The sequence below is a fragment of the Pseudoalteromonas sp. 1181_04 genome (genome assembly GCF_052850545.1).
In genome coordinates, this window is the sequence record NZ_VXCS01000003.1 from 173,015 (window position 1) to 230,685 (window position 57,671).

The 57,671-nt window shown below is 40.6% G+C and carries 47 protein-coding genes and 1 riboswitch (2 of these 48 running past the window's edge); of the genes, 20 read left to right on the top strand and 27 right to left on the bottom strand.

The features are described 5' to 3' along the window. The 4 genes from aceE to ampD form a co-directional block, all read right to left on the bottom strand. Window positions 1–2,491, bottom strand: partial view of a pyruvate dehydrogenase (acetyl-transferring), homodimeric type gene (aceE, locus tag FW757_RS03475; protein WP_182830539.1) — the 5' portion only. It extends 176 nt beyond the left edge of the window; the window shows 2,491 of its 2,667 coding nt (coding positions 1–2,491); its start codon is at window positions 2,489–2,491; the stop codon falls past the left edge of the window. Window positions 2,492–2,605: 114 nt separating this feature from the next. After that, a complete protein-coding gene (gene pdhR / locus FW757_RS03480) occupies window positions 2,606–3,355 on the bottom strand; it encodes a pyruvate dehydrogenase complex transcriptional repressor PdhR (protein ID WP_182830538.1) in 750 nt (249 codons plus the stop codon). Between the two features lie 725 nt (window positions 3,356–4,080). Continuing rightward, window positions 4,081–4,932 (bottom strand): beta-lactamase regulator AmpE, encoded by an 852-nt coding sequence (gene ampE / locus FW757_RS03485; protein WP_182784114.1) that lies wholly within the window; start codon window positions 4,930–4,932, stop codon window positions 4,081–4,083. 27 nt (window positions 4,933–4,959) lie between these two features. Then, window positions 4,960–5,505: a 1,6-anhydro-N-acetylmuramyl-L-alanine amidase AmpD gene (gene ampD / locus FW757_RS03490; protein WP_182718484.1), complete on the bottom strand. Its 546-nt coding sequence runs from the start codon at window positions 5,503–5,505 to the stop codon at window positions 4,960–4,962. Between the two features lie 1,276 nt (window positions 5,506–6,781). On the opposite strand from ampD, the gene nadC reads away from it, so the two are divergent. From nadC to yacG, 8 genes are all read left to right on the top strand, one after another. Beyond that, entirely contained in the window at window positions 6,782–7,627 is an 846-nt protein-coding gene (nadC, locus tag FW757_RS03495) for a carboxylating nicotinate-nucleotide diphosphorylase (protein WP_404676581.1), read from the top strand. Window positions 7,628–8,163: 536 nt separating this feature from the next. Next, complete coding sequence (locus tag FW757_RS03500) at window positions 8,164–8,613, top strand: pilin (protein WP_257325352.1); 450 nt, start codon at window positions 8,164–8,166, stop codon at window positions 8,611–8,613. Between the two features lie 135 nt (window positions 8,614–8,748). Continuing rightward, window positions 8,749–9,987: an O-antigen ligase family protein gene (locus tag FW757_RS03505; RefSeq protein ID WP_446440863.1), complete on the top strand. Its 1,239-nt coding sequence runs from the start codon at window positions 8,749–8,751 to the stop codon at window positions 9,985–9,987. After that, the gene (locus tag FW757_RS03510) at window positions 9,987–11,213 is read left to right on the top strand and encodes a type II secretion system F family protein (protein ID WP_446440864.1); all 1,227 of its coding nucleotides are present in this window, start codon (window positions 9,987–9,989) and stop codon (window positions 11,211–11,213) included. The genes FW757_RS03505 and FW757_RS03510 overlap by 1 nt, the downstream gene beginning before the upstream one ends. A gap of 1,410 nt (window positions 11,214–12,623) precedes the next feature. Continuing rightward, a complete protein-coding gene (locus FW757_RS03515; RefSeq protein ID WP_446440865.1) occupies window positions 12,624–13,523 on the top strand; it encodes a prepilin peptidase in 900 nt (299 codons plus the stop codon). A 1-nt stretch (window position 13,524) separates the two neighbouring features. Then, window positions 13,525–14,157 carry a dephospho-CoA kinase gene (gene coaE, locus FW757_RS03520; protein WP_182768271.1) on the top strand — a complete coding sequence of 211 codons (633 nt, stop codon included), beginning with the start codon at window positions 13,525–13,527 and terminating at the stop codon, window positions 14,155–14,157. A gap of 139 nt (window positions 14,158–14,296) precedes the next feature. Continuing rightward, a complete protein-coding gene (pilB, locus tag FW757_RS03525; protein WP_182719520.1) occupies window positions 14,297–15,976 on the top strand; it encodes a type IV-A pilus assembly ATPase PilB in 1,680 nt (559 codons plus the stop codon). A gap of 67 nt (window positions 15,977–16,043) precedes the next feature. Then, on the top strand, window positions 16,044–16,274 hold the full coding sequence (gene yacG, locus FW757_RS03530; RefSeq protein ID WP_149981349.1) for a DNA gyrase inhibitor YacG: 231 nt from the start codon (window positions 16,044–16,046) through the stop codon (window positions 16,272–16,274). 150 nt (window positions 16,275–16,424) lie between these two features. Here yacG and FW757_RS03535 read toward each other — a convergent pair whose 3' ends face one another. The 4 genes from FW757_RS03535 to tkt form a co-directional block, all read right to left on the bottom strand. Next, entirely contained in the window at window positions 16,425–17,597 is a 1,173-nt protein-coding gene (locus tag FW757_RS03535; RefSeq protein WP_182762476.1) for an NRAMP family divalent metal transporter, read from the bottom strand. Between the two features lie 205 nt (window positions 17,598–17,802). Then, the gene (gene hpf, locus FW757_RS03540; protein ID WP_145235189.1) at window positions 17,803–18,159 is read right to left on the bottom strand and encodes a ribosome hibernation-promoting factor, HPF/YfiA family; all 357 of its coding nucleotides are present in this window, start codon (window positions 18,157–18,159) and stop codon (window positions 17,803–17,805) included. Window positions 18,160–18,340: 181 nt separating this feature from the next. After that, on the bottom strand, window positions 18,341–18,652 hold the full coding sequence (ppnP, locus tag FW757_RS03545; protein WP_145235187.1) for a pyrimidine/purine nucleoside phosphorylase: 312 nt from the start codon (window positions 18,650–18,652) through the stop codon (window positions 18,341–18,343). 321 nt (window positions 18,653–18,973) lie between these two features. Further along, the gene (tkt, locus tag FW757_RS03550; protein WP_182762468.1) at window positions 18,974–20,965 is read right to left on the bottom strand and encodes a transketolase; all 1,992 of its coding nucleotides are present in this window, start codon (window positions 20,963–20,965) and stop codon (window positions 18,974–18,976) included. A 274-nt stretch (window positions 20,966–21,239) separates the two neighbouring features. On the opposite strand from tkt, the gene metK reads away from it, so the two are divergent. Beyond that, window positions 21,240–22,391, top strand: coding sequence for a methionine adenosyltransferase (gene metK / locus FW757_RS03555; RefSeq protein WP_149981353.1), 1,152 nt, complete (start codon window positions 21,240–21,242; stop codon window positions 22,389–22,391). A gap of 493 nt (window positions 22,392–22,884) precedes the next feature. Here the strand turns inward: metK and FW757_RS03560 are convergent, their stop codons facing one another. The 4 genes from FW757_RS03560 to FW757_RS03575 form a co-directional block, all read right to left on the bottom strand. Further along, window positions 22,885–23,292, bottom strand: a complete 408-nt coding sequence (locus tag FW757_RS03560) for a diacylglycerol kinase (RefSeq protein WP_182719523.1) — start codon at window positions 23,290–23,292, stop codon at window positions 22,885–22,887. 56 nt (window positions 23,293–23,348) lie between these two features. Further along, window positions 23,349–25,337 carry an LTA synthase family protein gene (locus tag FW757_RS03565; RefSeq protein WP_446440866.1) on the bottom strand — a complete coding sequence of 663 codons (1,989 nt, stop codon included), beginning with the start codon at window positions 25,335–25,337 and terminating at the stop codon, window positions 23,349–23,351. Window positions 25,338–25,503: 166 nt separating this feature from the next. Next, entirely contained in the window at window positions 25,504–26,175 is a 672-nt protein-coding gene (locus FW757_RS03570; RefSeq protein WP_182719525.1) for an START domain-containing protein, read from the bottom strand. Between the two features lie 31 nt (window positions 26,176–26,206). Then, the gene (locus FW757_RS03575; RefSeq protein WP_182719526.1) at window positions 26,207–27,727 is read right to left on the bottom strand and encodes a CYTH and CHAD domain-containing protein; all 1,521 of its coding nucleotides are present in this window, start codon (window positions 27,725–27,727) and stop codon (window positions 26,207–26,209) included. A gap of 214 nt (window positions 27,728–27,941) precedes the next feature. On the opposite strand from FW757_RS03575, the gene FW757_RS03580 reads away from it, so the two are divergent. Continuing rightward, entirely contained in the window at window positions 27,942–28,541 is a 600-nt protein-coding gene (locus FW757_RS03580; protein ID WP_446440867.1) for a TIGR04211 family SH3 domain-containing protein, read from the top strand. A 292-nt stretch (window positions 28,542–28,833) separates the two neighbouring features. On the opposite strand, the gene FW757_RS03585 is transcribed toward FW757_RS03580, so the two are convergent. Next, window positions 28,834–29,316 carry a winged helix-turn-helix transcriptional regulator gene (locus FW757_RS03585; RefSeq protein ID WP_145235173.1) on the bottom strand — a complete coding sequence of 161 codons (483 nt, stop codon included), beginning with the start codon at window positions 29,314–29,316 and terminating at the stop codon, window positions 28,834–28,836. Between the two features lie 170 nt (window positions 29,317–29,486). Between FW757_RS03585 and putA the strand changes: the two genes are divergently transcribed. Continuing rightward, complete coding sequence (gene putA / locus FW757_RS03590) at window positions 29,487–33,290, top strand: bifunctional proline dehydrogenase/L-glutamate gamma-semialdehyde dehydrogenase PutA (protein ID WP_182718365.1); 3,804 nt, start codon at window positions 29,487–29,489, stop codon at window positions 33,288–33,290. A gap of 108 nt (window positions 33,291–33,398) precedes the next feature. Beyond that, on the top strand, window positions 33,399–34,595 hold the full coding sequence (locus FW757_RS03595; RefSeq protein ID WP_182718366.1) for an HD-GYP domain-containing protein: 1,197 nt from the start codon (window positions 33,399–33,401) through the stop codon (window positions 34,593–34,595). 47 nt (window positions 34,596–34,642) lie between these two features. On the opposite strand, the gene FW757_RS03600 is transcribed toward FW757_RS03595, so the two are convergent. After that, window positions 34,643–35,668 carry a general secretion pathway protein GspB gene (locus tag FW757_RS03600; protein WP_446440868.1) on the bottom strand — a complete coding sequence of 342 codons (1,026 nt, stop codon included), beginning with the start codon at window positions 35,666–35,668 and terminating at the stop codon, window positions 34,643–34,645. A 13-nt stretch (window positions 35,669–35,681) separates the two neighbouring features. Then, complete coding sequence (locus FW757_RS03605; protein WP_145235164.1) at window positions 35,682–36,599, bottom strand: ExeA family protein; 918 nt, start codon at window positions 36,597–36,599, stop codon at window positions 35,682–35,684. Between the two features lie 128 nt (window positions 36,600–36,727). On the opposite strand from FW757_RS03605, the gene FW757_RS03610 reads away from it, so the two are divergent. Then, window positions 36,728–37,834, top strand: a complete 1,107-nt coding sequence (locus tag FW757_RS03610; protein WP_182739884.1) for a tRNA nucleotidyltransferase — start codon at window positions 36,728–36,730, stop codon at window positions 37,832–37,834. 9 nt (window positions 37,835–37,843) lie between these two features. Here the strand turns inward: FW757_RS03610 and FW757_RS03615 are convergent, their stop codons facing one another. The 4 genes from FW757_RS03615 to FW757_RS03630 form a co-directional block, all read right to left on the bottom strand. Then, window positions 37,844–38,353 (bottom strand): Lcl C-terminal domain-containing protein, encoded by a 510-nt coding sequence (locus FW757_RS03615; RefSeq protein ID WP_182718369.1) that lies wholly within the window; start codon window positions 38,351–38,353, stop codon window positions 37,844–37,846. Continuing rightward, window positions 38,350–40,023: an Lcl C-terminal domain-containing protein gene (locus tag FW757_RS03620; protein WP_149981363.1), complete on the bottom strand. Its 1,674-nt coding sequence runs from the start codon at window positions 40,021–40,023 to the stop codon at window positions 38,350–38,352. Before FW757_RS03620 ends, FW757_RS03615 begins: the two co-directional genes overlap by 4 nt. Before the next feature lie 103 nt (window positions 40,024–40,126). Next, window positions 40,127–40,459 carry a hypothetical protein gene (locus FW757_RS03625; protein WP_149981364.1) on the bottom strand — a complete coding sequence of 111 codons (333 nt, stop codon included), beginning with the start codon at window positions 40,457–40,459 and terminating at the stop codon, window positions 40,127–40,129. Window positions 40,460–40,475: 16 nt separating this feature from the next. After that, window positions 40,476–41,204, bottom strand: a complete 729-nt coding sequence (locus tag FW757_RS03630) for a DUF2982 domain-containing protein (protein WP_149981365.1) — start codon at window positions 41,202–41,204, stop codon at window positions 40,476–40,478. Window positions 41,205–41,449: 245 nt separating this feature from the next. On the opposite strand from FW757_RS03630, the gene FW757_RS03635 reads away from it, so the two are divergent. The 3 genes from FW757_RS03635 to msrA all read left to right on the top strand — a co-directional run bounded on the left by FW757_RS03635 (window position 41,450) and on the right by msrA (window position 46,289). Beyond that, window positions 41,450–42,502, top strand: coding sequence for an efflux RND transporter periplasmic adaptor subunit (locus FW757_RS03635; RefSeq protein ID WP_149981366.1), 1,053 nt, complete (start codon window positions 41,450–41,452; stop codon window positions 42,500–42,502). Between the two features lie 3 nt (window positions 42,503–42,505). Beyond that, window positions 42,506–45,604 (top strand): efflux RND transporter permease subunit, encoded by a 3,099-nt coding sequence (locus FW757_RS03640; protein ID WP_446440869.1) that lies wholly within the window; start codon window positions 42,506–42,508, stop codon window positions 45,602–45,604. Window positions 45,605–45,752: 148 nt separating this feature from the next. Next, on the top strand, window positions 45,753–46,289 hold the full coding sequence (gene msrA, locus FW757_RS03645) for a peptide-methionine (S)-S-oxide reductase MsrA (RefSeq protein WP_182761524.1): 537 nt from the start codon (window positions 45,753–45,755) through the stop codon (window positions 46,287–46,289). 88 nt (window positions 46,290–46,377) lie between these two features. Here msrA and FW757_RS03650 read toward each other — a convergent pair whose 3' ends face one another. Further along, on the bottom strand, window positions 46,378–48,222 hold the full coding sequence (locus FW757_RS03650) for a TonB-dependent receptor domain-containing protein (RefSeq protein WP_182794710.1): 1,845 nt from the start codon (window positions 48,220–48,222) through the stop codon (window positions 46,378–46,380). A gap of 34 nt (window positions 48,223–48,256) precedes the next feature. Then, window positions 48,257–48,434, bottom strand: a riboswitch (cobalamin riboswitch). A 173-nt stretch (window positions 48,435–48,607) separates the two neighbouring features. Next, a complete protein-coding gene (locus FW757_RS03655; RefSeq protein WP_145235145.1) occupies window positions 48,608–49,090 on the bottom strand; it encodes a YajQ family cyclic di-GMP-binding protein in 483 nt (160 codons plus the stop codon). 161 nt (window positions 49,091–49,251) lie between these two features. Between FW757_RS03655 and FW757_RS03660 the strand changes: the two genes are divergently transcribed. Continuing rightward, the gene (locus tag FW757_RS03660; RefSeq protein ID WP_149981373.1) at window positions 49,252–49,605 is read left to right on the top strand and encodes a VanZ family protein; all 354 of its coding nucleotides are present in this window, start codon (window positions 49,252–49,254) and stop codon (window positions 49,603–49,605) included. After that, on the top strand, window positions 49,598–50,500 hold the full coding sequence (locus FW757_RS03665; protein ID WP_446440870.1) for a ketopantoate reductase family protein: 903 nt from the start codon (window positions 49,598–49,600) through the stop codon (window positions 50,498–50,500). The genes FW757_RS03660 and FW757_RS03665 overlap by 8 nt, the downstream gene beginning before the upstream one ends. A gap of 29 nt (window positions 50,501–50,529) precedes the next feature. Here FW757_RS03665 and thiI read toward each other — a convergent pair whose 3' ends face one another. Beyond that, window positions 50,530–51,987 (bottom strand): tRNA uracil 4-sulfurtransferase ThiI, encoded by a 1,458-nt coding sequence (gene thiI, locus FW757_RS03670; protein ID WP_182718375.1) that lies wholly within the window; start codon window positions 51,985–51,987, stop codon window positions 50,530–50,532. A 104-nt stretch (window positions 51,988–52,091) separates the two neighbouring features. Continuing rightward, complete coding sequence (locus FW757_RS03675) at window positions 52,092–52,742, bottom strand: TetR/AcrR family transcriptional regulator (RefSeq protein ID WP_149981376.1); 651 nt, start codon at window positions 52,740–52,742, stop codon at window positions 52,092–52,094. A gap of 250 nt (window positions 52,743–52,992) precedes the next feature. Between FW757_RS03675 and coaD the strand changes: the two genes are divergently transcribed. Together coaD and FW757_RS03685 are read left to right on the top strand one after the other, a co-directional pair. Further along, window positions 52,993–53,475, top strand: coding sequence for a pantetheine-phosphate adenylyltransferase (gene coaD / locus FW757_RS03680; RefSeq protein WP_145235133.1), 483 nt, complete (start codon window positions 52,993–52,995; stop codon window positions 53,473–53,475). Beyond that, the gene (locus FW757_RS03685; protein WP_446440871.1) at window positions 53,472–54,866 is read left to right on the top strand and encodes a capsule assembly Wzi family protein; all 1,395 of its coding nucleotides are present in this window, start codon (window positions 53,472–53,474) and stop codon (window positions 54,864–54,866) included. The genes coaD and FW757_RS03685 overlap by 4 nt, the downstream gene beginning before the upstream one ends. Here FW757_RS03685 and FW757_RS03690 read toward each other — a convergent pair. The 4 genes from FW757_RS03690 to argH all read right to left on the bottom strand — a co-directional run. After that, window positions 54,863–55,414 carry a hypothetical protein gene (locus FW757_RS03690; RefSeq protein ID WP_446440872.1) on the bottom strand — a complete coding sequence of 184 codons (552 nt, stop codon included), beginning with the start codon at window positions 55,412–55,414 and terminating at the stop codon, window positions 54,863–54,865. The genes FW757_RS03685 and FW757_RS03690 overlap by 4 nt on opposite strands. 520 nt (window positions 55,415–55,934) lie before the next feature. Continuing rightward, window positions 55,935–56,468, bottom strand: a complete 534-nt coding sequence (locus tag FW757_RS03695) for a hypothetical protein (RefSeq protein WP_446440873.1) — start codon at window positions 56,466–56,468, stop codon at window positions 55,935–55,937. Window positions 56,469–56,482: 14 nt separating this feature from the next. Beyond that, entirely contained in the window at window positions 56,483–56,695 is a 213-nt protein-coding gene (locus FW757_RS03700) for a hypothetical protein (protein ID WP_446440874.1), read from the bottom strand. Window positions 56,696–56,973: 278 nt separating this feature from the next. After that, window positions 56,974–57,671: the 3' portion of an argininosuccinate lyase gene (argH, locus tag FW757_RS03705; protein ID WP_145235124.1), read on the bottom strand. The gene runs 1,168 nt beyond the window's last position; the window shows 698 of its 1,866 coding nt (coding positions 1,169–1,866); the start codon falls outside the window, past its right edge; the stop codon is at window positions 56,974–56,976.

A 57,671-nucleotide genomic window follows, 5' to 3' on the forward strand; every position in this document is an offset into this window, starting at 1 on the left:
CGTAACCATCGGTACCTAATACTTTGTAGTTGCTGCTTGGAATGAATGAACGCGCTTGTTCTGCGTAGTTTTTCATGTAATCCGTTGCGGCAACAGTCACTGAGTCATTTAATACACTGGTGATGTAGGCAGTCTTCTGTTCGCTTTCAGGGTTAAGCATATTGAAACGCTCAACATCTTGCCCTTCACGAGTTAATTCGTTAAACGACGTTACTGAATACACATCAGATGCAATACCGTAATCATCACTTAAAATCGCGGCTGCTTTACGCACTTCAGTCATGATAGTACCTGAGCTTAATAGCTGTACGTTGGCTTTTTTGCCTGCGTAGCTTTCTAGCTTGTAGATACCTTTACGAATACCTTCTTCAGCACCTTCTGGCATAGCAGGTTGTGCATAGTTTTCGTTCATAAGCGTTAGGTAGTAGTAAATGTTTTCTTGGCTTTCACCGTACATACGACGAATACCATCTTGAACAATAACCGCTACTTCGTAAGCGTATGTTGGATCGTAAGAGATACAGTTAGGTACTGTGTTAGCAAGAATATGGCTGTGACCATCTTCGTGCTGTAGGCCTTCACCGTTTAATGTTGTACGACCGGCAGTAGCACCTAATAAGAAACCACGTGCTTGTTGGTCACCCGCCATCCATGCCATGTCGCCAACACGTTGGAAACCGAACATTGAATAGTAGATATAGAATGGGATCATTGGTAAATCGTTAGTGCTGTATGATGTTGCCGCAGCAACCCACGATGACATTGCACCTAACTCGTTGATACCTTCTTGCAATACTTGACCCGATGTTGCTTCTTTGTAGTAAGAAACGATATCACGGTCTTGCGGCGTATAGTTTTGGCCATGCGGGTTATAAATACCGATTTGACGGAATAAACCTTCCATACCAAAGGTACGCGCTTCATCGGCAATAATTGGTACGATGTTTTTACCAATACCTTTATCTTTCAATAAGATATTAAGTGCACGAACAAAGCCCATAGTGGTAGAGATATCACGCTTTTGCTCTTCAAGTAGTGGCTTGAACGCTTCTACTTCTGGCAGTACTAACTTTTCAGTAAAGTTAGGAATACGTTTTGGCGTATAACCTTTAAGTGCATCACGGCGAGCATGTAAGTACTTGTGCTCAGCCGAACCTTCTTCAAGTGTTAAATAAGGAAGTTCTGCAAGTTGCTCTTCAGATACTAAATCATCAAGACCTAAACGTGAACGTAAATGGGCAACGTGTGACATGTCCATTTTTTTCACTTGGTGAGCAATATTCTTACCTTCAGCCGCTTCACCCATGCCGTAACCTTTTACAGTTTTAGCTAGGATAACTGTTGGGCGACCTTTGGTCTCTTCTGCTTTTTTGAATGCAGCGAATAATTTTGATGGCTCATGACCACCACGCTTAAGCGCGAAGATTTCGTCATCTGTCATATCAGCAACAAGTGCTGCTGTTTCAGGGTAACGACCAAAGAAATGTTCACGTACGTACGCGCCATTTTTAGCTTTATAAGTTTGGTAATCGCCATCGACTGTTTCGTTCATCAATTGCAATAACTTACCTGTGGTGTCTTTAGCTAGTAGGATATCCCAGCCGCTGCCCCACACTAGCTTGATCACATTCCAGCCAGCGCCTTTGAATAGACCTTCAAGCTCTTGAATGATTTTACCATTACCCATTACTGGGCCATCTAGGCGCTGTAAGTTACAGTTAATTAAGTAACAAAGGTTGTCTAGTTTTTCACGAGCAGCAAAAGAAATAGCGCCACGCGATTCTGGCTCATCCATTTCGCCATCGCCTAAAAACGCGTATACACGTTGGTTTTTAGTGTCTTTTAAGCCACGACCATCTAGGTACTTTAAGAAGCGCGCTTGGTAAATAGACGCGATAGGACCAAGACCCATAGATACCGTAGGGAACTGCCAGAATTCAGGCATTAATTTAGGGTGTGGGTAAGATGGTAAACCTTCGCCATCAACTTCTTGACGGAAGTTATCAAGCTGCGCAGCAGATAAACGACCTTCAACAAATGCACGTGCATAAATACCCGGAGAAATATGACCTTGATAATAAACTAAGTCACCGCCGTCTACATCATTTGGGGCTTTGAAGAAATGGTTAAAACATACTTCATAAAACGCCGCTGATGACTGGTAAGACGCCATATGGCCGCCTAGGTCGAGGTCTTTTTTCGAAGCACGCAATACAATCATGATTGCGTTCCAACGAATAATAGAACGAATACGGCGCTCAAGGTTTACGTCCCCTGGGTAAGCAGGTTCTTGATCTACCGGGATCGTATTAACGTAGTTTGTGTTGATACCTGTTGGCATATCAACACCGTCTAAACGGGCTTGCTCTAATACTTGCTCAAGTAAAAACTGAGCACGTTCAACACCTTCTTCACGCACAACTGATTCAAGAGCTTGTAACCACTCTTGTGTTTCTAGCGCGTCTACGTCAATTTTATTGACTTCAGACATATGGAGGTTTCCTTATGTTTAAAATACGAATGTTCTTAATTAGCACTGTGGTAATCGTGTTGCCATATACAGCACTTGCTTAAATTATTTATCTTTAACTTAGTTTTTTGTTACTTAATTTTGCTTTGTGCGTCTTAAACTACGCTCAATTCGTGAATGCTCTTTACCTGCTTCCAATAACGCTTCTTCAATGAAAGCTAAGTGAGCATTACTGGCAAGTCGCGCCTGCTCTGGATTCCCTTCAATCACTGCATCCATCAATAAACGGCGGTGCTCAGCTAAGCGCGAACTAATATGCGGCTTCTCTAACAATACCGTTAAATTTTGTAAAACATTTTGCTCAAGCAATACCCGCATACCGCGCACTAAATGCAGTAACACCACATTATGCGAGGCTTCTGCCACACTAAAGTGAAACGCGTTAATTGCTTTGGCTTTTTGTAGTAAATCATCATTAGCTAATGCAATGCATTCAAAGCTTTGCTTAACTTTAGCAAAGTCAGTGCTAGTACCACGAAGCGCAGCATAATAAGCTGCAATCCCTTCGAGAGCATGACGAAACTCTAATAAATCAAACTGTGATTCAGGATGTTTACTGATCAAGTCAAATAACGGATCAGTGAGCCCTTCTTCTAGCTGATTTTTTACAAACGTTCCGCCACCTTGACGTCGCGTTACTAAGCCTTTTGCCTCTAGCTTTTGAATGGCTTCACGTAATGAAGGGCGAGACACTTCAAATTGTTTGGCTAATTCACGCTCTGGCGGCAGTTTCTCACCCGGTGCTAATGAGCCCTCAAGAATCATGTTCTCAAGTTGCTGTAAAATAACATCCGATAGTTTTGCTGCTTTAATCTTTAAAGACATTAATCAACGTCCGCATTGTAGTGGAAATGTAACCTGAAAAATCCAAGTTTGTGCCCAGAGACTAGACCAAAAGGTAAATTGGTCATACCAAATTTGAGCCATACGTTATCAAAAAGCAAGTTTGCTGTCAATTTCGCTGCGACGCACCTTAAAAAACACCCTAACGTATTTTGCACAAAGATCAAACAGTATGAGATAAAGCCAGTGTTTAGGAAGGAATTTTATAGAAAAACACAATGGTCTGACCAGATAATCAAAAACTAGTGGGCGAGTTTTTTTGAACTCGAAGTGTACTATATAATAAATTAAACTGCGCGGGGTAAACCCGCGCCTACGCATTGGTAGCAGCGAGTTTACCTCGCGACTGTTTCTACATTTACATAGACAGCCAATTTCACCACTGAGGGCAGGAGGCGCTACGCGCTACACAGAGAATACAAAAGTAAAGTTAATTACTAACAGGTTTTTCCTCTATTAACTCGGTGCTCTCTGTGGTGAATAAATCAATAAAAGACTTTTGCACAAAGAGAAGTGAATGAGCGCAAATGAAAAAAACGCCACGGGCTTCGAGCTGCGAATAGACTCAAACACCTAGCCACTACTTTTATAATTACTTCTCTAAAGCGCAGCGGCTCTTAACCTCTTTGTGAATAAATTTTAATTGCGCGGGTAGCAGCGAGTTTACCTCGCGACAATTACTTCCCTAAAACCTAGCATCTGTTTATTTACGCTAAACCACCAAATAAAGTAAACAAGGCAATCAACACCAAGTAAAACAACACATTTCGTTTTACAAGCTTCATCATACAAGTTGCTTCATACGCGCAACCAAAATGTTGCTGTTCTATTTGCTCTGCGGCAAGCGCGGTATTAGTAACCACTTTACGGTTACTCACTGTAAAATCGAGTGCATAATGCAGCCAGCAACTGGTGCCTTTATTAAAGTTACCTATTACTAGATAACCAAAGCTGGCGATTCTGGCTGGTAACCAATCAAGCCAAAATAATAATGAATGAATAAGTTTAAAACGTTTGGCATACACAACTTTATGGTCGTTCTGCACTAAATCAGCAAAAGTACGTACTAATGCATAAAAGGTCGCGCCAGGTACGCCTAATATTACAAACCAAAAAATAACTGCACAATAAAAGCGAAAGTTTACCCAAGCCAACGTTTGTCCAAAGGTTTCACCGCCTTTTTGCTCTTCCGTTTTCTTTTGCCCCATTTGCAGTGCATATAAGGTTGCCGCTTGCTGATCATCACGGGTTAGCGCATTTAAATAGGACTTATATAAAGCACGTTGTTTAGCACAGCCAAAGCAAACCAGCAGCACAGCCACATTAATGGCTAACTGCCATAATACAAAATCAGATAAGGTAAAAATAACCGCCACAAGTAATACCGGCAAACACAACCAAATAATAAATCCCGCAGGCGAATTGAATAGACCTTGCTCGCCAAGCTGTTTTTTTGAACGTGTTAAATAGCCTTGCGCGTAATAGCTTATTTGCCAATAATCAGATCGGGCACCTAAACGCTCTAATATCAGAGCTATTATTATAGAAATTAAGATCATACTTTTCTCTTTCCAAATTGGCGCTAGTTAAAATATAGCAGCAAAATAATGATTCCAATCAAAACTGTCTCCAGGGTCTGTTTTTCGCCCTGATGCAATGTGACAATGGCCAACAATACGCTCGCGAGTGATAGCTGGGTATTTATATATCAATGTCTTAGTTAAGGATTGTAATGCATTATATTGATTTTGGGTATACGCCGTTGTATCTGTACCTTCAAGCTCAATACCAATACTAAAATCATTACACTGACTACGTCCTAAAAACTCAGACTGACCAGCATGCCAAGCACGTTTACTAAAAGGCACATACTGAACTATTTCACCGCTGCGTTTGATAAAACAATGTGCTGAAACTCTCAACCCCTTTAAATCAGCAAAGCTAGGGTGTGCTTGGCAATCAATACATCCCATAAACAAATCATCCACAAACGGCGTGGCAAACTGCCCTGCTGGCAAGGAAATATTATGAATCACTAATAAAGATATTTCCTCACCTAGTGGGCGCTCATCAAAATGCGTACTTGGTCGCTGGATAGCGGTACTAACAACACCAAAAGAGTTTATTTTCATAGTTTATATTCATAATGGCCTGTAAATAAATGCATAGTCAGATGCTAATAGATTTCCAAGTAGAATAACAGCAAAGCACTTTCATTGTTTTGCGCCGGTAGCAGCGAGTTTACCTCGCGATTGTTTCTACATTTCCATAGACAAACCAATTTCACCACCGAGAAGAGAAAGCCACGGGCTACGGGTAACGAGCTGCGGGCTGTAAGTTCACCTAGAGCTAGTCACTTCCCTAGAACCTAGTTCCTATTTTCCTCTAATGCGCGGCGCCTCTTATCCTCTTTGTGAATAAATTTTAATTGCGCGGGGTAAACCCGCGCCTACGTATTGGTAGCAGCGAGTTTACCTCGCGACTGTTTTTACATTTATACAGACACACTATTTCACCACCGAGCCCACCGAGGCGCTTTGCTACACCGAGAAGGCAAAAGTAAAGTTAATCACTATTACCTATTGGTTTTTCCTCTGTGAGCTCGATGATCTCTGTGGTGAATAAATCACTAAAAGACTTTTGCACAAAGAGAAGTGAATGAGAAGAACAAATGCCACGGACTTCGAGCAACGTGCTTCGAATATGCCCTAGCACCTAGTCACTTCCTAAAACCTAGAACCTATTTTTAGATTACTTATCTAAAGCGCAGCGCCTCTTATCCTCTTTGTGAATAAATTTTAATTGCGCGGGGTAAACCCGCACCTACGCATTGGTAGCAGCGAGTTTACCTCGCGACTGTTTCTACATTTACACCGATAAACCTATTTTACCACCGAGGGCAGGAGACGCTGCGCGCTACACAGAGAAACCAAAGTAAAAAATCACTTATTTCTTCTCGGTGGTGAATTAATCACTGACAGAACTTTAATCTAATTGCGCGGGGTAAACCCGCGCCTACGTATTGGTAGCAGCGAGTTTACCTCGCGACTGTTTTTACATTTATACAGACACACTATTTCACCACCGAGCCCACCGAGGCGCTTTGCTACACCGAGAAGACAAAAGTAAAGTTAATCACTATTACCTATTGGTTTTTCCTCTGTGAGCTCGGTGCTCTCTGTGGTGAATAAATCACTAAAAGACTTTTGCACAAAGAGAAGTGAATAAGAAGAACAAATGCCACGGACTTCGAGCAACGTACTTCGAATATGCCCTAGCATCTAGTCACTTCCTAAAACCTAGAACCTCACTCTCTAGAACCTAATCAAACTTATAGCTTCAGCCTTCTCTTTCACTTTCAAACCATGTAAAATTTGTGCAATTTCCTAATTATAATGAGCTTTTATAATGTCTATCCCACACAGCCTTTTAAGCCAATTGGTTAAACTTGCCCTTGATGAAGATTTAAATTACCAAACAGCCGAACAAGGCGACATCACCGCGCAATTAATTCCAGCGGCGCAGCACGCTAATGCCAAAGTGATCACTCGTGAAGATTGCGTGTTTTGCGGTAAAGACATTATCTTAGAAGTATTCAAACAAGTTGATCCGAGTGTAGCCGTTAATGTATTGGTAAATGATGGTGATACAGTTAAAGCTAACGATACCTTATTTACAGCAATAGGTTCTGCCCGCGCTATTTTAACAGCTGAACGTACCGCACTTAATTTTGTTCAAACCTTGTCAGGTACAGCCACCACTACAGCGCATTATGTTAAAGAACTCAGTGGCACCCACACCCAACTACTCGATACCCGTAAAACCATTCCGGGCCTACGTGCATTACAAAAGTACGCGGTCAAATGTGGCGGTGGCGCAAATCATCGCATTGGCTTATTTGATGCGTTTTTAATTAAAGAAAACCACATTGCCGCCTGCGGTGGCATCGATAAAGCCGTAGCGCAAGCAAAACTTAATCATCCAACTAAACCGGTAGAAGTAGAAGTCGAATCACTTATTGAGCTAGATCAAGCCATTATAGCCGGTGCTGATATTATAATGCTGGATAACTTTAGCGTTGAGCAAATTCAACAAGCAGTAGTACTGACCGATAAGCGCGCTAAATTAGAAGTTTCGGGTAATATGACCCTAGAAACACTGCGCACCTACTCACAGGCTGGGGTTGATTTTATATCCAGCGGTGCACTTACAAAAAATTTACAGTCAATCGATTTGTCAATGCGTTTTGAGTAATAATCAAACTAAATAACAAATATTATGTTTCCCTAATGCGTTGACAAACTGATTAAAAAAGCATTAAATACGCCGAAAGGCTTACACTGTAACAAAATGTTAATTTTAGTGCTTTATATAATACGAAATAGTGCTAATGTAAGCCTCTAGGATGAATGAATTAACTTTCAACCAATTCTAAAGAACTACTTTCGGGTATTGTTTTACACCGCACGGCTACTTTGATGAAAGCTGTGAGTTAAATAAACAACATTGAAACTAAGTAGTGGGTGAAGAAAGTTTTTAAAATTCGATGAAATGCAGTCAAAGCCGCTTTCAATCAGCAGCTTTAGTGCTAAAGTAGTTCTTACAGAGTAATTTTAATAGCTGCTAAAACCTACTCAGCATTATTTAGCTAGGCACTGGGTTAGGTATTAGTAATTTAACGATTTTAAAAAAACCGTAAGATAAAGCAGTTACAGTAGCTAACGTGATTACACACTTTACTAACATAATGAATTTAGCTTACAAAAAACACTATCCTTTAGGAGAGGAACATGGAAAAAATGACACAACAAAGTCAAAAGGGTTTTACCCTAATTGAATTAATGATTGTAGTAGCAATCATCGGTATTTTAGCAGCGGTAGCGTTGCCTGCGTATCAAGATTATACGGCTCGAGCTAAAATGAGTGAAGTTATAACTTTCACAGCATCGGCTAAAACAGCTGTTAGTGAATGTATTATATCAACTGGGAGCTCTGCAAGCTGTACTTCCAATAAAGCGGTAGGGTTAGATGAAAATATCTCCTCTCCATATGTTACTAGTGTGGCAGTTGGAACTGCAGGAAAGATAACTACAACAATTAAAGCTATCAATTCAGATTTAACTGGAGCTACACTAACTTTAACTCCAAACACAACAAATAAAACAAACATTAGCTGGACTTGTGAAATAAGTGCAGCGACGTTAAACAAATATGTGCCACAAAACTGCCGTAAAAGCTAATTAGTTTTTAGTCAAAGAGAGGAGCTCTTAAAAGGAGCTCCTCAATCTATCAATATGATAAAAAAAATATCCCATACAATAATTCCCTCTGTATTTTTAATTTTTTGTTTAATTCCATTTATTGATGAGTATTTTTTGGGTCTATTTAATGAAAAAAGAGCCTTTCAATCTATACTCCTTATTTTATGTGCCTTACTTTATTTTCATTCATTCAAATTAGAAAAAAAATCGAAGCTGATTTTAGTTTCAGTTCTATTCATTGGTTTAATAAGCACACTTTTAAGCGAAAACTTATTATATTCAAGCTTGAGCTATCTTCACGCTACAATGCTAATAAGCCTTGTTTTTTTAGGTTATAAAATAAAAGATAATAACTCTATTTTATTTTATACGATATTTTTCTCTAACGTATTTTTAGTATCTTATTCATTACTTAATTATTCTTTTTTTATTCTATCAAGTGAGGCGCCATTTCCTGATGGCGTTTTATATGGTTTCTATAACATTCGATTTTTTAATCAATTTCAAGTCCTAAGCATACCCTTTGTCATCTATTTCCTTTCACACTCTAAGTTACATAGAGTTGCCAAAATCACTCTGGCTTTAAATTTATTTCTGTTACTTTTCAGTAGTGCACGAGGCGCTTCAATAGCAATATTGATAACAACATTAATTTACTGCTATTTCATAAATAAAAGTATGATAAAAGAACTGTTCTTTTGTCTATTAAGTGCTACTTTATTGTTTTTAATTCACTATTTTTACCTTGATATTTACTACTCATCTGAATATATAATAAGAACTGGCAGTTCAAATAGATACGAACTATGGCTAGAAGTAATCAACAATATAAACTTTAAAACACTACTTATTGGTAATGGGCCTGGTGGATATAAGTCAGAAATTTTCTATCTTGGCCACCCCCATAATAGTATCCTTCAAATTCTGAATAGCTGGGGAGCAATTGTTTTATCTATCGTTGTTTTGTTTATATATAAATTAATCACTCAATCACTAGCCTTCATTAATAAAAACAAAGATAACAATGAGTTTTTAACCTGCTTTACTTCATTTGTAAGCTTACTGATTTACTCTCTAGTCAGTGGCGTGATAGTCATGCCAATTCCGCAGACCTTTTTATTTGTTTTAGTTGGGATTTTACTTGGGTGTTTAGGTTATAATTTATATGAAAGAAAAAATAACACAGAAAAAAAAATAGCACTAATTATTACATTCGCAATATCTTTACTTTACGCGGCATTAGTTATACTGAGCTACAACTGTTTAGATCCTAAACCACACGGCCCTAGCTTTTGGTCTAACGGGCAATTATCTTTTGAAAATTGTAAGCTTACTTACTTCGAGGGTTCATAATGGCAAAACAACCGGACAAAAAAGGATTTGATACCTTTGAATGGGTGGGCGTAAGTGCTCGCGGCAAGCGCCTTGAGGGCGAAATGACTGGTGCTAGTATAGCTTTAGTTAAAGCCCAGCTTCGTAAACAAGGTATCACCCCTTCCAAAGTAAAGCGTAAAGCCAAACCTTTATTTGGTGTACGGATGCAAAAAATTACGCCAAAAGATATTGCACTCGTTACCCGGCAAATTGCCACAATGCTGATGGCGGGTGTACCGCTGATTCAATCAATTGAAATGATTGGCACTGGTGCTACCAATAAAAGCGTTAGCAAATTAATGGAAACTATTGGTGATGAAGTAAAAGCCGGTGGTGCTTTATCTGATGCGCTGCGTAAACACCCTCGTTATTTTGATGACTTATATTGTGATTTAGTCGCCTCTGGCGAGCAATCTGGTGCGCTGGATAAAATATTCGACCGTGTTGCCCTTTATAAAGAAAAATCCGAAGCGCTAAAATCAAAAATTAAAAAAGCCATGTTCTACCCTATTGCTGTATTGGTCGTAGCTTTAATTGTAACCTCTATATTGCTTATTTTTGTAGTGCCGCAATTTCAAGATATTTTTGCTGGTTTTGGTGCTGAACTCCCTGCGTTTACTTTAATGGTGATAGGTATATCTGAGTTTATGCAAGAGTACTGGTGGATGATGTTAATTGCCCTTGTTGGCTTTGGTTATGCTTATAAAGAAGCGCTACTAAAAAGTAAAAAACTGCGGGACGCTAATGACCGTGCAATTTTAAAACTGCCTGTAATTGGTATGATTTTAAACAAAGCCGCGGTGGCTCGTTATGCTCGTACGCTTTCGACCACCTTTGCTGCGGGTGTGCCGCTAGTTGATGCACTTGATTCTGCTGCAGGGGCTTCAGGTAACGCGGTTTATCGTTATGCTATTTTAGATATAAAAGCTGAAGTAAGCTCGGGTAATCAAATGAACTGGGCGATGCGCAACTCAAAAATATTCCCCGATATGGTGATACAAATGGTCGCTATAGGTGAAGAGTCAGGCTCTTTGGATGGCATGCTGGCAAAGGTCGCCACTATTTATGAGCAAGAAGTTGATGATGCAGTAGATGGCCTATCGAGCTTGTTAGAGCCGCTTATTATGGCGGTACTCGGCGTGTTAGTTGGTGGTTTGATCATTGCTATGTACTTACCTATTTTCCAACTTGGGTCGGTTATATAAAAGCTGTAAGCTGTAAGCTGTAAGCTGTAAGCTGTAAGCTGTAAGCTGTAAGCTGTAAGCAAGAATGTTCCTAATTTATATTAAGCAATGCAACATCTTTTTTATTTAAGTGATTTATTCACCACAGCGATTAAGAGACGCTGTGCTTTAGAGAGGTAATTGTAAAAATAGGTGCTAGGAAGTGGCTAGGGTGTATTCGAGGGCCGTGGCGCTTTTCTCATTTACTCTCATTCTACTCTTTGTGCAGAAAGGTTTTTGATTGTGGGCATTACTTGTAGGCGAGTGGCTTGCCACCGCGAAAATAATCTCATTGTCGCGAGATAAACTCGCTGCTACCAATACGTAGGCGCGGGGTTACCCCGCGCAATAGATTCAAGTTCTGTCAGTGATTAATTCACCACCGAGAACACAGAGAAAAAATAAGTGATTTTTTACTTTGGTTTCTCTGTGTAGCGCGCAGCGTCTCCTGCCCTCGGTGGTAAAATAGGTTTGTTTGTGTAAATGTATAAACAGTCGCGAGGTAAACTCGCTGCTACCAATGCGTAGGTGCGGGTTTACCCCGCGCAATTAGATTAAAGTTCTGTCAGTGATTAATTCACCACCGAGAACACAGAGTTCACAGAGAAGAAATAAGTGATTTTTTACTTTGGTTTCTCTGTGTAGCGCGCAGCGTCTCCTGCCCTCGGTGGTAAAATAGGTTTGTTTGTGTAAATGTATAAACAGTCGCGAGGTAAACTCGCTGCTACCAATGCGTAGGTGCGGGTTTACCCCGCGCAATTAGATTAAAGTTCTGTCAGTGATTAATTCACCACCGAGAACACAGAGTTCACAGAGAAGAAATAAGTGATTTTTTACTTTGGTTTCTCTGTGTAGCGCGCAGCGCCTTTGTGCCCTCGGTGGTAAAATAAGTTTGTTTGTGTAAATGTATAAACAGTCGCGAGGTAAACTCGCTGCTACCAATGCGTAGGCGCGGGTTTACCCCGCGCAATAGATTCAAGTTCTGTCAGTGATTAATTCACCACCGAGAACACAGAGAAAAAATAAGTGATTTTTTACTTTGGTTTCTCTGTGTAGCGCGCAGCGCCTTTGTGCCCTCGGTGGTAAAATAGGTTTGTTTGTGTAAATGTATAAACAGTCGCGAGGTAAACTCGCAGCTAACAATGCGTAGGCGCGGGTTTACCCTACGCAATAGATTCAAGTTCTGTCAGTGATTAATTCACCACCGAGAACACAGAGAAAAAATAAGTGATTTTTTACTTTGGTTTCTCTGTGTAGCGCGCAGCGTCTTTGTGCCCTCGGTGGTAAAATAAGTTTATCGGTGTAAATGTATAAACAGTCACGAGATAAACTCGCTGCTACATACACGTAAGTGCGGGCTTTTAGTAGTTTTTAGATTTTAGGTTTTAGCGAATGCAAAATTTCTTTCTCGATATAATCACTGTTATGCAAAACCAATTATGGTTTTATTTACTCACTGTTGGCTTAGTGAGCCTGTGTATTGGCAGTTTTTTGAATGTAGTTATTTACCGGTTGCCGATAATGATGCAACGTGAATGGCAAACAGAATGCCGTGTTTTACTGGCTGACGATTTAAAACCTACAAAAGCTGATAATACAGAAACTGAGTTTAATCTGATCAAGCCCAACTCGACCTGCCCAAAATGCAAAACGGCAATTAAGCCTTGGCAAAACATTCCTGTTATTAGCTGGTTATTGTTAAAAGGTCGCTGCGCCAGTTGCAGTAACCCAATTTCAGTACGTTACCCAATTGTTGAAATGCTTACTGCGGTTTTAAGCTTAATAGTGGCCTACACCTTTGGCGCGACTGATCAGGCACTACTGTATATTTTAATTACTTGGGTGCTCGTCGCCCTGACCTTTATTGACATTGATCATATGCTACTGCCTGACCAACTCACCTTACCTTTAGTCTGGTTTGCATTAATTGCTGCGGTAATGGGCATCACTATCTCCCCAACAGATGCCATTATTGGTGCAGCATGTGGTTACTTAAGCCTCTGGAGCGTATTTTGGCTATTTAAACTGATCACCGGTAAAGAAGGCATGGGCTATGGTGATTTTAAATTACTGGCGGTATTTGGCGCATTGCTTGGCTGGCAATCATTACTCACCATTGTTTTATTATCGAGTGTAGTGGGCGCTATTATTGGTATCGCGTTATTGAGTATTCAAGGCAAAGATAAAGCCACGCCAATTCCATTTGGGCCTTATTTAGCCATTGCAGGTTGGGTTACTTTGTTATGGGGCACACAAATCCAAGTATTTTATTTTAATTTGTTAGGTTATTAATATGAATGCATCCACTCATAAACCGATGAAAAATTGGGTGCTGGGCTTAACCGGCGGTATTGGTTGCGGAAAAAGCGCCGTTAGTGCCATGTTTGAAAAACTCGCTATTACCGTAGTTGATGCTGATATTATTGCACGCCACGTAGTCAAACCGCATAGCCCTGGTTTAGCTGCCATTAGTGAGCATTTTGGTGCCCAAGTGCTAAACCCCGACGGCAGTTTAAACCGGGCGCAATTACGTGAGATTATTTTTGCTGATACAGCGCAAAAAACTTGGCTTAATAATTTACTGCATCCACTGATCCGTGAAAAAACTCTTACTGATTTACACTCTGCAAACAGCGCATATGTGGTACTCGTCGCACCACTGTTATTTGAAAATGGTCTTGAGCAATATTGTGATCGCACTTTAGTGATTGACGTTCCTGTAGAAATACAACTCAAGCGTACTATCGCCCGCGATAACACCTCTGAGCAGCAAGCACGCAGTATTATCGCCGCACAAATGTCACGCGAGGATAAACGCCACCGAGCTGACGATGTGATTGATAACAACCGCCCATTGCATTTAGTTGAGCAGGATATAATGCAACTTCATCAAAACTACTTACAACTAACGGCTAAAGCTAACTAATAAAGATGATAACGGTTGTGATAAACAAAAACTTTTTAGCTTTTTGTTGTCAAATTACCTTAAATCGACAAGACTGATGTTATACCATTCTTTTTTCTGATAAATTGCTGGCTATGAAAGGATCTAACCAAGGTGCGCAATGAATATTAATTCACCATTACTTAGAAAGTTTATTACGCTTGGCCGTATTGACGCAGAAACAGTCAAACTCAAACAACGTGAGTATGGCTCAACTGCAGAGTTGATCGCAAAATGCAGCGGTATTGATGGTCATGAACTTGCCGAGCAATGCATCGACTTATTCCGAGTGCCTTATTTTGATATACGTGAGTTTGACGTCGAGCTGATCCCCAAAGAGCTTGTTAAAGAAAAACTGATCAAAGATCATCATATTCTGCCTTTAATTAAAAAAGGCCGTAAACTCTACATTGCCGCGTCGGATCCGACTGATTATGGTGCTTTTGAAAACTTTGAATTCAGTACAGGGCTTGCCTGTGAGGTGGTCGTTGTTGATTATCGCCAGCTTGAAGCCAAAATAGAGCAATTGCTTGATGCCTCTGGTAGTTTGCATTTAAGCGATGAAGAATTTAAAGAATTTAGTGAGTTAGATACCGAAAGCCCTCGCGAAATACAAAACAACGGCGAAGACGAAAAAGACGATGCCCCAATTATCGTCTACATCAATAAAATTTTGATGGATGCAATTAAAAAAGGCGCCTCGGATTTACACTTTGAACCTTACGAACATAAATACCGCGTGCGTTTTCGTATCGATGGCATTTTACATGAAATGGCCAGCCCGCCGAACAGCTTAGCTACGCGTTTATCAGCGCGGATAAAAGTAATGGCACGCTTAGATATTGCCGAAAAACGTAAACCACAAGATGGCCGTATCAAACTTAAAATCACCGAACGTAAAAGTATCGATTTCCGGGTAAGTACGCTGCCGACTTTGTGGGGCGAAAAAATAGTAATGCGTATCCTTGATTCATCCAGTGCCATGCTTGGCATTGATGTACTGGGTTACGAACCTGAGCAGAAAAAGCTCTATATGGATGCGCTGCAACAACCGCAAGGCATGATTTTAGTTACCGGCCCTACCGGCTCGGGTAAAACAGTATCGCTTTACACTGGTTTGAATATTCTTAACCAACCAGAGCGTAATATTAGCACTGCAGAAGATCCGGTTGAAATTAACCTTGAAGGTATCAACCAAGTACAAATTAACCCGCGCGCAGAGATGACCTTTGCTAATGCGCTAAAAGCGTTTTTACGTCAAGATCCTGATGTGGTGATGGTCGGTGAGATCCGAGATCTTGAAACCGCTGAAATTTCTATTAAAGCGGCGCAAACTGGTCACTTGGTATTATCGACCTTACATACTAACTCTGCACCTGAAACCCTAACCCGTTTACTTAATATGGGTGTACCTGCTTATAACGTTGCCAGCTCGATTAGCTTAATTATCGCACAGCGCTTAGCTCGACGTTTATGCCCTAAATGTAAAGCACCTGAAAGCTTGCCGGACGAAGAGTTACAACGCCAAGGTTTTAGCCCTGAACAAATAACTGAACTCACTTTATTTGCACCCAAAGGCTGCGATAGCTGCACTGATGGCTACAAAGGTCGTGTGGGTATTTATGAAGTAATGCAGATTACTCCAGAAATAGCGCAAATCATTATGCGTGGCGGTAATTCACTAGAAATTGCTGAAGTATCGTTAAAGTCAGGCTTTAATAACTTGCGTTTATCAGGCCTCAGAAAAGCTGCCGCCGGTATGACTTCATTAGCCGAGATAAACCGAGTAACTAGTTTTTAAGATCCTAAAACCTAGCTTTCTAGGTTTTAGAGTTATAAATCGTAAACAATATGTATGAGAAGATGTTATGCCAACAGTTGTAAGCTGCCCAACGTGTAAAACCCAAGTCGAATGGTCAGAAAAAAGTCCGCACCGCCCTTTTTGTTCAAAACGCTGTCAGTTAATTGATTTAGGCGAATGGTCGTTTGAAAACAATAAAATCTCTGCACCAATAACCTCTGCAGATGATTTAAGCCAAGATATGATTGAAGATATTGAAGCTATGCTTGCTAAAAACGACGATGATTTTTTCAAGTAAGCCTGAAGTAATTGAAAAATAGGGGCTAGGTTTTAGGTAGTAGCTAGGTTCTAGTATTCGAAGCTCGCAGCCCGTGGCGAGGTAAACTCGCTGCTACCAATACGTAGGCGCGGGTTTACCCCGCGCAAACTCCAATTAACTACTTTGCTGTTAACCAAGCTTCCAAACCAAAAACACCAACGCAAAGCCAACTAAATAAATCAGTCCTAACCAGCTCAAGCTTTGTATTACTTTGGAATGCTGAATACTTGGCACTGAGCGAACTAAGCTGAAGTTCAGCCATGCAAAAATCGGCGTGGTCAAAAATGCTAGCGTCATAGCAAAAGTAAGCATAGGGCCAAGGGCTGATTTAAAGAATAAGATCACCGCCATCCCCGCCAAAGACTGTACTATCAACCAGATATTTAAGCTGTGCTTACTTTGTTTAAAACCTAATAACTTGTGTGATTCGTTTAATGTGCGGGCGTAGCCATCAAGCACGGTTAAAGTTGTGCCAAACATACACAAAAACGCGATAATTGAAACTAATGGTCGTGCCCATTCACCTATGGTAAGGGCATACATATCAATAAGCTGTTTAGCAAATGCCACGCCGCCGAGCTCTATATTCGCGCTTTGCCCGTATTGCACTAGCACACCAAGTGAAAAGAATACTAATGCCAGCCCTGCGGTTAACCAATAACCTAAATTAAAATCAAATAACCCCTGCGCTCTAGTTACCGTTTGTTGGCTTTGTTTTTCTTTAAGCCACAATGAGCTTAATGCTGAGATTTCAATCGGTGCAGGCATCCAGCCCATCAATGCCACCATAAAACCCAGCATAGCAAGTTCATAGGGAGATGGGCCAACGTAATCAGCAGGTGCCATTGGGCCGTTACTAAATGCAATAGCTAGGGCAATGACTGTTGCTAGTGTAAGTAGCCCCATAATAGCCTTGGCGACGTTATCGAGTGCTTTAAAGTGCCCGAGTAATAAAATGACTAAGCAAACGGCGAGGATCAACCAACACAGTAAAGTCACTGAAATAGCAATAGGTAAAGCGTAGTGTAATAAACTGGCCGTTAATAGCAGCACACCAGCAGTATTGACCACCGCAGCAATAATATTTAAGCCAATAAAACTATAAAAAAACCATGGGCCTTTACTTTGATAGCCTTCAACTAAGCTTTTTTTTGTGGCTAGCGTGTACTCGATACCAAAGCGGAAAAATGGATACTTAAGCACGTTAACAACGAGGATTAACCAAAATAGCTGCCAGCCAAAAATAGCCCCTGCTTGCGTTGATGCCACTAAATGTGAGCCACCAATTGCAGCGGTCGCCATTAAAATACCGGGACCTAGTGCGTTTAAACGAGTTTGCCAAATTGATACTGCTGACTGCATCTGTGTACTTATTACTTATGGTTAATAATAAGCAAGTTACAGCGTTTTAATTAAGAAATAAAGAGTAAAGCGGAGGTTTAGAGGACTAGTCCTTTAGATGTAAATCGCTAGATCCTAGTTGCCTAAGATCTAGCGTCTTTATTATTTAACGTAGGTCCATTTCTTGAATAATTTCATGAGCAATTTCAGGTGTAGTGCTCACCGGTTTTTCATGTAAATTGGCTTTAATTTGGCCTTTACGATGCTTTAGTGCTGCATCGAGTTTTTTAGCCGCGTTTGCAATAGCTGGATAAAGAACTTCGTTCTCACCTTTAACGGATAAACGCGCGCCTTCGTATATGGTACTGATTTCTGCTTGGAGCTTATGATGCTCTTTTGAAAGAATGATATCTAGTGCGATCAGAGATGGAAAATGACTCGCAATTTTTGAAAATTTTTCGTTGATGTGCTCTCTAATAGAGTCAGTAACGTCAACATGGTGACCAGAAAGATTAATTTTCATAGGGTATCCTTTTTTATGTTACCTCATAACTAGTATTGGGGGCTATTTAGATTAACACAAGGCAGAAAAGCATAAATATGAAATTTATTTGTTATTACAGCTGATGTAGATCAATTTAGTCACATTAAATATGCAAAAGCCCGCGCATGGCGGGCTTTCAGCGTGTCACTTGATTTGTATATTAAGTATACGAACAACAGTAATCAGCAAAGTCAGTCACTTTTACTTGAAAGGTAACGTTAGCATCAACGTTAAAAGACTCCCCTGCTGACATCGTTTGCCATTTCGTCTCACCAGGGAGTAATACATCCCACTGGCCGCCGTTTAATTCCATCAATTCTTTTTTGCTCGTAGCAAATTCAAACTCACCCGGTTGCATAAAACCTAACGTTTTAGTGCTGCCATCAGCAAAAACCACGGTACGACTTGATACTTTACCGTCAAAATATACGTTCGCTGTTTTAACAACACTTACATTATCAAACTGAGACATCCTCACTCCTGTTCTTTGATTTATAATTTAACTGCGACCACATTGCCTTAAGGACGCATAGCATGCAAGTGTAGTGATGTGAAAAATACTCATGGGCTTCGGGCTTCGGGCTTCGGGCTAACAGTGTAGGTCGTGCTTTAGCGCGTCAAGTCGCTTACGCTTAACTATTCTAAAACTGACAGCTGAAAGCTTATGACTGACGGCTGACGGCTCAAATTCCCTTCGTTGGGTTTCGCTGCGCTCTACCCAACCTACCGGCCAAACACAAAAAGCCCGCGCTGTGTAACCACAGTGCGGGCTTTTAAATTTCAATCGTAAAGATTAAAACAATTCGTTAGCTTTGTTTACGATGTTTTCTACCGTGAAGCCAAAGTGCTCAAACAGCTCATTTGCAGGGGCTGACTCACCAAAGGTGGTCATACCTACTACTGCGCCGTTTAGGCCTACGTATTTATACCAGTAGTCTGCAATGCCTGCCTCTACTGCTACGCGGCGTGAAACTGCAGCTGGTAATACGCTTTCTTTGTATGCAGCATCTTGCGCATCAAATGCATCTGTTGATGGCATTGATACAACGCGTACTTTTTTACCTTGCTTACGTAGTTCTGCCGCTGAATCTTGTGCTAATTGCACCTCAGAACCAGTTGCGATTAAGATAAGCTCAGGCTCGCCATCACAGCTCAGCACATAACCACCTTTTTTCACGTCGCTTAATTGCTGCGCTGAGCGAGTTTGTTGCTCAAGGCCTTGGCGAGTAAAGATAAGTGATGTTGGACCATCTTGGCGCTCAATCGCTTGTTGCCATGCAATCGCAGACTCAACTTGGTCACACGGGCGCCAGTTAACTAGGTTTGGCGTTAAACGCATGCTAGCAATTTGCTCTACTGGTTGGTGAGTTGGACCATCTTCACCTAAACCGATTGAATCGTGTGTATATACAAAAATGCTTGGCACTTTCATAAGTGCAGCCATACGAACAGCATTACGTGCATATTCCATAAACATTAGGAAAGTTGCGCCGTAAGGAATAAAGCCTTTATGCAGTGCAATACCATTCATAATCGCCGACATACCAAACTCACGAACACCGTAATAGATGTAGTTACCGCTGGCATCATCGCGTGTTAAGCCTTTAGAGCCTTTCCAAATAGTCAGGTTAGAACCCGCTAAATCAGCTGAGCCGCCCATAAATTCAGGCAGTAATGGGCCAAATGCATTCAGTGCGTCTTGCGATGCCTTACGTGATGCTGGGTTTGCTGGATTTGCGTCTAGTTGCTCAATATATGCTTGTGATTTTTCAGCCCAATCTGCTGGCAACTCACTACTAGTACGGCGTTTAAATTCAGCGGCTAGTTCTGGGTGTGCAGCGGCGTACGCGGCAAATTTTTCATCCCAGTTAGCTTCAAGTTGTTTACCCTTTTCTTTGCCATCCCATTGTGCATAAATATCAGCTGGGATTTCAAATGCTTCACCAGTCCAACCAAGGAACTCGCGTGCTGCTTTGATTTCGTCTTCACCTAGTGGTGCGCCGTGACAATCATGGCTACCTGATTTATTTGGTGAACCATAACCGATAACTGTTTTACAACAAATTAGTGTTGGCTTGTCGGTGATGCTGCGTGCTTCTTCGATGGCTGCGCGGATAGCGTCAGAGTCATGGCCATCAACGTCACTTACTACATGCCAACCGTAGGCTTTAAAGCGTGCAGGTGTATCATCGCTAAACCAACCTTCAACTTCACCATCAATTGAAATACCGTTGTCATCCCAAAACGCAACAAGCTTACCTAGGCCTAATGTGCCGGCAAGTGAACATGCTTCATGAGAAATACCTTCCATTAAGCAACCATCGCCTAAGAAAGTATATGTGTGGTGATCAACAATATCGTGACCTTCGCGGTTAAATTGCGCGGCTAATGCTTTTTCAGCAATCGCCATACCTACCGCGTTAGTGATCCCTTGACCAAGTGGGCCCGTAGTAGTCTCAATACCTGGCGCATACCCATATTCTGGGTGTCCTGGTGTTTTTGAATGCATTTGACGGAAGTTTTTAATTTCCTCAATTGGTAAATCATAACCACTTAAATGCAATAGAGAATAAATAAGCATTGAACCGTGGCCATTGGAAAGTATAAATCGATCTCTATCTACCCACTCTGGATTTGTTGGGTTGTGGTTTAGATAATCGCGCCATAGTACTTCTGCGATATCAGCCATGCCCATAGGGGCTCCAGGGTGGCCAGATTTGGCCTTTTGTACTGCGTCCATTGATAAGACGCGAATAGCATTTGCAAGTTCTTTGCGAGACGGCATGGATTCTCCTACCTTTACTGTATTTGCGCTGGTTATTGTGTGTATTCATTTGAAGATCCATTCTTACTTATTGTAGGGGCTGTATGCAATTAAAAACCTGATTAAATTGGGCATTATGAATTTTTTTTAAGAACAAAAAGTTATTAGTAATTTTATTTAGACGTCTAGGCGTAAAAACACTATGCAACTATCGTTGTTTTAGATAAAATACGCCCCTAAATTTTTTAGCGCTCTTACCGACGTTTGTGAAGCGCAATATTTGTGAGCAAAGACAATGGCAAAACATTTATTTACTTCTGAATCTGTTTCTGAAGGTCATCCGGATAAAATCGCGGACCAAATCTCTGACGCGGTACTAGATGCCATCTTAGAACAAGATTCTCATGCCCGTGTTGCGTGTGAAACTTACGTAAAGACTGGTATGGTTATGGTTGGTGGTGAAATCACTACTAGCGCATGGGTTGATATCGAAGAAATCACACGTAAAACTGTACGTGAAATTGGCTACACTCATTCTGATATGGGTTTTGATGCCGACTCGTGTGCAATTTTAAACACGATTGGTAAGCAGTCTCCTGACATCAACCAAGGTGTTGACCGTACTAGCCCAGAAGAACAAGGCGCTGGCGACCAAGGCCTAATGTTTGGTTACGCATGTAATGAAACTGAAGTATTAATGCCTGCACCAATCACTTACTCACACCGTTTAGTGCAGCGTCAAGCGCAAGTACGTAAAAGCGGCGAGCTTAACTGGTTACGTCCTGATGCAAAATCACAAGTTACTTTTGCATATGAAAACGGCAAGCCAGTAGGTATTGACGCAGTGGTACTTTCTACGCAACACAGTGAAGACATTTCACAAAAAGATTTAGTAGAAGCTGTGATGGAAACAATTATCAAGCCGGTACTGCCTGCTGAGCTTATCACTAGTGCAACTAAGTTTTTCATTAACCCGACTGGCCGTTTTGTAATCGGTGGCCCAATGGGTGACTGTGGTCTTACTGGTCGTAAAATTATCGTTGATACCTATGGCGGCATGGCTCGTCACGGTGGCGGTGCATTCTCAGGTAAAGATCCATCAAAAGTTGACCGTTCAGCTGCGTACGCTGCACGTTACGTTGCTAAAAACATCGTTGCTGCGGGCCTTGCTGACAAATGTGAGCTACAAGTTTCTTACGCAATCGGTGTTGCAGAGCCAACGTCAATCAGTGTTGAAACATTTGGTACCAGCAAGCTTGAAGAATCACGTTTAATTGAATTGATTCGTGAACACTTTGACTTACGTCCATATGGCTTAATTAAAATGCTTGATCTTGAGCGCCCTATTTATCTACCAACTGCAGCTTACGGGCATTTTGGTCGTGATGAATTCCCTTGGGAACGCACAGATAAAGCAGACGCACTTCGCGCAGCAGCTGGTCTTTAATATTAGCCATTGTGTGAATACAAAAAAGCGCCAATTGGCGCTTTTTTTTATGCCTGCTGATTATATTGTTGTAAATGCCTAGGTTATTGTCGCGAGGTAAACTCGCTGCTACCAGACATAGGCGCGGGTTTACCCCGCACAATTAAAACTAGGTTCTAGGAAGTGGCTAGGAGTTAGGGCGTGTTCGAAGCCAGTGGTATTTCCCCCCTTATTCACTACTCTTGGTGCAAACCTATTTTTTTTATAATTTCACCACAGAGTTCACCGAGCTCATAGAGGAAAAACCTGTAAGTAATTAACTTTACTTTTGTCTTCTCGGTGTAGCGCACAGCGCCTACTACCCTCGGAGGTAAATAGGCTTGTCGCCATAAATGGCGACCTACAGGAGCGCGGTGGATATTACTTGTAGGCGAGTGGCTTGCCACCGCGAAGGATAAGTGTTTGTCGCGAGATAAACTCGTTGCTCAAAGCCTGTAACGTTTTGCCTAACTTCCTAACCTATCAATGTAATTATCTTTTCATACCCAGCCACAGCCCATACAATAAATAACACTATCAGTGCTAATGTCACAGCCGCTGAAGCAATATCTTTCGCTCGCCCTGATAACACATGATATTCAACACCGACTCGATCTGTTAATGCTTCAATTGCTGAATTTAGCAACTCAACAATCAACAATAACAAAAAGCTGATTATAAGTATCACCCAGTGCTGTAATGATTGCGCTAGCCAAAATGATAATGGCAATAATACAAGCCCTAGCGCAAGCTCATTACGAAAGGCCGACTCTTCCTTAAATGCGGCTTTAAAACCTTTAATTGAGCATTTAGTTGCTTTTAAAATACGCCCAATTCCTATGCCGTTGGGTTTGTTTACTAAGTTAATTTCTGGTTTAGTCATTTTATGATCTTTAGCGTGTAAGTGTTGCTTATCGGGTGATGGGTAAAACCATTACCTTAATCCATGCCTTGAGTTAATAACTGCCAAGCTGTCGCCATATACTGGGTATATGCTTGCTCTGTCTGTGCATCAATTTCAACAAATTGCGATGGTGTAGCCGGTAAAAGCTGAGTTTTATCCCGCTCATTAACCCTATAATACTCATAAAGCGCCGATAAATCACCACGCCAGAGCTGTTCATTGTGACGTATTGTTTGAAAACCAAATACCCTCCTATCTGGCGCTGCATTAAATAATGATTGTCCCATGCTATAAAACTGAGTATTTGCTGGCGCAATTAAATCTAATAATGTTGGAGCGATATCCATATGGCTTGCCACTTGTTGGGCAGGCACTAAATCTGCACTAACACCTTTGCCATAAATCACTATCGGCACATGAGTTAACTCATATAAATTTGGGCGCTGATGAAAGTTACGGCGACTATAATGATCCCCGGTAATGACAAATAATGCATCTGGATAACGTTGCTCCATCTTAGCCACAAACTCACCCAGCATTTTATCTGCATACCATAAGTGCCCTAATACATAAGGATCTAATAACTCCCCAGCTAATTTATTTATCTCAGCTGGATAATCTGCAACCGACTTATAAGGGTAGTTATATTTATCTAAATCGAGATTAAACGGGCCATGATAACTACCAGAGAGAATCACATTAAAACTTTTTTTCGTTGTTTTTTCTGCTACCAAATCAAATAGCTGACCATCATCAATGCCCCAGACACCGGCGCTACCTTTGCCACCAGCATCGATAGCTGAATAGACCTTATCAACACCTTGGGATAGAACGTACTTACCGACATTTTGCCACGATAATAAACCACCATAAAAAAACTGGCTGGTGTACCCTAACTGCTCGAATTGATTAAATAACGATAGCTTGCTACTTGGGTTTTGTGGCCCAATCAAACTCATATTAACCCCTGCATAAGGGATCCCAGATACAATACTGGATAGCGAATTCATGGTACTGCTAGCTGCAGGTAAAACGTTATCTAGGTAAATACCTTTACTAGCTAGGTTTTTTAACTGATTAGTTAAATTAAGTGCAGCATACTTTTGTTGTAACGGCCAAGAATCATAACTTTCCATAACAATTACAAATACCTGTGACGGTGCAGCTAACAAAGGCGCTGTCGTATGTTTACTCAGCGCATTTAAAGGTAAGGCATCAAGCCCTGAGTTATGGCTTAAATATGGATTTTCACCGTTTACGCCATGGCTTTGTAGATCGTTGTAATCTTTAATGGCATAAAAAAAGCTGCGAAATGGATTGATCACCAAATTATTAATAAATGGGTCCGGCGTTACCGCAGACCACTTTCGTGATGCCGGACGAGACTCAAAAGAACCACGAATAGCACAGATAAATAACACCACAATGATGCTAATTAACAACGTACGCTTCCATTTACAGTCAGTAAAAATGCGCTGTAAAAAGCTATTCGACTGCTTATCAACGCGCTCGCATAACTTAAATGCAACCACCAACAGTGCTAATAACCCCAGAAAACTACCCCATGGCCGATATTGTTCAATCACGGTTAAAGCAATTGCTTGCTGATCATCGTGCAACCCTTCAAACATAAAGTAATTGAATTGGCTACCGTACTCTGCAATATACGTAATACTGGTTATACAGAGTAAAATAGCGACTACAAAAAAAAGCTTACCCGTAAAGTTACGCACCATTCTTACCCAATGACCTAAGCGCATCGGCTGTAAAATACAATTTAATAAAAAAGGAATGCTAAAACACACACCACTGGCAGCTGAGTCAAAAGCAAACCCTGTTTCTAAGGTGTTTAAAATAACGTTAAGATCAATTGGTGTGGTGATCCGGTCATGAAAGTAGACTAAAAAGAAAACCCGAAAGCTCATAAACAATAGAACACCCGCTAGCCATAATGTAGCGATGCGCCAACTTTCGTTAACAAATGAAAACCAACGGCTTGATCCTGCAACTGATGATGCAAACACTTTACGGTCCTTAAAGTAGTATGTTCCCAGCGCGGGAGTATTACCGATTTAAGTTACAGCAACAATATTTTTTTTGTAATTATTTGTAATAAAAGTTCAATTAAACAAAGTAATAACAAGGAGTTAACTAGCTATCCAGATTATACCAATTGTTAGAATTAACACGCTATTGTTTATTGATGTGACTACAATTACCAACTTGGCTTACTTGCTGATTGGTTTGATAGGTTTTATTGATTAGGCGTAATTTAAGAGCAAGCAAGGTATGCATTGCACTTTCTAATCCCACTTTATTGCTTAGCCAATGCGGAATTGCACCACCAGGATTAGCGTATATTTCATATGTTATAGTTAACAATGATTGCCCTTCACTGCTATGTTGAGTTAATAACCAATGTGCTTTTAGATCAGTGATACGGATCACAGCTTGGCGCTTTGCAAGCTCCCCTGTTTTTGCTGTAATCGTTAACTTAGTCTGGGTGCCGTTCAGTTGTTGGTAGCATGAGTAACTAACCATATCGCGATCAGTGAGTGGCCACGGCGACTCAAACTCGGTATGTACAATAGTTTCTGAGGGACTTAATCGCTCCAACACTTTCACATGGGTAACATTATCAATCCATAACGGCGCGCTGTTAGTATCACTTAGCAATGTCATAAAGTCATTGGCCGTGACACCTTCAATAGTGATCTCAGCCTGCACTTCAAAAATACCATTATCATGTTTTTTGTAGTACACACTTGCACCATCATGCTGTTTCCAGAGTTGCCAATGCTGAACATCACTGAGCGCATCGGCACTAAAGAGCAGCATTAGTAATAATACCCGCCGTACCATGTGTATTCCCTATGTACTGGCTTAAACGCGATTACTGCCAGTAAGGTGATATTTTATATGAAGCTAAGCGGCTTTGTTCCATTGCGTCGACCAAGAATTCAGACTTTCTTTCAAGCCAGCTTTGAATTTTTGCCAGCTCTTCATCATCTTGTCCTGCACATAGCTGCTTTAGATACTCAAGCGTGCTGAGCTCGTACATGCCGTGTGAAATATCTAACCATGGAATACGAAACTCACTGCGTTCATCTTTTTCAAATAACGAACCTAAACAGTTACCACTGAGTAAGCTGTTTTCTAAACGCATACGTAAATCTAAGTAATCCTTAACAGTCAGTGTTTTTTGTTCTGGCAGTAACTGATGAAGGTCTTGCCAATCTTTTTCAAATAATCGATTAGCAATCTCAGCGACTGGTTTTTCAGCTGCTTGAAACTGTACTTGCCCCCAACTTTTACGCCATTGCTTATCCACCAGCCAGGTGGTTAAAGACAATAATAAGCGGTTATAGCGAGCGCTATGAAACAACCGATTTATATCATCAATACTTGGCTGTAGCTCTTTTAAGTCATTAATAACTTGCGTTAACTCAGGTGCACTGTTGATTTTTTTATAGTATGCGTGGCGCTTAGATGTGTAGGTTTTTAGTTGAATCGCGTTTTCAACCCATGCTAATTCACTTAATAGCCATTTTAGCTCGGTGCGTAATAGCTCGGTGGTGTTTTTATCAACAATATCGTCAAATAACCAAAACGTATGACGTATTAAACTAATACCATCGGTCACTCGTTTCAGAGTCTTTAAACTCGGTTTATCGAAATAACACTGTTCATGTTTTTGTACAAAACGAATACCAAAGCCAATTGCGGCTATAAGTGCTTGCTCTTGTGTTGCATATTTAGGTAACGATACAAAGCCAATTGATTTACTTGGCTTAAGTGGTTTTTCGTCCGCAAGGCGATAACCACGAGCTGCTTTAGAATATAGCCCTAATCGAATATTACTTTGACTCACTAACTTATCTGCTAAAGCAAATAATTCATCGCGGCTGCCTTCAACCAGTTCAATTTCAAGCTCACAAATTGGCTCCATCAAACCCGATGCAGATACTTCACCTTTATCTAACACTACTTCAATTTTAGCGCCACTGTCGGTTTCAATAAGCCAAGTACGACGAATGAAGTTAGTACTAAAAATAGGATAAAGATTAGCGGCAATTGCACTTATTTGCATACCATGCGGCCAAATACTGGCATCAAATGCAGTTATATTTGGTCGGCTACTTTCCAGCGGTAAATTATATTCAGGTCGTTGATGCAACCCGCCCATAACTTCTCCAGCAAGCTTGATAGTTTGCTCACATTGATTATCAGCACAGCGGGTACGGAAACCGATATCGAGCGCTCTTAATTCACGGCTTGGCGTGTCAAAATAAGCATTTTGTAAACTACGCGAAGGTTTATTAGTAACCGTTTTTGCAAATTGAGTAATTAACGCGGGGATCAGTGGGATTACGGCGTCTGACACCAAAAACTTCAGTTCTATCTCAGTATCCATTAGGCTTGAGGATTACCTTTAAAATAAATAAGAGCTCAAAATAAACAAAGCTGCCCAACATTGCAAATTTTTTAGCTTATTTGAATCAGCAAACAGCAGCCATGATTACAATATCAGTCTTGCTATTAGCGCGCTAAATCCATACTATCTCAATACTTAACTATGAATAATACGATTGCTGTCCCACAGACGGTTACATTAACAGGGTAGATTGATGTTTAAACATTCTTTATTAGCTTTGCTATTCGCAGCGGCCGCATTTATGAGTCACGCAGAAGAAAGCAATTCAGCTAGCGATGCAAACACCGCTTATATAGTCGATAATATTTATACATTTATGCACTCTGGCGCGAGTAAAAATTATCGCATTATTGGCTCTGTTGATGCTGGTACAAAGCTAACCCAGCTATCTGCTGAAGAAAATGGCTTTGTTAAAGTTATTGATGATAAAGAACGAGAAGGCTGGGTAGAAGCTAAATTTGTTTCTAAAACTCCAGGTATTCACCAACAATACCGCACACTCAGTGCTGAAATGGCATCAATGCAAGAGCAACTTCGTCAAGCACAGATTGAATTACCGCAGCTACAAGAGCAAAGCCAAACTTTAACTGACCAAAATAGTGCTCTATCAGAGCAGATTGCTAAATTAAAAAGTACCTTAGAAGCTGAACGCACTGAAAAACAACAAGCCGGTGCAAAAGAAAAACGTCAGCTACTAACTTATGGCGGAGCAATTGCCTTCATTGGTTTGTTTTTAGGTATTATTTTGACTATCGTATTATCGCGCCGCAAACGTTACGACGGCTGGGCTTAATCGATAACCACTATATTTGATATTAAAAAAGCACCCTTGGGTGCTTTTTTAATGCGTGGGGTAAACCCGCGCCTACGTATTGGTAGCAGCGAGTTTACCTCGCGACTGTTTATACATTTACACCGATAAACCTATTTTACCACCGAGTGCACAAAGGTGCTGCGCGCTACACAGAGAAACCAAAGTAAAAATCACTTATTTCTTCTCGGTGGTGAATTAATCTCTGAAAGAACTTTAATCTAATTGCGTGGGGTAAACCCGCGCCTACGTATTGGTAGCAGCGAGTTTAAATTTAAGTATCGAGTCTGAGCCCTGTGTCTTGTTTAATTTTTTCGATCACCATATAAGTGTGGTGCGTACCAACACCCGGTATATCGACTAAATCACCAAGCACTTGACGGTATTCATCCATATCCGAAACCCGAATCTTTAATAGGTAATCATAGCCACCAGCAACCATGTCGCACTCAACCACTTGCTTTATTTTTAAAATATGTTCACGGAACACTTTAAATACCGCAGTATTTGACGTCACTAACGACACTTGCACATGCGCGACTAAGCTTTGATTAAGTTTGGCTTCGCTCAACTTGGCAAAGTAACCTTCGATGTAACCTTCTTGTTCAAGCCGTTTTACTCGATCAAGACACGGGCTGGGACTTAAGTTAACCTGCTTTGCGAGGTTAACATTAGATATTCTGCCGTTTTTTTGCAGAACGTCTAAAATTGCTAAATCGATACGATCGAGCATGCGTAATCTATTCGGACTTGTCATAACAGAATTTTATGCGGATAAGTTTAAGGTATGCCCTGTAAATTATCGTAAAACGCTAAATTTAACCAGCATATTCTGCTGGATTTTAATTAGAATGCACGCATTACGTACATAAAAATCGGGCAGCGAAATTTTTTAGCTGCAAGACTCCATACACCAGAGGGTTGCTTATGTTATTTGACGGCGATTTGACAACAACGTGTCCAATCAGACAAAAAATCCGTGACTTTTATCGCATTGACGAAAATGCTGTAATTGATCATATTTTACCGCTTGCTGAAGTTGGCGTAAAAGCCCGCAGCCGTGCTTGGGAACGTGCTCGCCAGATAGTTCACACTATTCGTCGCGATCAAGATGGTCAAAGCGGTGTTGATGCGCTACTTAATGAGTTCTCTCTCTCTAGTGAAGAAGGCGTGGTATTGATGTGCTTAGCTGAAGCATTACTTCGCGTGCCAGATAAAGCCACTCAAGACACGCTAATTCGCGATAAGTTAGCCAAAGGCGACTGGAGCTCTCACTTAGGCAGCAGCGACTCACTATTCGTTAATGCGTCATCTTGGGGTCTATTAGTGACCGGTAAAATGGTTAACTACACTGATAAAACCAAAGAACAGCAGTTTGGTGTACTGAAAAAAACCATTGGTCGTTTAGGCGAGCCGGTTATTCGTAAGTCAGTAAACTTTGCCATGAAGATCATGGGTAAGCAGTTTGTTATGGGTCGTACAATTAACGAAGCCATTGAACGCGCTGCAGAAAAAGAGCAAAAAGGCTATGTATATTCATACGATATGCTTGGCGAAGGCGCGCGCACCATGAAAGATGCACAGCGTTATTTCAATAGCTATATGAATGCGATTCATGCTATCGGTAAAGCGGCAAATGGCCGTGGCCCAATTAAAAGCCCTGGTATTTCAGTGAAGCTGTCTGCGATTCATCCTCGCTATGAGTTTACTCATAAAGAACGTGTCATGAACGAAATTGTGCCTAAGCTTAAAGAGCTGGCCATGGCAGCTAAAAGCTACGATATTGGCTTTACTGTTGATGCTGAAGAAGCGGATCGCCTTGATATTTCACTTGATGTAATCGAAGCAGTATTTAGTGATGATGACCTAGCTGGTTGGCATGGTTTTGGTTTAGCTGTGCAAGCGTATCAAAAACGCGCAATTTTTGTGATTGAATGGTTAACTGAGCTTGCCAGCCGTGTTGGTCGTAAAATGATGGTGCGTTTAGTTAAAGGTGCCTACTGGGATACCGAAATCAAAACCACACAACAAGATGGTTTAGAGCACTTCCCAGTATTTACTCGTAAGGCAACCACCGACGTATCTTACAAAGCATGTGCTATCAAAATGCTAGAAGCACGTGATGTACTTTATCCACAGTTTGCAACCCACAATGCCTACACTGCGGCAACAATTTTAGAAGTTGCTAAAGGTGATAACCAAGGTTTTGAATTCCAACGCCTGCACGGTATGGGTGAATCATTATTCGACCAAATCGTAACTGAAGAAAAAATTCAGTGTCGTGTTTATGCCCCTGTAGGTCAGCACGAAGATTTATTGGCTTATCTAGTGCGTCGTTTACTTGAAAACGGTGCTAACTCATCGTTTGTTAACGCCATTGTAGATACCACGAAACCTGTTGAATCGTTATTACCGGATCCGGTAGAAACACTGCAAGGTTTGCGTAACAAGTACAACACGCAAATTAAGATGCCGATTGATTTATACGGCGCTGAACGTGCTAACTCAAAAGGTATGGATTTAACCGATATCAATGTGATCACGCCATTCAAGGAAAATCTTGATAACTGGTTTGCAGAGCACCGTATTAGTGAAAGCGATATTCCTGAAGGTTCAATTGCAGTTAAGAACCCAGCCAATCATCAAGAGATCATCGGTCATATCAAGCTACAAAATAGCGATGATATGCTCACTCTACTAAGCAATGCAGAAACCGCCTTTGAATCGTGGTCACAAACGCCAGTTAAAGAGCGCGCAAACCTATTACGCCGTATTGCTGATATTCTAGAACGTCATCACGACGAGCTTGTGGCTATCTGTATCAAAGAAGCCGGCAAAGTAGCACAAGATGGTATTGACGAAGTACGTGAAGCGGTTGATTTTTGTCGTTACTACGCAGCTCGCGCCGAAGAGCTAAGTGAAGATGAGCGCTTTGAAGCCCGTGGTGTGATTTTATGTATCAGTCCATGGAACTTCCCATTAGCAATCTTCTTAGGTCAAGTTGCTGCAGCAATCGTAACTGGTAACACTGTTATTGCTAAACCAGCTGAACAAACTAGCTATATTGCGCTGCGCACTATTGAGCTTATGTTATCTGTTGGTTTACCAGAGCATGTGGTACAGCCTGTTATTGCGCGCGGTAGTGAAGTAGGTAAAACTATTGTTCCTGATGAGCGCATTCAAGCGGTTATGTTCACAGGCTCAACTGAGACCGGTACCATCATTTCACAAACACTTGCTGCACGTAATGATATTCAAGTACCGTTGATTGCCGAAACCGGCGGTCAGAACTGTATGATCGTAGATTCAACAGCATTGCCTGAGCAAGTCGTTGACGATGTGATTAGCTCTGGTTTCCAAAGTGCTGGTCAACGTTGTTCTGCACTGCGTGTATTGTTCATTCAAGAAGATATCGCAGATAGCGTAATTGAAATGATCAAAGGCGCGTTAAAAGAGCTACACATTGGCGATCCATCATTACTATCAACCGATATCGGCCCTGTAATTGATGAAAAAGCCTTGAAGAACTTAAACGAACACGTTGAGTACTTAAAAGGCAACGCAACACTGCATTATGAGTGTGATATTCCAGATAATAGCGAAAACGGAGCGTATTTCTTTGCGCCACGTTTATATGAAATCAAAGATCTATCTGTACTGAAACGTGAAGTATTTGGCCCATGTGTACATATCATTCGCTTTAAAGGCACAGAACTTGATAACGTGATTGACCAAATAAATAACACTGGGTTTGGTTTAACCATGGGTATCCATTCACGCATCGAAGAGCGTTGTGAATACTTAGCAAAAATGTCGCGTGCCGGGAACGTCTACGTTAACCGTAATATGATTGGCGCGATTGTTGGCGTACAACCGTTTGGTGGTCGTGGTTTATCTGGCACCGGGCCTAAAGCAGGTGGCCCTAACTACTTAACTCGTTTAGTTAAAGAAAAAGCATCGCCTGAAAACGTGCAAATGACTAACTTGACGCCAGACGAGCTTGACACTCACCACTATTCAGGTGCTGCTGAGCAAGTCGAGAAGTTAATGGCAAACTCAATGCGCGATGAAAAAATTTGGCGCGCAACCCCACTGAACGATCGTGTTTCAGCGGTACGTCAGTTATTAGCTAAAGTTGCCACAGTCGATATTATTGACGAGTTAGCCGACGATTTAGCATTAACACTTGCCGATGCTCGTGCCCAACTTAATCGCCTTGAAAAGCACATGCGTAAGTTTACTACTTTGCCGGGGCCAACAGGTGAATCAAACACCCTTCACCTTGAAGCGCGTGGCTGTGTTGTATGTTATGCCGATAAGAGTACCTCGTTTAACTTCTGGGCTATTTCGATCATCACCGCACTTGCTGCAGGTAATACCGTGATCACCGTAGCGTCGGAGTTATTTTATGACGAAGCGGTGGCCTTTAAAGATAAGTTTATCTCAACAGGTATTGCTGAAGGGGTATTCCAAGTAGCTAAACCGAATCAGTTACAAGCTATTTTGGCGCACCCTCATTTAGCAGGTGCTGTTGTTGCATCGCGCTCATCACGCTTAGGCTACTTCAGTCAACAGCTAGCGCAACGTAAAGGAGCTATCTTGCCAGTGATCAGTGCTGAGTACTACGACACGCTAATCAAGCGCTTATTAACAGAAAAGACCATTAGTATTGATACAACTGCTTCAGGCGGTAATACATCACTAATGACTTTAGTTGAAGATGACGAGTAGAGTTTAAGTAGATATTAACAAAGGGCGCTAATTAGCGCCCTTTTTACTACTTATCCAGTAAGAATTTTGCTAACTTTGTAGTATGTTATTTATTATGAAGTAAACACATTGAAAATTATCCCAATCGATCAGCTTATACCAGGTATGTTTGTACATAGCGTAACTAAACAAACGGGTAAAATTAAAATCAAAAACCAAGGTTGGGTAAAAACGCAAGCTGGCGTACAGCAACTTATAAAAGCCGGTATCTTAGAAGTTGAAATTGATCCTGATAAAACCATCGTTGAACTCACTCCTACTGCCACAACAAACGATATAAAGGTTGAACCGCCTAAACAACGTGATCCTTGGTCTACAACACACAGTGTTGAGCAAGAGATGGACAAAGCATTTAAGCTCTACAGCGAAGCAAAACAACTGCAAAGCAAAGCATTTACCGATATAAAAGCCGGTAACACTATAGATATTACCCCCTTTAAGGAATTAGCTAGCGGCTTTATTGATTCGGTATTTCGTAATCAAGATGCGCTAGCATGCATCACCCGTATGCGTGAAAAAGACGCCTACCTACTAGAACACTCGATCAACGTCTCGATCTTAATCAGTATTTTTGCCAAACACTTAGGTTTTGAACGAGCGCTTATTGAAGAACTTGCCACCGGTGCGCTGTTACATGATATTGGTAAAATTCAGATACCGGATGACATTCTTAATAAGCCGGGTAAGTTAACCGATCAAGAATATAAAGTGATTCAGGATCATGCGCGTTTTAGTAAAGAAATTTTAGAACAAGCGGGCCTTAAAGGCATTGCCGTCGATATTGCAGGCTTTCATCATGAGCGACTAGATGGCACGGGTTACCCGTTTGGCAAGCGAGCTGATGAAATAAGCCAGTACGTGCGTATGGCATCGATTGTTGATGTCTATGATGCACTTACCGCTGAGCGTGTTTATAAGGCCGGCATGGAGCCAATCAAGGCCTTTAAAATACTCAAAGATGGTTGTCCAGATAGCTTTGATGGCGAGTTACTGACTAAATTTATTCAGTGTATTGGCGTTCATCCAGTTGGCACGTTAGTTAAACTGTCGAGTCAAAAAGTCGGCCTAGTGACCAAAAGCAACCCAAGCAGCCCTCTTAAACCTCAAGTGAAAACTTTTTACAATGCAAAACACGCTCACTATACGCAAGTTCAAGATATAGATCTGGCGCATAACCGAAATCAAGATTCGTTAGAATCCGCCATTAAGCCAGCGGATTTCAACATTGATTTAATTAGATTTTTCAAAAATTCAATTTTGCCGTAATGATCACCGAAAACGAAATAGGCCTGCGCGAAGTAGCTATATAATCTTCACTCGGGCCAATCTTGCAGCGCTTTTAAGCTAAATTCATAATCATCAAAACTCAGCACCGTTTGCTCTGGAGTGATCTCTAATACTCTTAAGTCCCCAATGCTATCTCCCTCATATAACTCCCGATTATTGAGCTTTACCCAACGTTTATCAGGTGATGATGAGTAAATATGCGCTTGGTATTTAATTTCTGGCATCAATGCCAACAAAGCATCAGGTAGTAACTCAATCGGCTCAGCATAAGATGAATTTTTAGTGCCTTGCGTTACTTGATGAGATTGGGTGCTTTGAGTATCTTCGATAGCGCGAGCAAAGGCGTTTTTAAGCGCCGTTGGCACAGTTTCAAGTTCTTCATCGCTGACAGTTGCCACAGGCTTTGATTTCTCACTAGTCGGTTCGCCAATAGGCTTCCCCAATACTTTGTATTTACTCATATCGATATTGCTAGCGCTATTGTTAATCATTGGCTGCATTTGCACTGCATTAGGATTATATTGCTGCTGAGGCGCTGCATATACTTGCTGATAACCATTAGGTGTTTGCACCAGCATTGGCTGACCTTGCGGATAAGCTGGTGCAGTATTTACTGGCACTTGCACCCACTGATATTGCCCTGCTGCTTGTTGGTATTGCTGAGGTTGAACAAATTGCGGCTGAGACATCGGCTGCGTGCTAGCAACTTGCGCTGGGCTAGTCTGTACTGGATTTATTTGCACCGGTATCGATTGCTCAGGCTTCACTGTGGCAGGTACAGGTGTTTTGTCATCAGCAGGCTCCACTGATTGATCCTGAACAGTCGTTACCACTTGTTCAGGGGGATTAAAATGATTTTTTTGTAACCATTTACCAATTGAAAACCCTGCCATCAAGGTCAGTAAAAAAGCAACCAACAAGCCAAGCGAAATCGCAATAAAACGATAAAGCTGCAGTTCTTGCTGCTGTTTTAATTGCTCAGCGTTTCTGTCATGTGCTGACGCTTCATCATGTTGTTCTGATTGTTTTAAGGCATCTAATAAATACGACATATATGACCATTAATTAAAGAATAAACGACAAACCAATACCCAGACTGAGCACAGTTAAAAATGCCAACGGATAGAGCCAATTAAACGACGACTGCTGCTCTATGCTAACGCTACTTAATGCACTCGGCGGTAACGCTTCTTGTGCTGAGCGCATTACTATATCACTATCAATCATCGTTAGCTGCTTAGAAAAAGCTCCCATTAAACAGCGTTCACATAATAAGTTTACTAAACGCGGAATACCTGCAGTAACTAAGTGAATCGTTTTTAACGCATCATTTGAGAATAGTCCCCGATCACAACCTGCAACATACAAACGATGCTTAACGTAAGCAAAAGTTTGTCCTTCAGTTAACGGTAGTAAATGATAACGAGCAGTGATCCGCTGCGCTAACTGACGCAACTCATTACGCTTTAATAAAGCCTGTAATTCTGGCTGACCAACCAGTACTATTTGTAGTAATTTTTTATGGTTTGTTTCTATGTTAGTTAATAAACGAAGCTGTTCTAGCACGTCAGGGGCTAAAAGCTGAGCTTCATCAATAATCAAAATAGTGTGGCCACCAGCTTGATGATTCGCTTCAAGATGCTTTTTAATTGCATCAGTTAAGGTTTTTAACGTCGCATTTTGCTCGTCATAAACAATATGAAATTCATCGCAAATACTCGCTAACAGTTCCAATTGTGACAGTGCTGGATTATGGATCAACGCCACTTGTGTGTTTTCAGGTAACTGCTCTTGCAAACTGCGGGTTAAGGTCGTTTTCCCTGTTCCCACCTCACCGGTTAACAATACAAACCCACCAGCTTCACCTAAGCCATAAGTTAAATGCGCCAACGCTTCTTTATGGCGTTCGCTTAAAAATAAGTACTGTGGATTTGGCGCGATTGAAAACGGTTTCTCTGACAAGCCAAAATAGCTTAAATACACCCTAAATTTCCTTACTGATTAAATCACGGCCTATAATGGCAAAAAAACAGCGTAAGTGAAAACCTTGTTAGCGTTTTATTAGCTAAATAACGTAAAATAGTTTGCACAGTTAATATTCAGGGGAAGTTATGCAAGTTTATTTGGTCGGTGGAGCAGTTCGTGATGAGCTATTAGGGCGAATCATCAAAGAACGTGATTATGTGGTGGTCGGTGCAACTCCTGAGCAACTGATCAAACAAGGCTATCAACAAGTTGGTAAAGACTTTCCTGTTTTTTTACACCCAAAAACTAAAGAAGAATACGCACTAGCTCGTACCGAGCGAAAACAAGGCCAAGGTTACACCGGCTTTGTCTGCGAGTTTTCAGCAGATGTTACCTTAGAAGACGACTTACGCCGCCGCGATTTAACCGTTAACGCTATTGCAAAAGCACAAGATGGCAACTTAATTGACCCTTATGGCGGCAAGCAAGATTTAGACAACCGCATTTTGCGCCATGTATCTGACGCATTTAGCGAAGATCCTCTGCGTATATTACGCGTTGCCCGTTTTGCAGCTCGTTATCATTATCTTGGTTTTACGATTGCCGAAGAAACCCAGCAATTGCTAACACAGATGATCAACCAAGGAGAGTTACAAACACTCACCGCAGAACGCATTTGGCTAGAATGTGAAAAATCATTAACGGATGGCGCATTTGCTGAGTTCTTGAATATTTTAGCGCAGTTAGGCGCGCTTAGTGCAATCAGCCCTGCCTTAGCAGGTAACTGGAGCGATGAGTTATATCAACAACTAAAAAACCGTTACGCTTACGCACAAAGCCAAAATATAACCGATCAGGCATTATTGTTTGTACAAGCCACTGCATCATTGACGCAAGAAGAGATTAAAATTCTCAGTCAAACTATTCGTTTACCAAATGACGTACGCGACTTAGCATTACAACTTAATACCCACCAAGCAACCTTAACTAGCCAAACAATCACCGCAGAGCAACTACTCAGTTGCTGCAATCAACTCGATTTATGGCGCCGCCCTGAACGGTTCGAGGCAGTTCTAAAAGCCGTTGAGATTAACCAAGCAGCATCACTGGCTAATCAAAAATTATTATTAACAGCAACCAAAGCAGCTAAAGCAATTAACCCGCAGCAATTTATTACGCAAGGCATTAAGGGCGCAGCAATAAAAACCGCGCTAGAACAAGCGCGGTTAGAGGTATTTCAGCAGTATTTTTAAACGGCGATGTTACTTTTCATAGCGCACTAAGCGTAAATAAACGAACGACTCTTTATCGTGCAAACTGTTAAGACCTCTGTCAAAGGTGTATACCCAAGCTGAAGTTTTATCGCCAATACCTGATGTACTAGTCCAATAGTTCTCACTTAAATTGCCCAAAAACACGGTCTCATTAATACTAGGGGTTACACAGCTATGTTCTAAAATACTGGCAAGCTCTTTATTATTAGGTACTTGCCAATCTTTATAAGCACCTGTGCGGTCGTTTACCGCAGCTCTTAATGCTTCTTGCCAATTAACTTTCACAATGCTGTTTAAACAGCTATTGGTTGTTAGGTCATAGCTTTGTCCATAACTACAGGTTTGCCACATAAGTCCGGTGATATTATCACTCACCGTACCATCGGTGTGCATTGTAAAACGCGCTGTAGCCGTTGTTTGTGTTACACCTTCATAACAGGTCTGCACAGCCATTGCTGCAGGGCTTGCTAACAATAAGCCAATTAATAATGATTTCATTGTGTTGCTCCTGCGGTTCTGACTAAGCGCACAAACGCGGTATCACTTTTAGGATATGCCAAATCATTGCCGTCGCTCATATCAAAAATATACGCTTGTGATAAGCTAGTCCCATCTACCGCAGTTTGTGAGGTCCAATAAATTAGTCCATCCGCTAATAAGTTACTATTAGGCGTATTAGGAAAGTAATTCTCATCGAGCAATATTGATTGTCCATGCTTGCCATAATTAAGTAGCGTTAATAGCTCTGTGTAGCTAGGTACTCGCCAGTTAGTACCGCCACAGTAATCAAGAGCATTTACTTCATTAACATACACTTGTAAGTTACAATTATTATTACTTGGGCAAGTGCTGTTTGGCGTGCCAAGGCTACTCCCCGTTTGCACACCATCTTCACTAGTTAAATACCAAGTATAATGATTTTGTCCTTCACGCAACGCCGTATTTGGTAAAGTGCCTGTATTAGGGCTTTTTACTTCCCAAATCAAACCCGTAACGTTATCGCGAATACAACTAAAATTAGCGGCGCTATCTAATAATTCATCGGCAAACTGGTTAAGTTTTGTAAAATCAAAAGCCTGCTCACCTTTACCCACTTTCTCGATATGCGAGCCAACCCCACTATCGCGGCCAACAGAAGCATCTTGACGCGGAAAATCAGGACTTGTACAGGCTATTTCTTGGGTGTTGTTGTAGCATTTGCTCATCCCAGTATCATTGATAAGACCAAGCGGTTTAGAATTAACCACAATATCAACACTATCTTTATCAGTGCGACCTTTACTATCAGTCACGGTTACTTCAAAAGTATGGGTGTTGACCGCTTCGGTTGCCGGTGCTGTGAAAGAAGTAATACATTGCTGCTGGTTATCAAGCACCGCTGTGCCAGCTGTTTGCTGCCAGTAGCATTTAAAGGTGTCTGTTACTGTTTCGGAATCTGTAGCATCTAAGGTCACTTTTTCCAGCTCAATAACACTTTGATCAATACCAGCATTAGCAATAATGACTTCACTGGTTTTGTTTAAGGTATGAGAATACTGCGAGCTCGACTCGCCCCCCTCATCATCGACAACCGTTAACAGCCAAGTGATCTGCGTGTTGGTATCAAGTAACGGATGAGTGAAACTAATTGTTGCATTGCTATTACTATCTACAGCGAGCGTTGGCCCTGTAATTTGTTGCCAGTTATAGCTATTAATTTGGCCATTTTCATCCGGATCAACTGAACTGGCGCCACTTAAGGTAATTATATCTTTATAATCTGAAGGCAATGTTTCGGGTGCAGTTTGAGTGACAATGACTTGAGGAAGCTGATTATTTGACTCAATTTCGATCAGTAAGTCATCACTAACTAATTGGCCATCGGTGGTTTGATAACTAACACGCAGTAATAGCTCGCTGTTTGCTTTAATATCAGGGGCAGTAATGGTTTGTAGTGCACCAGTGAGGGGAAAGCCGGCAATAATTGGTCCACTTACTCGCTGCCAGGTAAAGGTACCATCAGCAGGCGACCCTTTGGCCTCAATAGTAAATTCACTTTTTTCAATAATGCGCTGATCATCGCCAGCAAATACGGATGCTGCGACTACGGGATTATCGTTGCCGCCTCCTCCGCCACCGCATGCTGTCAATACAGCAAACAACGGTAAAACCATTAAAGGGGATTTCATGCACTGATTCCTCATTTAAAACTGAAATTACGTAGCTTTTATATTAATAGCCACGCCAATCAATAAATTAAGCAACAACAATGCCAGATACAAAAAGAGGATGTTATAAATAGCTATCTTGGTGAATACGGACAAATAACTTTGTGCCTATTTTACTATAATCGACCTTATACTCACGACCATCTAACGCCTGAATGAACAGTAAGCGCTTCTCTTCTCCAAATACGTCAGCACTACCTATGTAAACCATTTCTAAATAGCGCTCTTTAGCTTCACGACGATTTTTTGGCAACTCTTCCTTAAATGGCTCTAAACCATGTTGAGTTACCTTGATTTTTGGGTGTATTTCAGAATTCACGATCACTAAATCGAGTTTTTTATCTTTATGGATTATGGTATTTCTGCCACTTTTAATAAAAGATCTATCTTGACTCATCGCTTCATCCTACTAACTAACGCCTATTTTCAGGCGTCTGTCTCTCTAATTGAGATTCTATAAATACGACTGGGTTATTCCGCCATGCATTTAAGCTATGGCTAAAATCCCAAATACTTCTATCTAATACACTTGCGGGTAACAGTAAATCATATCCTGTTAATTGCCGTAGATGTCGCATCCTATTAGCAAACATGGCTATCAAGCCATTAAAACTGCGACCATTCACAGAAGTGTAATGATTATCTTCAACTAACCATTCTGATGGGCAATTGCCATTTTTGCAATGTTTTTGAATTACTTGCATAAATAAATGCCGTTGTTCGATCAATAATTTACCAGCAATTCTTGGTGCTAATTGTAATAAAAATTCATCAGTGTCATTAAGTTTAATACCTACAGCATTTAACTCAAGCGGTTCAAGTTCTTGTTCTACTTTAGGAATACCACTGCGATTTAGATTTTCTTGCTTCAGACTCCAATAGCCATATTTATGTTGATAAGTAAGTTCTTGTTCTGTAATAACTAAACTGTAATATGGCTCTTGAGTTTTTAAAAAACCAACAAAAATAGCAGCCAAACATAAACTCACTAAAAAAGTTTCGAAAATGCTAATTTCGTCGGGCCGCAGTAAATTAAACAGCATTATAAATATCAGCCCCACCGCACCGACAGTGAGAATTTCGATACCATTGCGCGCACCTTGCGCACGCAATTTTAAAACAGTATTTTTGCGTTTAACCATAACGATAAAAAATAATATAAAAAACGTACATAATTATAGTCCAAATAATCAATTTTCGTATTTTCATACAACGCGGACATTTGCTCGTTAACTTCATAACTCTCTCATATACAAATACAAAACAGGAACAAACAAAAAATAACTTAACTTTTACGCCTAACCGACAGATTTATGAGATACGCGGCCGCCAATTCACGCTGTAATTTTGTACACTAGAGGCAATTAAATTTCCGGTATTTTTAACAATGTATGCAAAGCAATCTGGCAAAGCGCTATTTCCATTTATTATTACTCTACTTCTGGGGCTATGTGTTTATCTTTATTTACCAAGTAGCCAAGGTGAGCAATCCGACTTCACAGCAAGTGCTACCCAAGTAACCGCTCACACTGTAGCAAGTGAAGAAAATGCAGTCCTCATTGAGGCTATCGGCAGTGCCCGCGCTAATCAAGCAATTTATATAAAAAGCGCACAAAATGATTACGTAACTGACATTTATTTTAAAGACGGTGATTTAGTCAGTAAAGGTCAAAAGCTCGTACAATTGCAATCGCAGCAAGAAGAACTCACCGTTAAAGAACTGGCAATTAACTTACGTGAAGAAAAACGTCAACTTGAACGCTTAACTGAGCTTTCTCGCTCTCAAGCAACCGCAAAGTCATTGCTCGAAGAGCAACTTTCTCGCGTTGATGCAACCGAAGCGCAGTTTGAAAATGCTAAAACTAAATTGGCTGAAATGACTATTTTCGCGCCTTTTTCAGGCATTTTAGGTAAGCGTCAAATCTCCGTAGGTGCTTATGTAAATAACAGCACAATTATTACAAGTTTAGATGACATAAGCATAATTAAAGTCGATTTCAAAGTCCCAGAAAAATACCTTGCGCAATTAAACGTTGGCATGAAAGTAATGACCCAAAATGATGCTTACCCTGAAAAAACCTTTACCGGTAAAGTAACACACGTTAGTGCACGAATTGATTCAATCACCCGCAGTGTTGAAGTCACAGCCAGCTTCGCGAATAAAAGTGGTTTATTACGCCCAGGCATGTTGCTCAATACAGCATTACAACTGAGCTCAAATCAAGCGATGATGGTGCCAGAAAAAGCGGTGATCCCACAACAAGATAAACATTATGTTTTTCAAATTGAAGACGGAATAGCCACCAAAGTAGAGGTTCACGTTGCAGGTCGTCACAATGGCTGGGTTGCCATTGATGAAGGTATTAGTAATGGGCAGCAAATTGTTACTGAAGGAATTATTAAAATTCGCTCAGGCAGCAAAGTTACTGTGAAGGGGTAAACTGTGAAAATTACTGATACCAGTGTCAAACGCCCCGTTTTTGCAATTGTAATTAACCTACTGTTACTAACCTTTGGTTTAGTGGCTTTTTCGATGTTACCGCTGCGCGAATATCCTGATATTGAATCACCAATAGTCAGTGTAAGCACTGAATATACGGGTGCCTCAGCCGAGATCATAGAAACAAAAATAACCCAAGTACTGGAAAACCGTATTTCCGGTATCGAAGGTATTAAAAGCATTAATTCATCAAGTAGAAATGGTCGCTCAAATATTACCATTGAATTTAATATCAGCCGTGATATTGATGCCGCATCAAACGATGTCCGCGAACGTGTAGCGCGCGCACTAGATAGCCTCCCTGAGCAAGTACGCCCGCCAGAAGTATCTAAATCTAACAGTGATGAAAGCCCTATTGCTTGGTTTTTACTCAATAGCGACACGATGGATTCATTGCAACTGTCTGATTATGCACAGCGCTTTATTGTCGACCGTTTAGCTGTGGTAGATGGTGTTTCCAATGTGCGTGTTGGTGGTGAACGTAAATATGCCATGAAAATTTGGCTCAATCGCCAAGCAATGGCTGCTCGTGGCATAACCAGTAGTGACATAGAAAACACCCTACGAACTGAAAATGTTGAGCTACCAGCTGGTGAAATTGAATCTATCGACCGTGATTTTACCGTACGAACAGCGCGTAGTTATAAAGAGCAGCGAGACTTTAAAAACTTGGTAATTAAACGTGGTGACGATGGTTACTTAGTTCGTCTTGGTGAAGTTGCTGATGTAAACTTAGAAGCCGCTGACGATGAAAGCTTATTCCGTGGTAATGGCCGCAACATGGTTGGCCTTGGTATTGTTAAACAAGCTAAGGCCAATACACTTACCGTGGTCGATAATGCTCGTGCTGAACTTGAAAAAATCAAACGTAATCTGCCAGAAGGCACAACTATTCAAGACAGCTATGACTCGTCAATATTTATTAAAGAATCGATTAACGAGGTTTACAGTACCTTGGCTATTTCAATGGCTTTGGTGGTATTAATTATCTTCTTATTTTTAGGGAACATTCGCGCTACCTTGATCCCAGCGGTAACAGTCCCTGTTGCGTTGGTTGGTAGCTTTATGTTCTTACTGGCGATGGGTTATTCAATTAACTTATTGACACTACTGGCGCTGGTGCTAGCAATTGGCTTGGTTGTTGATGACGCGATTGTAATGCTAGAAAACATTCACCGGCGTATCGAACTGGGCGAACCGGCTCTACTAGCTGCCTATCGTGGCGCCCGTGAGGTTGGTTTTGCAATTATAGCCACCACCTTAGTGCTGATCTCGGTGTTTGTGCCTTTGGTATTTATGGATGGCCGTATCGGCGCATTATTTACCGAGTTTGCGATGGCCGTCAGCGCTGCGGTATTCTTCTCAAGCATTACCGCATTAACACTCTCGCCAGCGTTGTGTTCATTAGTACTCAAACCATCCTCAAAAGAGAGTAAATTCAGCCAATGGATGGACCGTATCTTTAGTAAGATTGAGCAAAGTTATAAAAACTCTTTACGCTCAAATATGACGCGTTCAGGTGGTTTAACAATCACCCTACTGCTGGCTGGTTTTGTTAGTTATTTACTGTTCCAACAAATTCCTTCAGAACTTACGCCAAAAGAAGACCGTGGTACTTTCTTTATCATGATGAGTGGCCCTGAAGGGGCAAGTTATGAAAATAACGCCGCCAACATGGCAAAAATTGAAGAACGTTTAATGTCTTATTCCGAAGCGGGCGAACTAAGCCGAGTGCTGGTGCGCGTACCTGGCTGGGGTGGCAGCGGTGGTGTAGCAATTGTTGGTATGGCTGACTGGGATGAACGTAAACGTTCAACTTGGGAAGTAATGGATGAGATCAGTGCAAAAATGACTGAAGTCACCGATGTGCGCGCTTTTGCTATTATGCGCCGTGGTATTGGTGGCGGTGGCTCATCACGGCCCATTGAGTTTGTCCTGCAAGGTAATGATTATGCACAATTAGCTGATTGGCGAGACCGGATCATTGAACGTGCAGAGAAAAACCCAGGACTGGTGCGTATTGACCATGACTACAAAGAAACCTTCCCGCAGTTTTTGATCAGTATCGATAAAAACAAAGCGGCGGATTTAGGGATTTCAGTTTCGGATGTTGGCCGCACCCTTGAAACCATGTTAGGGCAACGCCGTGTTACCACCTTTATTGACCGTGGTGAAGAATACGATGTGATCTTAAAAGGCACCAAAGCTGACTTTGCTGATCCTACTGATATATCAAATATTTACTTAAAATCACGCAGTGGTGAACTGGTTCCTCTAGATAGCTTAATTAGCTTGAAAGAAGAAGCCACTGCATCAAGGCTAAATCGTTACAACCGAATGCGTGCTATTACTTTGAGCGCTAACCTCGCCGATGGTTACACCCTTGAAGAAGCGCTTAACTTTTTAAATAAAGTGGCAATGGAAGAAAACGAAATTGATGGCGCCATTGATTATAAAGGTGAATCGCAATTATATTATGAAGGTGCCTCAGCGATGACGTATGTTTTCATTCTAGCGCTTACTGTTACCTTCTTAGTTTTAGCCGCTCAGTTTGAAAGCTTTATGCACCCCTTTGTGATCATGCTCACTGTGCCACTGGGTTTGATGGGCGCAATGTTTGGTTTATGGGTTGCAGGACTAACCATAAACATTTACAGCCAAATAGGCATTGTAATGCTGATTGGTCTTAGTGCTAAGAACGGTATATTGATTGTCGAATTTACCAATCAATTGCGCGATAAAGGCGTAGAGTTTAGTGAAGCTATTTTACAAGCAGCAACCCAAAGATTGCGACCAATTATTATGACCTCTTTGACTACGGTAATGAGTGCGGTGCCACTAGTGCTAGCCTCAGGCCCTGGTGCAGAGAGCCGTATGGTAATTGGTGTAGTGGTGTTTACTGGCGTTATTGTAGCAACCATACTTACGCTATTTGTTGTTCCTGCGGCGTACTATGCGCTGGCTCGCAATACTCAGTCTCCTGAGTTTTTACAACAAAAGCTCAACCAACAAGAAGCTGAAAGGCCGCTAAAAGAGCTTTAATCTCATCGTAGCGTTGCAAACCCATAGCAACGCTACTTTTCACTTCCACACACTTCCCTACTGTAATTAAATGAAATAATAAACCACCTTGCTCGTTCTTCTGATACGCTAGATCATCCGTGTAATTTAACAGCTTAAGGAACAACTAATGAGTATAACAAATGAAACAGCAACATTTGGTGGTGGCTGCTTTTGGTGTATTGATGCCGCGTTTAGGCGCGTGAAAGGCGTTTTACAAGTAAGCTCTGGCTATACTGGCGGCAAAACAACTAAGCCTACGTATAAACAAATTTGCACTGGCCTCACCGGCCACGCAGAGGTTGTACAGATTAAGTTTGACAGTAGCCTGATAAGCTACGAAACCTTACTGGCGATGTTTTTTACCCTGCATGATGCCACTCAGCTAAACCGCCAAGGTAATGATATAGGTACCCAATATCGAAGTGTGATTTATTATCATGATAGCGAGCAGCAAGCGCAAACTAATCAATATATTGCAAAATTACAAAGCCAAATACGCGAAGATATCGTCACTGAAGTTAGCCCTGCAACCACTTACTACCCTGCAGAGCAGTATCACCAAGACTACTACAACGAAAACCCTGAGCAACGCTATTGCAGTTTATTGATAGCACCAAAGCTGAAAAAGTTTGAAAAAGACTATAAACAGTTTTTAGTAAACTAAGCAAAGTGCTAAATAAGCATTTTCATCTAAATATAAAAAAGCCCGACAAACAAAGGTGTCGGGCTTTTTTATTTAAGCTAGAACGAGATCAGAACTGGTAGCTGGCGCCAACAAAGAAGCGACGGTCAACTGTATTGTAGTAAAACACTTCGCCAGTTGCATAATCCATACTTGAGTCAACCGCGTTGTATTGCTTATCAAATAAGTTTTCAACACGAGCAGAAAATGAAAGCGCACTGTTAAATTGATAATTTGCAGTTAAGTTCCATAACGTATAAGAACTAAGCTCTGTTACTTTACCTTGACGATCACTACGGTACTGCATATCAAAACCGGCATCAAAATCGCCCCACTGCTTCGCAACAGACCAGTTCACAGTACGTGGTGAAACATAAGTTTGTGCTACACCCGTTTCGGTATTTTCAGCATTTAAATAAGTAAAATTAAACTGATTATCAAAACCAAGTACTGTATTGGCAAAGCTAAACTCAACACCCTCATGGCGTGCTTCATTTATATTTTCTGGCTGCCATTTACCTGCTGCATTAGGTGCCCATGCAATTAGGTTTTCAATATTATTTCTGAATATTGATATATCAAGCTTTGCCTGAGAAAAGTCTAAACTCAAACCTAACTCTTGGTTAGTTGATGTCTCTGGTGCTAAATTTGGATTACCTGGAGATAAAGGGTCAGGAAAATAAAGATCATTAAATGTTGGCGCTTTAAAGCCCGTGCTTTGGCTCAATCTAAGTGTTGCACGCTTATTTAAGTGATAACCAACAGCTGCGGCGTAAGTTGTTTCATTACCAAACTGCTCATCATCATCTAAACGCAATGCTAAATTTGCAATGACTTTATTGTCATCAAAATAGCCCCCAAGAAATGCAGCTTTAGCTACTTTGCTATCCGCTAGATAAGCCTTACCATTGGTATATATTTCATCTTTATACCAATTAAGCCCGCCATTAACGGTTAAAACTTGGCTTGCATTATAACTGCCGTGGTAATCAAATTGTTTACGTTTTGTTTTATAACTATTAGTAACAATCGCACCAGTGTAATCATAGCCTTTGTTGTCAGAATCATCGGTTGCAATAGCAACATTAATTGAGTGCTTATGATCGGTAAAGGATTTATCCCAACCCAGCCCTAGCTGATAATTTTCAAATTCATTATTTTCTACGATACTATCAATAGGCGAGAAAGCATTGTCGTATTGTGCATTACCTTCACTGTATTGACCCAGCGCTTTAAGCTCACCTAACAGCTCATCTGCATAGTGAATATTAAATCCTAAATTTTTGTTCTCATAACCATCTTCATCCGGCGCTACGCCTTGCAATACGTCAAAGCCATCCGTTTTTTCAAACCCAGCATTAAACGACGCTTTAACATCATCAACTACCGTTGTACCTGCAACTTGATAATTTTGATAAGCATCAGTACCAAATGTTGCATCTAGGCTGACGGATTCCTTTGTACGAGTAATAATATTGATCACACCAGCGAGCGCATCAGACCCATAAACTGCAGCACGAGAGCCTTTAACAATTTCAATGCGCTCTATTGAATTAAGAGGAATATTACTAATTGATTTATAACCAAGGGTTGCAGAGCCCGTACGTACGCCATCAACCAAAATAAGTGTATGTCGCGAGCTTGAACCGCGAAGTGACACGCCAGAACTTTGTCCAAAGCCACCATTGGAATTTATTTGAAAACCAACTTGGGTTGCTAGTAAACTCGGTAAATCACGGACATTACTTGTTTCAATATCACTGCGCTCAATAACAGTTACACTGGCAAGTACATCAGTAATTGATTGCTCAAATTTATTAGCGGTTACCGTAAGGCGTTCAATTGATTGCTCTGCAGACACAGAAAAAGACAACGCAGCGGCAATTGCTACGCCTAGAGTAGATTTGTTTAACATGATATCCCCTGACCCGCGCCCACCGCACAAGTGATAGTAAATTGACTTCAAGGCCGGTCTCCGGACTTAACATAACTCGCTAATAAATTTAGCTAAAAGTATGTATCACCGTTGCGGGGGCAGTGTTGGACTTCGTTTATATCCTATAAACGCCACCAACTTCCCGATTATCTTGCTTTACTTAATCAACAACCTTGAAAAGTAACCACAAGCACCTTGAAAATAGGCCGCTATTGTGATTATTTTAAGCACAAAAGTCAATGGACGGCTATACATCTAAATACTCTAGGTTCTAGGAATAACCATAAGTTCTAAACTAAAAAAGCCAAACTACATTGCTGCAATTTGGCTTTTTCTAGCACCTAGAAACCTAGCTCCTAGCTTTCTAATCTCTAAAGTTTTTAAACTGAAATGGTTGCCCTAAATCAGCACTGCGTACTACTTGCATGGCTTCTTGTAGGTCATCACGTTTTTTGCCCGTTACACGTACTTCTTCGCCTTGGATCGCGGCTTGTACTTTCACTTTAGAGTCTTTAATGGCTTTAACTACTTTTTTAGCCATATCTTTTTCGATACCTTGCTTTAGCGCAACATTACGGTAAACATTTTTTCCCGCACGTGAAATATCTTGCAGCTCTAAACTTGATACGTCCATACCGCGTTTTGATATTTTGCTCGCTAAAATATCAAACAACTGCATAACCTGTGAATCAGCTTCTGCTTTTAGTTTAATGGTTTTATCATTAAGCTCTATTGACGCATCAACGCCTCTAAAGTCAAAGCGAGTTTCTAGCTCACGGTTGGCGTTATCAACAGCATTTTTTGCTTCGTTCATTTCGACTTCCGAAACAATGTCAAATGAAGGCATAAGTCTCTCCTAGCAAGATATTTTTAATTCAAATTTATATTGTCGATAATTATACTATATAAATTTTATAAATCTTTACACTTTTCTATGCTTTGTTCAGCTGCGATACGAAATTTGTTTGATATACTACGGCTCTATTTTTAAACGATTTAGGATTTTTCGTGACTCGGCGTGTTTATCAAACCCTATTTTTAATCAGTATTCTGGTATTTACCTTTTTGTTTGCCCGCGATTTTAGGGGCGTTGGGGTATCGTCACTGCCTCACCTAGATAAGTTAGTACATTTTACTATTTTCTTTGTTCTGGCAGCCGTCATGGTCAGAGCATTCAAGCTACCTGTATTCGTTCACCTCGTGTTATTAGCATTTTATGGCATTGCTATTGAGCTAATGCAAAGCACAATCCCTTATCGTAGCGCCTCTGTTGCTGATGTTGTTGCTGACTTTTCTGGGGCTGCTAGTTTCTTTTTGTTGTTCGGTATTTATTCTCGTTTTAAAAAGAATCAAAATGGCTAATATATTCGTCGTTGGCGATGGTGCCATTGGGCTGCTCTATAGCCATTATTTGAGTCAACAGCACAGGGTTACCCTACTTACCAAGCATGCTATTGACGAACCTCGTTTTTATCAACAAGCTAAAGCCCCAAAACAAACAATTAATTGCCAACTGACAAACCTGACTCAATTATCCGAGCACGGCCAAGTCGATGTTATTATTTTTACTGTTAAAGCATATCAAGTTGCCACCGCATTTAGGCAACTAAAGCCTTTTTTAAGCGCTCAATGCCAATTGATTTTATCTCACAATGGCATGGGTAATGTAGATGAAATAAATAGCGAACTTACAAAACAACAAGGACTATATTTTTTAACAACACGTTTAGCGGGCTACAAAGATACACCTTTTAGTGTGTTGCATACTGGTATCGGGAGCAGCATTTTAGGTGATTGTAACCAGCAAGCAAAAACACAACTCGCTGAAGTTAAAAATCTACTAAACGCTATTCCTGAATTAACAACCACAAATAATATACAACAATTACGCTTTGAAAAATTACTCGTTAATATTGCTATTAATCCACTCAGTGCGCTGCACAATGTGAAAAATGGCGCACTGACTGAACCACAGTTTAGTGGCATAATTTTAAATATCTTAAACGAAGCGTGTACCGTAGCAAATAAACTAGGTATTAATGTGCGACTTGCTGAAGCATTGGCGAACGCCTATCAAGTGATGAGTGATACCAAAAACAATTACTCATCAATGCATCAAGATATCGCCCATAATCGCATCACAGAAATTGACGCGATGTGCGGTTATATTTGCCAAAAAGGTAATCAACTCGGTATTAATACCCCTCACAATCAATCTTTACTCGATGCTATCAGACATAAAAAAAGCGCGATTTAACTCGCGCTTGTTATTAATAACTATCAACCTTACGGGCGATAAACTTTAACATTGGCAAAGCCATTTTCATGTAAAATAAGCGCCTGTAGCTGACTCATTACACCTTTAGTGCAATATAAGTAGTAGTCTTTGTCTTGCGGTAGGTCTGCAAATTTGGTCGCTAAGCGGAAAAATGGCAAATGCACAACTTCTATCCCATCAATTTCAAGCGGTGCTGCATCTTCTTCTTCCGGCGAGCGAATATCAACAACAACTGCATCAGCTGGTAAATCAGAAACTGACTCTGCCTCTTTTAGCTCTTGTTTAGCTTCAACGTCAATGTCACGAATATCCATAATACGTGCGTTTTCAATAACAGTATTGAGCACATCAAAATCAAACTTTTGCTCTTCAGCTTCTACTACGGCAATTTTAGCTTTAACTGTAGGCTTTTTAGAAATCACACCACAGTATTCCGGCATAGTTTCGGCCATTTCTGCGGTGCCAATTTTACGAGCGATGTTTATAATTTCTTGTTTGTCGTGTTGGATCAGCGGGCGTAATATAAGCGTTTCGGTAACACGGTCAATCACACTTAAGTTGGCTAATGTTTGACTTGAAACTTGGCCTAGACTCTCACCGGTAACAAGCGCTTGAATCCCCATTTTTTCAGCTATTTGGCTGCCTGCACGCATCATCATACGTTTGAGAACTACACCCATTTGACTGTTTTCAACATTTTCTAAAATTTCGGCAACAACGGGGTCAAAGTCAACACTGATAAATTTAACTTTATGGGTTGAGCTAAACTGCTTCCAAATATAATAGCTGGCTTGTTTAACACCAATCTCGTGCGCCGCACCGCCTAAATTGAAGAACAAAAAGTGCGTACGAGCGCCTTTGCGGATCATTTGATAACTAGCAACGCCTGAGTCAAATCCACCTGACATTAACGACAAGACATCTTCTTGCGTTGGTAATGGGAAACCGGCCATACCATGATGGGTGTGCGTTACTACGTAAGCTTTATCATCTTTAATTTCAAGACGAATAGTTACTTCAGGATTTTTTAGTCTTACGCTGGCGCCATCGACGTGCTGATTTAAACCACCACCCACATAACGCTCTACATCGGTAGAGGTGAAATCATGCTTACCTTGGCGCTTACAACGTACACAGAATGTTTTGCCCACGACGGTGTGGCCAACCATATCTAACGCTTTTTCGTAAATATCGTGCAGGTTTTCGTAGTTAGTTTCGGTCACTTCAATAAACTGCACAATACCTGGGATCCGTTGTAAGCCATCGATAAAATCAAGGCGCATTTGTGCGTCATCTGATTTAGTTACGACGGATATATTGTCCCAGTTATTTTGTACTTGTACTTTTTCGTCAAGCTTGCGTAACACAATTTTAATGTTGTTTTCTAACAACTTAGTAAAGCGTTTACGCACAGAGCGGCTTTTAATGGCTATTTCAGGATGGAGTTTGACGATAAATTTAAGCATAGTTTACTCGTTAGACAATATTTAGGATTCACGCACCCACGTGTTGGGCGCGCGATTATAACAAAAAATCTAACGTCTAGGAAATAAACAACCGCTGCGTTTAATTAAACAGGCTCTGCTTGTGCCGCTAATTTACTGTATTTTTCGCGTAACAAGTTAATTTTTGGGATACTTTGCTCGGTGCCAAATGCTTTAAAAAGCGCTAACACTTTTAAAATACCATTATAAATATCTTGCTGCATTAACTCACCGCTTAACCGTCTGGCTTTAATGTAAGGAGTCCAAAAACTGACGGTGATTTTTAGCATATGAGCAAGTTCAACGGTATCTTCATCATCAATTGCGATCATCCCACCTTCACGCAGGCCAATCACAATTTCGCGCACTTGACTTAACAAAGCCTCTTGAAACTCAATATAATCTTTTTTCAGTACTTCGTCGCGAGATAAAATGTCACCCAAATTGTCATAGAAAAAATGAAAACGCCACATCAACTCAAACAAAGCATCAAGATACCCAGTTAAGTGTGTTAGTGCTTCATCCTGCTTTTCCATTGGCACAAATTGAGTGTGTAAATGCTTACTATATAATGCAAAAATATGGCGAATAATGTCTTCTTTATTTTTAAAGTGATAATAAAGATTACCGGGACTGATGCCCATATGTGAAGCGATATGGTTGGTTGTGACCGCACGCTCGCCATGTTGGTTAAATAGCATTATGCTGGTTGTAATTATTTTATCCTTGGTACTCATATCCTGCTACTCTGATTATTTTTATTAGAGTAAATGCCCATAATTCACTCAGTATTATTAGCCGCGCAGTATATACAAATATAATCCAATAAAATACCACCTTGAAAATTTCTAATCCATAATTCGTAGTTATTGTTTCTTATTGAAATAAATTCATTTACAAATGAAAATATGCAGTCGCAATTTGCAGGCTGATCTGGACAACAAAGACTGTTAATATAACCCTCAAAATAACACTAAGATGATATTTATGAAAGTCACCGCAATTTATCCTGGCACCTTTGATCCATTAACCAATGGACACACAGATCTGATCCAGCGGGCAGCTAAAATGTTTGATACTGTAATTGTTGCAGTTGCTCACAATCCTAGTAAAAAACCCTGCTTTAGCCTAGATGAGCGGGTAGCAATTGCCAATAGTTTACTCACTCATTTAGATAACGTCAGTGTTATTGGCTTTTCTGGATTATTAGCTGATTTAGCACGCGATCATAGTGCGAATGTACTGATCCGCGGTATTCGTGCGGTGTCTGACTTTGATTATGAGTTTCAGCTTGCCAATATGAATCGTCGTTTAAATCCTGATTTAGAGAGTGTTTTTTTAACCCCAGCTGAAAAGAACTCATTTATCTCTTCAACCCTAGTTAAAGAAGTCGCGCGTCATAAAGGCGATGTCAGTGAGTTTGTACACCCTATTGTAGTAAAAGCATTACAGGAAAAGTTACACGGATGAAGTTAAATATCTATTTAAGCACCCTTGTTGTGATTGCCACACCCGCGTTTGCATCACCTTGGATTGAAAGTGACGACCCTTTATTACGAGCCTCAATTGAGATGCTCTTTAACCAAGGCGTGATTAAACAACCGATCAATAGTTATCCCTTGATGTGGCAAGGCATTGCCAGAGATTTAAATACAATTGAAAGCAGCAGTTTATCTACACAAAGTCGATTTGCTTATCAACACGTAAAACATGCCTTAGAGAACGCTAAACAAGGCAGTAGCTCTGGTGTGAGGCTTAACTACAATAGTGAGCCGACTTTGCAACAAAGCTTTGGCAAACGCGATCAACAAAAAAGTGGCATTAATAGCTATGGCTCTATCACTGGCGACCGTGTTAGCGCCAAAGTCAGTGTTAATTACGCTGATCAGGCACTTGATGATGAACACATAAACTATCATGGCAGCTACTTAGCAGTATTAATGGGCAATTGGTCTGTTAGCGCCGAACAAGTAAGCCATTGGTGGGGACCAGGTAACGACAATGCATTACTACTGTCGAATAATGCCGCACCAATGAAAGGGCTAAGAATTAACCGTGCTAACACCCAATATGTCGGCCCAAGTTGGTTATCATTCATTGGTAACTGGCAGTTGACTGGTATTTACGCAAAACAAAAACCACATTTAAGTAATGGTGAAAAAGGTGACTACTGGGCCATGCGCTTTGCCAGCACACCACTACCAGGACTTGAGGTTGCATTTAGTACCGCAAGCTCTGATTATTTAACCAATACAGAAGTAAATCCTAATACGCTGGAAGTAATAACAAATAAGCAACGCTTAACAAGCTTAGATGCCAAATACTCAACCACTATAGCAGAGCAACCGATTGCATTTTACACCGAGATAATGGGAAAAAATGACAGTGGCTTAGCGCCAAGCGATGCTTTTTATACAATTGGCATTGAGAGCTTTTTTGGCGGCCAAGAGCAATTACTAAAAACCTATTTTGAATATTCAAATACACAACAAGATTGTACAGCACAACTTAGTTGTGACGATGCTAATGAAGCATTTATTAATTATGCCCAAGCCTATAATCATAAAGATCGGTTAATTGGCTCTGCAACACCACAGCAAAGTAAATCAGCAGTATTAGGTGCGCATTATCATACTATGAACGGTTATGGCGGCTATGCGAAGTTACGTTGGTTTAAAACTGACATCACCGACTTGACCCAAGTCGCCGAAACGTTTGAACGCTTACAATTAGAGCTTGGTTATCAGCAGGCTATTTTTAGTGGTTTATGGAAGATCAGCGGCTCAGTGTATAAAGACGAACTTGCTAACGAGTCTGATACCAACAGCGCATTAAAAACCAGCTGGGAATACCGCTTTTAAGTTTTCGAAACAAGGGCCTGATGTTTATTTAGGCCTTTTAAATAATTATAGCAAGACACCAAACCTAGAAAATCTTTATTACATAATAAAGCAATTATCATAGTGATATCAGATATATTAACTATTACAGAATAAAAATACCAAAACCACCACGGACCTATGTATTTAGTAAAGTTTAAGTCTATATACATACCAATAAACAAACTGATATTTATCATCAGCCCCATGCATAAATACAACTTGACAGGTGATTTTTGTACGGTTTTGCCCCGCGCTATTAACATAATTACTAGAATAGTGACTAGATCAAAAACACTCCAAACTAAATATGCAGAAGTACTATCTAACAAGTCATATCCAAACCCTTGATTAAAGAGTGGATCACTCAATAAATATGACAAAAAGATGGAAAGTGCAATCCACATTACAGTGGGGTCGCTCCCAGGTGAGGAAGATTTTTTAACAACGTTGTATAAAAATGCCATTAAAAAGCCCCACATAATCAGCGAAGCTAAATAAACATTAAAATATTGCTCTATTAGCTCCATTAATTACTCAAGCCTATGCGTTTATATAAATACAACATATTAATTTTATTAATAACTATCCGTAAGAATAAAAAATCTTTTTCAGTAATCAGTGCAAATATCATCGATAAATCAACAACATTTACTCCATATGAATAAGCAGTCCACAGCCACCATAGCTGATCATTGTGTAAGATATAAATATCATAATGAGTTGCAAGCATAAGAAAGGAGTTAAGCACTAAACCAAGTAAAATATAATATAGCGCGGTGAATCGCTGCCTTTTAAAATATATAAACCATGCAAATATTACAGCAATGGTGAGTAAGTCATAGATAAACCAGTTTAGGTAATTTGAATAGGATAAACGATAAAAATCACTTATCATGTAAGAAAAGGCCATCAGAAAAGACAGCTGAACAATTGCTTTGTCCGGATTATTAAGTCTAGAAACAAGATTAAATAGGAAGGCCATTAAAAACCCCCACTCGATAAACACACTGATATACGGGCCGATCGTGTCGTTAATAAACATAAACGCTAAACAAGATGTTTTTGCTGTTGTCCTTTAAATAACGCTTTAATTCCATTTTTAAGCTTAATCAACCCTAAAATGTCACGATCGACAATTAAGGCCACTATCATTGTAAAATCAACGATATTAACCCCAAATGAGTAGATGTCCCACAATAGCCAAGGTGAAGTATTTCTATAGATATATAAATCTATGTACATGAATATAAAAAAGATAATATTGAAAGACAATCCTAAAATTAAATAGATAAAGGATGGTGTTGTTTTATTAATGAAAAAGAATACAACTCCCAAAAATCCAAGGGTGACTAAATCATAAATAGCCCAGTCTAAATAAGTGGCGGGTGTTGGAGATAGCCAAGTAAAGAAATGATCGCCAATCAAATACGAGAATGCCATAACAAATGAACTGAGCAATAAGGTGGTGTTTCTTTTAATATCTAAAGAAAAAATAAAGATATTAAAAAAAAAGGCCATTAAAAAGCCCCAGACAACTAAGGCTGATAAGGAAAACACACCAAATAACTCAGTTAACAACATTAAATACCATATTCCTACTTTGGTTTTTTATCTGGGAACGGAAAAACGGCACCGCCTCCACGCTGAATTTCAGCTTCACCTTTAGCTGCTAGTAAGGCTTCATTAGATATAGACACTGTATCAGATTGTAGGGTTTTATTACTAGCGCTTTGTTCAAGTGCTGGCTTTGATTGTTGCATATTATTGTATGCTTGCATTTGTAATTGGCTGTTAGCTGTAACTTGCATAAGATTAATCCTTTCAATAAATGTTGAATAAATGACTTATTAAATAAGCCACTGTTTTTAACGCTCTGATAACTGCTTGGCGCTTTTAAAGATGAACTCACGCTGAGCCATCTTACACCTAGTAATAAGCAATTACTGATCCAACATTTTAAAAAACGATCTTTTTTGATCTTTTATTTGCTACAGCGCATCTCACACAACAGGTCAGGTCATACCAGACATGATAAGGCATAAAAAAACGCACAGGGATAACCGTACGTTTTTTATATCCAGGGATTTTAAGCTACATTTTTACACGGGATCTCCGCGTTCCGACTTTGCTTCAAAATAAATTCCATCGCGACTTCGTCACAATTGTCTCTGCGTAAACACAGTTCACAATCTTTCATCACCTTTTCCGGTAAGCTGTCTTTGGTACAGAATGTGAAACCTTGTTTTTCAAAGAAATCAGGTACTCGCGTCAAAACAATGATGCGATTGAGTGCCAATTTTTTGGCTTTAACTAATAAATGTTCAACTAACTGACGACCTTGCCCAGTAATACCTGTTTCAGGATCTATCCCTAGTGAACGAATTTCAGCAAGACCAGTATCATAAATATACAGTGATGCGCAGCCCGCGACTTCTCCAGCAACTTCGGTAACCGCAAACTCATTGATTGAATGTACCATGTCGCTTTTAGCACGCGGTAAATTTTCACCTACCGTAGCCCAGTGCTGGATCAATTTAGCAATTGACTCTACATCGTCAAGATTAGCGTCACGAACTGTTATTTGCTGTTTTTTTTTGGCATCTTTAACTGCAACTGTAACTTGCTCTAAAGATGTACCACCAAGTGCTTGGCGCGCTTTTATACATGCGTCTATCTCTAGTACAGCATATACGTCCTGTGCAAAAATACTATGCACCGATTGGAATTGTTCTAAACTTAAATCTTCTAAGTTATTCCCTTGTGCGATAGCCATTTGTACCAACA

Excerpts from the sequence above, each read along its gene's own strand:
- FW757_RS03535 (WP_182762476.1), bottom strand. The coding sequence starts at position 17,597 with ATGGCGACCGCTGCAATTGGTGGCTCACATTTAGTGGCATCAACGCAA.
- FW757_RS03665 (WP_446440870.1), top strand. The coding sequence starts at position 49,598 with ATGGCTAATATATTCGTCGTTGGCGATGGTGCCATTGGGCTGCTCTAT.
- FW757_RS03650 (WP_182794710.1), bottom strand. The coding sequence starts at position 48,222 with ATGTTAAACAAATCTACTCTAGGCGTAGCAATTGCCGCTGCGTTGTCT.
- FW757_RS03630 (WP_149981365.1), bottom strand. The coding sequence starts at position 41,204 with ATGGTTAAACGCAAAAATACTGTTTTAAAATTGCGTGCGCAAGGTGCG.
- pdhR (WP_182830538.1), bottom strand. The coding sequence starts at position 3,355 with ATGTCTTTAAAGATTAAAGCAGCAAAACTATCGGATGTTATTTTACAG.
- yacG (WP_149981349.1), top strand. The coding sequence starts at position 16,044 with ATGCCAACAGTTGTAAGCTGCCCAACGTGTAAAACCCAAGTCGAATGG.
- FW757_RS03690 (WP_446440872.1), bottom strand. The coding sequence starts at position 55,414 with ATGGAGCTAATAGAGCAATATTTTAATGTTTATTTAGCTTCGCTGATT.
- FW757_RS03585 (WP_145235173.1), bottom strand. The coding sequence starts at position 29,316 with ATGACAAGTCCGAATAGATTACGCATGCTCGATCGTATCGATTTAGCA.
- FW757_RS03620 (WP_149981363.1), bottom strand. The coding sequence starts at position 40,023 with ATGAAATCCCCTTTAATGGTTTTACCGTTGTTTGCTGTATTGACAGCA.
- msrA (WP_182761524.1), top strand. The coding sequence starts at position 45,753 with ATGAGTATAACAAATGAAACAGCAACATTTGGTGGTGGCTGCTTTTGG.
- nadC (WP_404676581.1), top strand. The coding sequence starts at position 6,782 with ATGTCTATCCCACACAGCCTTTTAAGCCAATTGGTTAAACTTGCCCTT.
- metK (WP_149981353.1), top strand. The coding sequence starts at position 21,240 with ATGGCAAAACATTTATTTACTTCTGAATCTGTTTCTGAAGGTCATCCG.
- FW757_RS03675 (WP_149981376.1), bottom strand. The coding sequence starts at position 52,742 with ATGAGTACCAAGGATAAAATAATTACAACCAGCATAATGCTATTTAAC.
- FW757_RS03625 (WP_149981364.1), bottom strand. The coding sequence starts at position 40,459 with ATGAGTCAAGATAGATCTTTTATTAAAAGTGGCAGAAATACCATAATC.
- FW757_RS03635 (WP_149981366.1), top strand. The coding sequence starts at position 41,450 with ATGTATGCAAAGCAATCTGGCAAAGCGCTATTTCCATTTATTATTACT.
- FW757_RS03515 (WP_446440865.1), top strand. The coding sequence starts at position 12,624 with ATGCAAAATTTCTTTCTCGATATAATCACTGTTATGCAAAACCAATTA.
- hpf (WP_145235189.1), bottom strand. The coding sequence starts at position 18,159 with ATGAAAATTAATCTTTCTGGTCACCATGTTGACGTTACTGACTCTATT.
- FW757_RS03700 (WP_446440874.1), bottom strand. The coding sequence starts at position 56,695 with ATGCAAGTTACAGCTAACAGCCAATTACAAATGCAAGCATACAATAAT.
- coaD (WP_145235133.1), top strand. The coding sequence starts at position 52,993 with ATGAAAGTCACCGCAATTTATCCTGGCACCTTTGATCCATTAACCAAT.
- FW757_RS03685 (WP_446440871.1), top strand. The coding sequence starts at position 53,472 with ATGAAGTTAAATATCTATTTAAGCACCCTTGTTGTGATTGCCACACCC.
- thiI (WP_182718375.1), bottom strand. The coding sequence starts at position 51,987 with ATGCTTAAATTTATCGTCAAACTCCATCCTGAAATAGCCATTAAAAGC.
- putA (WP_182718365.1), top strand. The coding sequence starts at position 29,487 with ATGTTATTTGACGGCGATTTGACAACAACGTGTCCAATCAGACAAAAA.
- ppnP (WP_145235187.1), bottom strand. The coding sequence starts at position 18,652 with ATGTCTCAGTTTGATAATGTAAGTGTTGTTAAAACAGCGAACGTATAT.
- FW757_RS03575 (WP_182719526.1), bottom strand. The coding sequence starts at position 27,727 with ATGGATACTGAGATAGAACTGAAGTTTTTGGTGTCAGACGCCGTAATC.
- FW757_RS03695 (WP_446440873.1), bottom strand. The coding sequence starts at position 56,468 with ATGTTGTTAACTGAGTTATTTGGTGTGTTTTCCTTATCAGCCTTAGTT.
- coaE (WP_182768271.1), top strand. The coding sequence starts at position 13,525 with ATGAATGCATCCACTCATAAACCGATGAAAAATTGGGTGCTGGGCTTA.
- FW757_RS03600 (WP_446440868.1), bottom strand. The coding sequence starts at position 35,668 with ATGTCGTATTTATTAGATGCCTTAAAACAATCAGAACAACATGATGAA.
- FW757_RS03510 (WP_446440864.1), top strand. The coding sequence starts at position 9,987 with ATGGCAAAACAACCGGACAAAAAAGGATTTGATACCTTTGAATGGGTG.
- FW757_RS03615 (WP_182718369.1), bottom strand. The coding sequence starts at position 38,353 with ATGAAATCATTATTAATTGGCTTATTGTTAGCAAGCCCTGCAGCAATG.
- FW757_RS03570 (WP_182719525.1), bottom strand. The coding sequence starts at position 26,175 with ATGGTACGGCGGGTATTATTACTAATGCTGCTCTTTAGTGCCGATGCG.
- FW757_RS03560 (WP_182719523.1), bottom strand. The coding sequence starts at position 23,292 with ATGACTAAACCAGAAATTAACTTAGTAAACAAACCCAACGGCATAGGA.
- FW757_RS03500 (WP_257325352.1), top strand. The coding sequence starts at position 8,164 with ATGGAAAAAATGACACAACAAAGTCAAAAGGGTTTTACCCTAATTGAA.
- FW757_RS03655 (WP_145235145.1), bottom strand. The coding sequence starts at position 49,090 with ATGCCTTCATTTGACATTGTTTCGGAAGTCGAAATGAACGAAGCAAAA.
- FW757_RS03580 (WP_446440867.1), top strand. The coding sequence starts at position 27,942 with ATGTTTAAACATTCTTTATTAGCTTTGCTATTCGCAGCGGCCGCATTT.
- ampD (WP_182718484.1), bottom strand. The coding sequence starts at position 5,505 with ATGAAAATAAACTCTTTTGGTGTTGTTAGTACCGCTATCCAGCGACCA.
- ampE (WP_182784114.1), bottom strand. The coding sequence starts at position 4,932 with ATGATCTTAATTTCTATAATAATAGCTCTGATATTAGAGCGTTTAGGT.
- tkt (WP_182762468.1), bottom strand. The coding sequence starts at position 20,965 with ATGCCGTCTCGCAAAGAACTTGCAAATGCTATTCGCGTCTTATCAATG.
- FW757_RS03610 (WP_182739884.1), top strand. The coding sequence starts at position 36,728 with ATGCAAGTTTATTTGGTCGGTGGAGCAGTTCGTGATGAGCTATTAGGG.
- pilB (WP_182719520.1), top strand. The coding sequence starts at position 14,297 with ATGAATATTAATTCACCATTACTTAGAAAGTTTATTACGCTTGGCCGT.